Source organism: Corynebacterium sp. UD i78 (assembly GCF_056280545.1).
The window spans coordinates 3,086,889-3,141,498 of sequence record NZ_JBWCED010000001.1; the positions used below are offsets into that span (position 1 = coordinate 3,086,889).

The 54,610-nt window shown below is 68.0% G+C and carries 59 protein-coding genes and 1 riboswitch (2 of these 60 only partly in view); of the genes, 42 read left to right on the forward strand and 17 right to left on the reverse strand.

Annotated features, from left to right (window positions below):
* The 6 genes from clpB to ACZ9GM_RS14430 form a co-directional block, all read left to right on the forward strand.
* A protein-coding gene (clpB, locus tag ACZ9GM_RS14405) for an ATP-dependent chaperone ClpB (protein WP_476038254.1) crosses the window boundary here: on the forward strand, nt 1–844 show its end. It extends 1,739 nt beyond the left edge of the window; the window shows 844 of its 2,583 coding nt (coding positions 1,740–2,583); its start codon lies off the left edge, out of view; it ends in the stop codon at nt 842–844.
* A 167-nt stretch (nt 845–1,011) separates the two neighbouring features.
* Nucleotides 1,012–1,500: a DUF4265 domain-containing protein gene (locus tag ACZ9GM_RS14410; RefSeq protein ID WP_291476046.1), complete on the forward strand. Its 489-nt coding sequence runs from the start codon at nt 1,012–1,014 to the stop codon at nt 1,498–1,500.
* A 152-nt stretch (nt 1,501–1,652) separates the two neighbouring features.
* Nucleotides 1,653–2,600, forward strand: a complete 948-nt coding sequence (locus tag ACZ9GM_RS14415; protein ID WP_291476048.1) for an ABC transporter ATP-binding protein — start codon at nt 1,653–1,655, stop codon at nt 2,598–2,600.
* Between the two features lie 25 nt (nt 2,601–2,625).
* Complete coding sequence (locus tag ACZ9GM_RS14420) at nt 2,626–3,426, forward strand: ABC transporter permease (protein ID WP_291476050.1); 801 nt, start codon at nt 2,626–2,628, stop codon at nt 3,424–3,426.
* Between the two features lie 14 nt (nt 3,427–3,440).
* Nucleotides 3,441–4,613 carry a sensor histidine kinase gene (locus ACZ9GM_RS14425; protein WP_476038255.1) on the forward strand — a complete coding sequence of 391 codons (1,173 nt, stop codon included), beginning with the start codon at nt 3,441–3,443 and terminating at the stop codon, nt 4,611–4,613.
* Nucleotides 4,610–5,233, forward strand: coding sequence for a response regulator transcription factor (locus tag ACZ9GM_RS14430; protein WP_291476054.1), 624 nt, complete (start codon nt 4,610–4,612; stop codon nt 5,231–5,233). Before ACZ9GM_RS14425 ends, ACZ9GM_RS14430 begins: the two co-directional genes overlap by 4 nt.
* A gap of 13 nt (nt 5,234–5,246) precedes the next feature.
* Here ACZ9GM_RS14430 and ACZ9GM_RS14435 read toward each other — a convergent pair whose 3' ends face one another.
* Nucleotides 5,247–5,993 (reverse strand): trimeric intracellular cation channel family protein, encoded by a 747-nt coding sequence (locus tag ACZ9GM_RS14435; RefSeq protein ID WP_291476056.1) that lies wholly within the window; start codon nt 5,991–5,993, stop codon nt 5,247–5,249.
* A 150-nt stretch (nt 5,994–6,143) separates the two neighbouring features.
* Between ACZ9GM_RS14435 and ACZ9GM_RS14440 the strand changes: the two genes are divergently transcribed.
* From ACZ9GM_RS14440 to ACZ9GM_RS14450, 3 genes are read left to right on the forward strand one after another with little or no spacing between them, the layout of a single operon-like run.
* Nucleotides 6,144–6,938 (forward strand): sulfurtransferase, encoded by a 795-nt coding sequence (locus ACZ9GM_RS14440; RefSeq protein ID WP_476038256.1) that lies wholly within the window; start codon nt 6,144–6,146, stop codon nt 6,936–6,938.
* A gap of 60 nt (nt 6,939–6,998) precedes the next feature.
* Nucleotides 6,999–7,517, forward strand: coding sequence for a PTS sugar transporter subunit IIA (locus ACZ9GM_RS14445; RefSeq protein ID WP_476038257.1), 519 nt, complete (start codon nt 6,999–7,001; stop codon nt 7,515–7,517).
* Between the two features lie 18 nt (nt 7,518–7,535).
* Complete coding sequence (locus ACZ9GM_RS14450) at nt 7,536–8,042, forward strand: hypothetical protein (protein ID WP_291476062.1); 507 nt, start codon at nt 7,536–7,538, stop codon at nt 8,040–8,042.
* Here the strand turns inward: ACZ9GM_RS14450 and ACZ9GM_RS14455 are convergent.
* Nucleotides 7,956–8,837, reverse strand: a complete 882-nt coding sequence (locus tag ACZ9GM_RS14455; RefSeq protein WP_291476064.1) for an SDR family oxidoreductase — start codon at nt 8,835–8,837, stop codon at nt 7,956–7,958. The genes ACZ9GM_RS14450 and ACZ9GM_RS14455 overlap by 87 nt on opposite strands.
* Before the next feature lie 453 nt (nt 8,838–9,290).
* A riboswitch (glycine riboswitch) is annotated at nt 9,291–9,417 on the forward strand.
* Nucleotides 9,418–9,477: 60 nt separating this feature from the next.
* Between ACZ9GM_RS14455 and gcvP the strand changes: the two genes are divergently transcribed.
* The 12 genes from gcvP to ACZ9GM_RS14515 all read left to right on the forward strand — a co-directional run bounded on the left by gcvP (nt 9,478) and on the right by ACZ9GM_RS14515 (nt 22,620).
* Nucleotides 9,478–12,444, forward strand: a complete 2,967-nt coding sequence (gene gcvP / locus ACZ9GM_RS14460) for an aminomethyl-transferring glycine dehydrogenase (protein ID WP_476038258.1) — start codon at nt 9,478–9,480, stop codon at nt 12,442–12,444.
* Entirely contained in the window at nt 12,437–13,630 is a 1,194-nt protein-coding gene (gene gcvT / locus ACZ9GM_RS14465) for a glycine cleavage system aminomethyltransferase GcvT (RefSeq protein ID WP_476038259.1), read from the forward strand. The genes gcvP and gcvT overlap by 8 nt, the downstream gene beginning before the upstream one ends.
* Before the next feature lie 30 nt (nt 13,631–13,660).
* Nucleotides 13,661–14,053, forward strand: coding sequence for a glycine cleavage system protein GcvH (gcvH, locus tag ACZ9GM_RS14470; RefSeq protein WP_291476069.1), 393 nt, complete (start codon nt 13,661–13,663; stop codon nt 14,051–14,053).
* A gap of 20 nt (nt 14,054–14,073) precedes the next feature.
* Entirely contained in the window at nt 14,074–15,579 is a 1,506-nt protein-coding gene (locus ACZ9GM_RS14475; protein ID WP_476038260.1) for a hypothetical protein, read from the forward strand.
* A 57-nt stretch (nt 15,580–15,636) separates the two neighbouring features.
* The gene (gene pyrE / locus ACZ9GM_RS14480) at nt 15,637–16,188 is read left to right on the forward strand and encodes an orotate phosphoribosyltransferase (RefSeq protein WP_291476072.1); all 552 of its coding nucleotides are present in this window, start codon (nt 15,637–15,639) and stop codon (nt 16,186–16,188) included.
* Between the two features lie 20 nt (nt 16,189–16,208).
* Nucleotides 16,209–16,886, forward strand: a complete 678-nt coding sequence (locus tag ACZ9GM_RS14485; protein WP_291476073.1) for a lysoplasmalogenase family protein — start codon at nt 16,209–16,211, stop codon at nt 16,884–16,886.
* Entirely contained in the window at nt 16,879–17,541 is a 663-nt protein-coding gene (locus tag ACZ9GM_RS14490; RefSeq protein ID WP_291476074.1) for a TrmH family RNA methyltransferase, read from the forward strand. Before ACZ9GM_RS14485 ends, ACZ9GM_RS14490 begins: the two co-directional genes overlap by 8 nt.
* 10 nt (nt 17,542–17,551) lie before the next feature.
* Complete coding sequence (locus tag ACZ9GM_RS14495) at nt 17,552–18,748, forward strand: glycoside hydrolase family 76 protein (RefSeq protein WP_476038261.1); 1,197 nt, start codon at nt 17,552–17,554, stop codon at nt 18,746–18,748.
* Between the two features lie 64 nt (nt 18,749–18,812).
* Nucleotides 18,813–19,847, forward strand: coding sequence for a class II fructose-bisphosphate aldolase (gene fbaA, locus ACZ9GM_RS14500; RefSeq protein ID WP_291476078.1), 1,035 nt, complete (start codon nt 18,813–18,815; stop codon nt 19,845–19,847).
* A 5-nt stretch (nt 19,848–19,852) separates the two neighbouring features.
* Nucleotides 19,853–20,299 (forward strand): DUF3151 domain-containing protein, encoded by a 447-nt coding sequence (locus tag ACZ9GM_RS14505; RefSeq protein ID WP_291476080.1) that lies wholly within the window; start codon nt 19,853–19,855, stop codon nt 20,297–20,299.
* A gap of 4 nt (nt 20,300–20,303) precedes the next feature.
* Nucleotides 20,304–21,344 carry an endonuclease/exonuclease/phosphatase family protein gene (locus ACZ9GM_RS14510; protein ID WP_476038262.1) on the forward strand — a complete coding sequence of 347 codons (1,041 nt, stop codon included), beginning with the start codon at nt 20,304–20,306 and terminating at the stop codon, nt 21,342–21,344.
* A gap of 40 nt (nt 21,345–21,384) precedes the next feature.
* Nucleotides 21,385–22,620 (forward strand): FUSC family protein, encoded by a 1,236-nt coding sequence (locus tag ACZ9GM_RS14515; RefSeq protein WP_476038263.1) that lies wholly within the window; start codon nt 21,385–21,387, stop codon nt 22,618–22,620.
* Nucleotide 22,621: 1 nt separating this feature from the next.
* Here the strand turns inward: ACZ9GM_RS14515 and ACZ9GM_RS14520 are convergent, their stop codons facing one another.
* Genes ACZ9GM_RS14520 through ACZ9GM_RS14530 form a run of 3 tightly spaced genes read right to left on the reverse strand, consistent with a single transcriptional unit; the run spans nt 22,622 to nt 25,193 of the window.
* Entirely contained in the window at nt 22,622–23,635 is a 1,014-nt protein-coding gene (locus ACZ9GM_RS14520) for an ABC transporter substrate-binding protein (RefSeq protein WP_291476085.1), read from the reverse strand.
* Nucleotides 23,632–24,408, reverse strand: coding sequence for an ABC transporter permease (locus ACZ9GM_RS14525; protein ID WP_291476087.1), 777 nt, complete (start codon nt 24,406–24,408; stop codon nt 23,632–23,634). The genes ACZ9GM_RS14520 and ACZ9GM_RS14525 overlap by 4 nt, the downstream gene beginning before the upstream one ends.
* Nucleotides 24,405–25,193 carry an ABC transporter ATP-binding protein gene (locus ACZ9GM_RS14530; RefSeq protein WP_476038372.1) on the reverse strand — a complete coding sequence of 263 codons (789 nt, stop codon included), beginning with the start codon at nt 25,191–25,193 and terminating at the stop codon, nt 24,405–24,407. Before ACZ9GM_RS14530 ends, ACZ9GM_RS14525 begins: the two co-directional genes overlap by 4 nt.
* A gap of 150 nt (nt 25,194–25,343) precedes the next feature.
* Between ACZ9GM_RS14530 and ACZ9GM_RS14535 the strand changes: the two genes are divergently transcribed.
* Entirely contained in the window at nt 25,344–25,808 is a 465-nt protein-coding gene (locus tag ACZ9GM_RS14535) for a GNAT family N-acetyltransferase (RefSeq protein ID WP_476038264.1), read from the forward strand.
* An 11-nt stretch (nt 25,809–25,819) separates the two neighbouring features.
* Here the strand turns inward: ACZ9GM_RS14535 and ACZ9GM_RS14540 are convergent, their stop codons facing one another.
* A complete protein-coding gene (locus ACZ9GM_RS14540; RefSeq protein ID WP_476038265.1) occupies nt 25,820–26,719 on the reverse strand; it encodes a hypothetical protein in 900 nt (299 codons plus the stop codon).
* A 75-nt stretch (nt 26,720–26,794) separates the two neighbouring features.
* On the opposite strand from ACZ9GM_RS14540, the gene ACZ9GM_RS14545 reads away from it, so the two are divergent.
* Nucleotides 26,795–28,081 (forward strand): adenylosuccinate synthase, encoded by a 1,287-nt coding sequence (locus ACZ9GM_RS14545; protein WP_291476093.1) that lies wholly within the window; start codon nt 26,795–26,797, stop codon nt 28,079–28,081.
* On the forward strand, nt 28,065–28,445 hold the full coding sequence (locus ACZ9GM_RS14550; RefSeq protein ID WP_291476095.1) for an MGMT family protein: 381 nt from the start codon (nt 28,065–28,067) through the stop codon (nt 28,443–28,445). The genes ACZ9GM_RS14545 and ACZ9GM_RS14550 overlap by 17 nt, the downstream gene beginning before the upstream one ends.
* A gap of 155 nt (nt 28,446–28,600) precedes the next feature.
* Here ACZ9GM_RS14550 and ACZ9GM_RS14555 read toward each other — a convergent pair whose 3' ends face one another.
* Nucleotides 28,601–29,197: a hypothetical protein gene (locus tag ACZ9GM_RS14555; RefSeq protein WP_291476097.1), complete on the reverse strand. Its 597-nt coding sequence runs from the start codon at nt 29,195–29,197 to the stop codon at nt 28,601–28,603.
* A 309-nt stretch (nt 29,198–29,506) separates the two neighbouring features.
* Between ACZ9GM_RS14555 and ACZ9GM_RS14560 the strand changes: the two genes are divergently transcribed.
* From ACZ9GM_RS14560 to ACZ9GM_RS14605, 10 genes are all read left to right on the forward strand, one after another.
* Entirely contained in the window at nt 29,507–30,346 is an 840-nt protein-coding gene (locus ACZ9GM_RS14560; protein WP_291476099.1) for a hypothetical protein, read from the forward strand.
* A 5-nt stretch (nt 30,347–30,351) separates the two neighbouring features.
* On the forward strand, nt 30,352–30,801 hold the full coding sequence (locus tag ACZ9GM_RS14565; protein ID WP_288629709.1) for a PH domain-containing protein: 450 nt from the start codon (nt 30,352–30,354) through the stop codon (nt 30,799–30,801).
* Complete coding sequence (locus ACZ9GM_RS14570; RefSeq protein ID WP_291476106.1) at nt 30,798–32,204, forward strand: PH domain-containing protein; 1,407 nt, start codon at nt 30,798–30,800, stop codon at nt 32,202–32,204. The genes ACZ9GM_RS14565 and ACZ9GM_RS14570 overlap by 4 nt, the downstream gene beginning before the upstream one ends.
* Before the next feature lie 30 nt (nt 32,205–32,234).
* Entirely contained in the window at nt 32,235–34,079 is a 1,845-nt protein-coding gene (locus ACZ9GM_RS14575; RefSeq protein WP_291476107.1) for a hypothetical protein, read from the forward strand.
* Entirely contained in the window at nt 34,072–35,112 is a 1,041-nt protein-coding gene (locus ACZ9GM_RS14580) for a nucleoside hydrolase (protein ID WP_291476108.1), read from the forward strand. Before ACZ9GM_RS14575 ends, ACZ9GM_RS14580 begins: the two co-directional genes overlap by 8 nt.
* A 175-nt stretch (nt 35,113–35,287) precedes the next feature.
* Nucleotides 35,288–36,160, forward strand: a complete 873-nt coding sequence (locus ACZ9GM_RS14585) for a polyphosphate polymerase domain-containing protein (protein WP_291476109.1) — start codon at nt 35,288–35,290, stop codon at nt 36,158–36,160.
* Nucleotides 36,157–36,843, forward strand: coding sequence for a DUF4956 domain-containing protein (locus tag ACZ9GM_RS14590; protein ID WP_291476110.1), 687 nt, complete (start codon nt 36,157–36,159; stop codon nt 36,841–36,843). Before ACZ9GM_RS14585 ends, ACZ9GM_RS14590 begins: the two co-directional genes overlap by 4 nt.
* Nucleotide 36,844: 1 nt before the next feature.
* A complete protein-coding gene (locus tag ACZ9GM_RS14595) occupies nt 36,845–38,416 on the forward strand; it encodes a CotH kinase family protein (protein WP_291476111.1) in 1,572 nt (523 codons plus the stop codon).
* A gap of 157 nt (nt 38,417–38,573) precedes the next feature.
* Entirely contained in the window at nt 38,574–39,005 is a 432-nt protein-coding gene (locus ACZ9GM_RS14600; protein ID WP_291476113.1) for an AMP-binding protein, read from the forward strand.
* Nucleotides 39,002–39,394, forward strand: a complete 393-nt coding sequence (locus ACZ9GM_RS14605) for an AMP-binding protein (protein WP_291476114.1) — start codon at nt 39,002–39,004, stop codon at nt 39,392–39,394. Before ACZ9GM_RS14600 ends, ACZ9GM_RS14605 begins: the two co-directional genes overlap by 4 nt.
* An 8-nt stretch (nt 39,395–39,402) precedes the next feature.
* Here the strand turns inward: ACZ9GM_RS14605 and ACZ9GM_RS14610 are convergent, their stop codons facing one another.
* The 5 genes from ACZ9GM_RS14610 to ACZ9GM_RS14630 form a co-directional block, all read right to left on the reverse strand.
* Entirely contained in the window at nt 39,403–40,236 is an 834-nt protein-coding gene (locus ACZ9GM_RS14610; RefSeq protein WP_476038266.1) for a hypothetical protein, read from the reverse strand.
* 90 nt (nt 40,237–40,326) lie between these two features.
* Nucleotides 40,327–41,361 carry a phosphotransferase family protein gene (locus ACZ9GM_RS14615; RefSeq protein ID WP_291476117.1) on the reverse strand — a complete coding sequence of 345 codons (1,035 nt, stop codon included), beginning with the start codon at nt 41,359–41,361 and terminating at the stop codon, nt 40,327–40,329.
* A gap of 10 nt (nt 41,362–41,371) precedes the next feature.
* Complete coding sequence (locus tag ACZ9GM_RS14620; protein WP_291476119.1) at nt 41,372–42,580, reverse strand: acyl-CoA dehydrogenase family protein; 1,209 nt, start codon at nt 42,578–42,580, stop codon at nt 41,372–41,374.
* Nucleotides 42,581–42,588: 8 nt separating this feature from the next.
* A complete protein-coding gene (locus ACZ9GM_RS14625; protein WP_291476121.1) occupies nt 42,589–43,383 on the reverse strand; it encodes an SDR family oxidoreductase in 795 nt (264 codons plus the stop codon).
* A gap of 26 nt (nt 43,384–43,409) precedes the next feature.
* Nucleotides 43,410–44,057, reverse strand: coding sequence for a TetR/AcrR family transcriptional regulator (locus tag ACZ9GM_RS14630; RefSeq protein WP_291476123.1), 648 nt, complete (start codon nt 44,055–44,057; stop codon nt 43,410–43,412).
* A 40-nt stretch (nt 44,058–44,097) separates the two neighbouring features.
* Here ACZ9GM_RS14630 and ACZ9GM_RS14635 point away from each other — a divergent pair, with 40 nt between their 5' ends.
* A complete protein-coding gene (locus ACZ9GM_RS14635) occupies nt 44,098–44,826 on the forward strand; it encodes a histidine phosphatase family protein (RefSeq protein ID WP_476038267.1) in 729 nt (242 codons plus the stop codon).
* 98 nt (nt 44,827–44,924) lie between these two features.
* Nucleotides 44,925–46,541, forward strand: a complete 1,617-nt coding sequence (locus ACZ9GM_RS14640; protein WP_291476126.1) for an AMP-binding protein — start codon at nt 44,925–44,927, stop codon at nt 46,539–46,541.
* Nucleotides 46,542–46,563: 22 nt separating this feature from the next.
* Here ACZ9GM_RS14640 and ACZ9GM_RS14645 read toward each other — a convergent pair whose 3' ends face one another.
* On the reverse strand, nt 46,564–46,824 hold the full coding sequence (locus ACZ9GM_RS14645) for a hypothetical protein (protein ID WP_291476140.1): 261 nt from the start codon (nt 46,822–46,824) through the stop codon (nt 46,564–46,566).
* Between ACZ9GM_RS14645 and ACZ9GM_RS14650 the strand changes: the two genes are divergently transcribed.
* The gene (locus ACZ9GM_RS14650) at nt 46,733–47,140 is read left to right on the forward strand and encodes a DUF1648 domain-containing protein (protein WP_291476127.1); all 408 of its coding nucleotides are present in this window, start codon (nt 46,733–46,735) and stop codon (nt 47,138–47,140) included. The genes ACZ9GM_RS14645 and ACZ9GM_RS14650 overlap by 92 nt on opposite strands.
* 17 nt (nt 47,141–47,157) lie before the next feature.
* A complete protein-coding gene (locus ACZ9GM_RS14655) occupies nt 47,158–47,703 on the forward strand; it encodes a GNAT family N-acetyltransferase (protein ID WP_291476128.1) in 546 nt (181 codons plus the stop codon).
* Here ACZ9GM_RS14655 and ACZ9GM_RS14660 read toward each other — a convergent pair.
* The 3 genes from ACZ9GM_RS14660 to ACZ9GM_RS14670 form a co-directional block, all read right to left on the reverse strand.
* Nucleotides 47,681–48,139, reverse strand: coding sequence for a PAS domain-containing protein (locus ACZ9GM_RS14660; protein WP_291476129.1), 459 nt, complete (start codon nt 48,137–48,139; stop codon nt 47,681–47,683). The genes ACZ9GM_RS14655 and ACZ9GM_RS14660 overlap by 23 nt on opposite strands.
* A gap of 135 nt (nt 48,140–48,274) precedes the next feature.
* Nucleotides 48,275–50,623, reverse strand: a complete 2,349-nt coding sequence (metE, locus tag ACZ9GM_RS14665) for a 5-methyltetrahydropteroyltriglutamate--homocysteine S-methyltransferase (protein WP_291476130.1) — start codon at nt 50,621–50,623, stop codon at nt 48,275–48,277.
* A gap of 360 nt (nt 50,624–50,983) precedes the next feature.
* Nucleotides 50,984–51,145 (reverse strand): hypothetical protein, encoded by a 162-nt coding sequence (locus ACZ9GM_RS14670; protein ID WP_291476131.1) that lies wholly within the window; start codon nt 51,143–51,145, stop codon nt 50,984–50,986.
* A gap of 305 nt (nt 51,146–51,450) precedes the next feature.
* Between ACZ9GM_RS14670 and ACZ9GM_RS14675 the strand changes: the two genes are divergently transcribed.
* Genes ACZ9GM_RS14675 through ACZ9GM_RS14685 form a run of 3 tightly spaced genes read left to right on the forward strand, consistent with a single transcriptional unit; the run spans nt 51,451 to nt 53,328 of the window.
* On the forward strand, nt 51,451–52,209 hold the full coding sequence (locus ACZ9GM_RS14675) for an ECF transporter S component (RefSeq protein WP_291476132.1): 759 nt from the start codon (nt 51,451–51,453) through the stop codon (nt 52,207–52,209).
* Entirely contained in the window at nt 52,206–52,859 is a 654-nt protein-coding gene (locus tag ACZ9GM_RS14680; RefSeq protein WP_291476133.1) for an energy-coupling factor transporter transmembrane component T, read from the forward strand. The genes ACZ9GM_RS14675 and ACZ9GM_RS14680 overlap by 4 nt, the downstream gene beginning before the upstream one ends.
* A 46-nt stretch (nt 52,860–52,905) precedes the next feature.
* Nucleotides 52,906–53,328 carry an OsmC family peroxiredoxin gene (locus ACZ9GM_RS14685; protein ID WP_291476134.1) on the forward strand — a complete coding sequence of 141 codons (423 nt, stop codon included), beginning with the start codon at nt 52,906–52,908 and terminating at the stop codon, nt 53,326–53,328.
* 15 nt (nt 53,329–53,343) lie between these two features.
* Here the strand turns inward: ACZ9GM_RS14685 and ACZ9GM_RS14690 are convergent, their stop codons facing one another.
* The gene (locus ACZ9GM_RS14690; RefSeq protein WP_291476135.1) at nt 53,344–53,838 is read right to left on the reverse strand and encodes a hypothetical protein; all 495 of its coding nucleotides are present in this window, start codon (nt 53,836–53,838) and stop codon (nt 53,344–53,346) included.
* A gap of 164 nt (nt 53,839–54,002) precedes the next feature.
* On the opposite strand from ACZ9GM_RS14690, the gene ACZ9GM_RS14695 reads away from it, so the two are divergent.
* Nucleotides 54,003–54,610, forward strand: the 5' portion of a protein-coding gene (locus ACZ9GM_RS14695; RefSeq protein WP_291476136.1) for an ATP-binding cassette domain-containing protein. 541 nt of this gene lie beyond the right edge of the window; 608 of the gene's 1,149 nt are visible here — the first part of the coding sequence; its start codon is at nt 54,003–54,005; its stop codon lies beyond the right edge, outside the window.

The following is a 54,610-nucleotide window of genomic DNA, read 5'->3' on the forward strand; positions in this document are numbered from 1 at the left end:
CGTCACCGCTGTCTCTGACGCGGTGCGTCGTTCCCGGGCCGGTGTCGCCGACCCGGACCGTCCGACCGGTTCCTTCCTCTTCCTCGGTCCGACCGGTGTCGGTAAGACCGAGCTGGCGAAGTCGCTGGCGGAGTTCCTCTTCGACGACGACCATGCCATGGTCCGGATCGACATGTCCGAGTACGGCGAGAAGCACTCCGTGGCCCGACTTGTCGGTGCTCCCCCCGGATACGTCGGCTACGACGCCGGTGGACAGCTCACCGAGGCCGTACGGCGTCGCCCGTACACCGTGGTGCTGTTCGACGAGGTCGAGAAGGCGCACCCGGATGTCTTCGACGTGTTGCTGCAGGTTCTCGATGAAGGACGCCTGACCGACGGCCAGGGCCGGACCGTGGATTTCCGCAACACGATCCTGATCCTGACCTCGAACCTGGGTGCCGGTGGCACGGACGAGCAGGTGATGGACGCGGTGAAGCACGCCTTCAAGCCGGAGTTCATCAACCGTCTCGACGACGTGGTGATCTTCGAGTCCCTGTCTGCCGAACAGCTGAAGTCCATCGTGGAGATCCAGGTCCGGCAGCTCGCGGAGCGGCTGGCCGCCCGTCGTCTGGACCTGCAGGTCACGGAGGCTGCGAAGGGATGGCTCGCCGAGCGTGGTTACGAGCCGGCCTACGGTGCCCGTCCGCTGCGTCGTCTGATCCAGAAGGCGATCGGGGACGCACTGGCGAAGAAGCTGCTCGCCGGTGAGGTCCGCGACGGCGACACGGTGCAGGTCGACGTTGACCCGCACATCGCCGACGGGGTGGATTCCCTGGTCATCGAGGCCGTCGCCCACGAGGAGTGACACTCCTCGTCCTGAAGTCCTCACCTCCTGAGGTGCGCTCCGGGCTCTCCGGGCGTTCCCCTGGTGGTGAGGACTTCCGTCTGTGGAGGGGCCTCCGGCAGTGAGATAGGTCACGATCCGGTGGTGACCCTGTCGGCGCAGGTAAGGGGAGCCTATGCTGGTGCGTCATGACTCAGCCGAAGCACCACCTCCGGTCGACACCACTCCCACCACACAACACCAACTCTGTCCGTACCGTCACCGCCTGTCTGGACGCCGCCCCCGGGCGTCCCGCGGGCGTCACCAGTGAAAGCCTGGTGACCTGGGACATCGGCGGCGGGAACTATGTCATCCGCTCCGTCCCGGTCGTCGCCACGCACCTCACCCACGGGGACATCGTCTCCTGCTCGGAATCCCGCGGCGGCTTGATCGTCGACGAGCTGGTCCTGCACGGCGGCAGCACCACGATCCGCCTGCTGGTCGACGACGAGCATCCGGGGGAGGAACCGGGCCTGCGGGAGCGTCTGGCCGGGCAGCTCATCGTCTCCGGCTGCGTGGTCGAGCGGATCGGCAACCACGTCCTCGCGGTCGGCGTCGGCCCGGACGTGGACTCCGGGGACATCGGCACCCTCTGCGACGCCTGGGAGGACGCCGGGGTGGTCAAGGTCCTGCCGTGACGTATGGGCGGTCCGGTTTCGGAGGCTGTGCCTCACGCCCGTCCGGCGCCGGAACGACATGACACCTGTCACACGAACCCGGTGACAGATGCGCGACAACCCGTGACAAACGCCTCTACCAGCGACGACGCGTCCCCGGCACGATCGGAGGCATGAGCACAGCAACCACCACCGCCCCCGTCATCCGGGTGCGCGACCTGACCCGTACCTACCGCCCCGCCGGAAAGAAGAAGGACGCCTACACCGCCGTCGACGGCATCAGCTTCGATGTCCACCGTGGTGAGGTCTACGGTCTCCTCGGCACCAACGGCGCCGGCAAGACGTCCTCGCTCGAAGTCATCGAGGGGCTGGCGGCCGCGACCGACGGCACCGTCGCCATCTTCGGCCACGATCCGCAGGACGACCGTGACCTCGTCCGTCCCGACCTCGGCATCATGCTGCAGAACGGTGGACTCCCCAAGGAACTCACCGTCGCAGAGACCATGCGCATGTGGGCCGGCACCTGCTCGACCCCCCGTCCGACCGACGAAGTCCTCGCCGAGGTTGACCTGAACCACCGCCTCACCACCCGCGTCGGCTCCCTCTCCGGCGGCGAGCAGCGCCGCCTCGACCTGGCCTGCGCACTGCTCAACGACCCCCGCGTCATCTTCCTCGACGAGCCCACCACCGGCCTGGACCCCGAGTCCCGCGCCCGGACCTGGGATCTGCTCGCCGGACTCAAGGCCCGCGGTGTCACCATGGTCCTCACCACCCACTACCTCGAGGAAGCCGAACGGCTCGCCGACCGCATCGCGATCATGCACGCCGGACGCATCGCCGTCGAAGGCAGCCTGGACGAACTCGTCGCCGCCGAAGGTGCGGAGATCACCGCCACGCTGCCAGGCAACGGGGTGAAGAGTCTCCCCGACTTCCCCGGCGCGCTCGTCACCCGCGACGGCAACCGGCTGCAGATCCAGACCACCCGGTTGCAGGAGGACACCCACCGGCTCCTCGCCTGGGCCGCCGGCCAGGGCATCGCCTTCGACCACTTCACCGCCCGCCCCGCCAGCCTCGAACGCGTCTTCCGCCGTATCGCCGGTGCGGATGCACAGGCTGCGTAGACAGACACACGAAAAGGAATCAATCATGACCACCGCAACCCGGACCACGGCTCTCGCCCGCGCCGAGACCCTCCAGTTCGCGCGCAACCGCACCCTGCTCATCAACGCCGCTGTCTTCCCTCTCGGCTTCGGTCTCGTGATGTTCTTCGTCACCAGGGCGACCGATGACGCCGGTATCGCGGACGCCGCAGCCATCGCCCTGGAGTACTTCCTGGTCTTCGCCCTGATGTTCGTGCAGTTCTACACGGTGCTGTCGATGGCCACGACCCGTCGCGATGAGGGTGTGATGAAACGGCTGCGTACCGGAGAGGCCCGGGACGCCGAGATCCTCGGAGCCTTCTCCTTCCCCGGTGCTGTCCTCACGGTCGTGTTCACCGTCGTCATGGCCGTGGCCCTCGTCCTCCTCGGTGCACCGGGGCCGGTGAATGTGCTCCCGGTCATCGTCGCCGTCCTGCTCGGACTCGCCGTCTGCACCGGCCTGGCACTGGTCACCAGTGGTATGACGAAGAACGCGGAGGCCGCGCAGATCACCTCATTGCCCGTGATGATCCTCATGTTCGCCTCGATGGGCAGCATCCGCCAGATGTTCCCCGACAGCGTCAACAGCGTCATCGAACGCACCCCGTTCGCCCTGGTCTTCGACCTTTCCCAGTACGGCTGGGCCGGCAACACCATGACCCAGCGCATCGCCGATGACGGTGCTGCCCCGCTGGACTTCACCGGCGTCCTCGGTGAGACCTGGCCGATGATGATCCTGCTGGCCGCCTGGGCGGTCATCTGCCTGTGGGCAGGCGCGAAGTGGGTGAAGTGGGACGTCCGGAGCTGACAGGAACTGACACAATGGGTGCCGTGAATCCCTTCCGGATGTGGCGTGACCTCGACGGCGGCGCGAAACTCGCCGTCTACACACGGCTGTCGCTCGAGGCGATGGTCGTGTTCTTCGGCCTGTACATGGTGGTCGTCGTCGCCTTCGTGCCCGGCGAGGTCAACAGTGACGTCGGTGACGTCACCCCGCCTGCCTGGCTCACCACCGTCGACAGCGTCGCGTCCCTGCTGCTCATCACCGCGGGTGTCGCCGTCCTCGAACTCCGCACCGAGTTCACCACCGCCCCTCGCCGCGACGTGCCCTGGCTGCTGCCCTCCGCGACGGTGCTCGGGGCGTCCTGCTGGTCGGCGGGGCTTCTGCTGACGCTGCTGGGGTCCGACGGGACCTCCGACGGTGGTCTGCCGCTCATCGTCGTGTCGCTGCTGATCATGCCGCTCGCGGTGATGCCGTGGCTGCCGTACCACTGGCCCGTCACCGTGGCCGCCACTGTGGTGACTGCGGTCGTTCTCGGCGAGCTCTGGTGGATGGCCCTGTTCATCCCGTTCTTCCTCATGACGACACTGCTCTCCGTGTGGACAGTGAACATCGCCAAGCAGCTCGACCGTGCCCGGATCACCGAGAGTGCACTGCAGGTCAGCGAGGAACGCCTCCGCTTCGCCCAGGAACTCCACGACACCCTCGGCCAGCGCCTCGCCGCGATCTCCGTGAAGACCGAACTCGCCCGGGCACTCGCCGTCCGCGGGGATGACCGGTTGGACGCCGAGCTCGCCGAACTGCAGTCGCTGGCGAGTGCGTCGGTCACCGAGATGCATGATGTGGTCGAGGGCTACCGCACCGTGAACCTCTCCACCGAGATCACCGGTTCCCGGGAACTGCTGGAGTCCGCGGGCATCACCCTGACGGTCGAGGGGGATCCGACAGCGCTTCCTGGCCCGCTGCGTGAGATCGCCGCCTGGCTGGTGCGCGAGGCGACGACCAACGTGGTCAAGCACTCGGACGCCGAGTGGGTGCGGCTGACCCTCGCCCCGGACACGGTGACGGTCACCAACGACGGGGTAGCGGTGGACATCGACCGGCTCTCAGGACTGGCCGGGATCCGACGCCGGGCGGAGCCGTCGGGGGCGTCACTGGTCGCTGAACGTGACGGTAGCCTCTTCACTGTCACGCTGAGAGGAGCGGACCAATGAACACCATCACGGTTGTCGTCGTAGATGACGAGGCGCTCGTCGCCAGTTCCCTGTCCACCCTCCTCGGGCTGGAGGAGGATCTGGAGGTCCTCGCCACGCTCGGATCCGGCGAGGAGCTGCTGGACTGGTGGGATGCGGGCCACACCGCCGATGTGGTGGTCATGGACCTGCAGCTCGGCGGGATCGACGGGGTGGAGACCGCACGGCGGTTGGGGGAGAAGCCCGCCGGTACTGCAGGTGCCGCCGTGCTCATCGTCACCAGTCACGGCCGTCCCCGTCAGCTCAAGCAGGCGCTCGCCGCCGGAGTGCCCGGGTTCGTCCGCAAGACCTCCACCGCCGCAGAGTTCGCGGCCGGGGTGCGTACCGTCCACGCCGGACGCCGCTACCTCGACCCGGACCTCGCGGCCGCGGCGATCGGTGCCGGGGAATCCCCGCTGACCGAGCGGGAGGCCGAGGTCCTCGAAGCTGCGGGACGCGGCGGATCGGTCGAACGGATCGCCGCGGAGGTGCACCTGGCGTCCGGAACGACGCGGAACTACCTCTCCGCGGCGATGGGGAAGACCGGGGCGTCCACCCGCTTTGAGGCGTGGCGGATCGCCCGCGAGCGCGACTGGCTCTGAGGCTGACCCCGGACTACTTCTTCCGGCGCATCCGGCCGCGGCGTCGCGCCATGTCCCGGGCGAGCGTCATCGGACGCTGCAGTTTGCGCTGTGCGGCCCAGGACAGGTCCTGCGTGCCGGGGAGTTTCCAGCCCCGCCAGTAGGACAGGATCATCATCCCGGCGCCGAGTGCCGGGGCGACGATCATACCGATGAACAGCACAGGGACTTCCCCGGACACCCCGGACTCGTTGACCGACCAGATCCCCACCATCAGTGTGGCGGTCAGTGCCGCCGGGGTGGCGTAGAGCGTCGCCCCGCCGAAGATCTCCGGCACCGACCCGGTCATCACATCCCGGATCATGCCGCCGCCGACGACGGTGAGCACCCCGAGGAACAGTGCCGAGGACCACGGGAGTCCGTTGGCCAGCGCCTTCGAGGATCCGGTCGCCGCCCAGACGCCCAGGACCACGGCGTCCCCGTGGACGCGGAAGATCTCCCATCCCCGCGAGTTCATGTGGATCGCCGTCGCCAGCACCGCGCCGACGAGTGCGAGGCCGAAATACCTCATGTCCTGCATTGCAGCCGGTGGTCCGTTGTCGATGAGCAGGTCGCGGATCATACCGCCGCCCAGGGCGGTGATGATCGCCAGGAAGATGATGCCGACGAAGTCGAAGTTGCGGGAGCGTGCGATCGTCGCGCCGATCATCCCGTAAAGCACCACACCGGTCAGGTCCAGTACCGAGTAGACCGTCCTCACTGACGGATCGACGAAGTCCATGGCGTCAGAGTATCGGAGAGTTTCGGCATCCTCAGTAGTCCCCTGCGGTCCCCGGACGGCAGAACTTTCCCCGTCCTCCTAAGATGGCGGGCATGAGCCCCTTCTTTTCGGCGGACGACCTTCTCGCCGCCACCACCCCGCGGCGACCGGATGATCATCCTCGACTCACACTGGGCGCCGCAGGACAACGCTTCCTGGGACGCCTACGTCTCGCAGCATATCCCCGGTGCCTTCTGGTGTGACCCCCTGCGCATGCTCGCCGGCACTCCGTCCCCGGAGACCGGACGCAACCCTCTGCCCAACCCGACGATGCTCCAGCACTTCGTCACCGACTGGGGGATTTCAGCTGGTGTGCCGGTGCGGATCTACGATTCCGGCCGGATGTTCTGGGCCGCACGTGCCTGGTGGGTGCTGCGCTGGGCGGGGGTCGACGACGTGAAGATCATCGCCGGTGGAACACCCGCGTGGGAGGCGGCCGGCGGTGACGTCGCCGGCGGAATCGGATGCCTGCGCGGACGCGGCACCTTCGAGATCTCCACCGGCGGAATGCCGACCATCGAGCTCGAGGAACTCGACGACTGGGTCACGTCCGGCAACCTGCTTGTCGACGTCCGCGGCGAGGGACGTTTCATCGGACGCCGCGAACCCCACGACCGTCGCGCCGGGCACGTCCCGGGTGCGGTGAACTTCCCCGTCGAGCTGCTCCTGGAGACCGGTGGTGTCGCTGATCCGGAGGTCGTGGCGGAGCGACTGGCACGCCGGGGGATCGGTGGACCGGACGGTGTCGATCCGTCGAAGGTCGCCGTCTACTCGGGGTCCGGTGTGGATTCGGCGCTGTTCCTGGCTCTCATGGAGCACGCCGGGCTGCCCGGGGCGCGCCACTTCGTCGGCGGCTGGTCTCAGTGGGCCGGCAACCGGCATCTGCCGGTGGCACTCGGTGTGTGAAACCCGTTAATCCGACCGTTTGTCAGGTGAACTGATCGGGGAGACCATATGCTGTCCCCCATGGAACCCTTCGCCACCTCCGTTGCAGACGACGCTGCAGACACCCCCGCAGTCGTCCCCGACGGCCCCGTACTCCAGGTCGTCACCCCGATGTCCGGGACCGTGGCACCACTGGAGTCGGTCCCGGACCCCCGGTTCGCCTCCGGTGCGTTCGGGGCGGGCGTGGCCGTGATCCCGGACTACGACGTGGAACATGTCACCGTGGTCGCCCCGGTGAGTGGGGAGCTGCGGCGCCTCATGCCGCACTTCTTCCTCATCGTCACCGAGGACGGCACCGCGGTGTACACCCAGCTCGGCATCGACACCGACATGCTCGACGGCACCGGCTTCTCCCCGCACGCCACCGAGGGGCAGCAGGTGACCGTGGGGGAGCGGATCACGACCTACGCGCCCCGTCAGCTCGGGCGCCTCGGCTTCGACCCGCTGGTGCCGGTCGTCGCCATGCAGCAGAACGTCGTGGCTACCGGTCTTCTGCCGGGTGAGCCCTGCGAACCGGGGGACGTTCTTTTCGAGTTGTAGACGTGGCACACTGGGGACATGCTGCGCCGATTCACCTCCACTGCAGCGGCCTTCCTCATGCTCATCGCCATGACCAGGGTCGCCGAGCGACTCGACGCCGACTATGTCTCGGCCGTGTTCTACGGCTTCTTCGTCATCGAGCTGCTCCTGTTCATGGTCGGTGTGGTGGGCACCGAGCGTGGCTACTTCGGTCCGCGGCGCCATCCCGTCAACCGGATGTTCATCGCCTTCAGCTGGGTCGGTGTCATCGGCGCACTGGTCACCATGGTGGTACAGGGGCCGGGTGGGGGAAATCCGTTGTGGATCGCAGTCATCAGCGGGGCATCCATGTTCACCGGTGGTATGGCGGCGGCGGTGCTGGCCGTGTCCGGCTCTCCGTGGCGCGACCTGCTGTACTCCCGGCGCTTCAACGGGGACCGTCCGGATGCCGACACGGAATCAGATGCCGTGCCGCTTCGCGATGATCCCGTGCATGGCGTCCCGCGGGAGCAGGCGGGACGCCGGAAAAGCGATACCGGCGCTTGAACCGGCGGCGTACAGCGGCTTCGGCCGGGGGTCGGTGACCGCCTCCATGATCTCGTCGGCGACCTCGTCGGCGGAGATGCCCTTGGCCTCGTTGGCGTTGAGGTTCTTCAGCATGGTGCCGAATTCGTCGGAGTAGGGGCCCTGTTTGTCGATGTAGACGGTGCGGCGCTGGGAAATGCCGGTGTCGATCGCACCGGGTTCCATGACGGAGACTCCGATGCCGAAGGGGCGGAGTTCCCGTCGGGCGGAGAATCCGAAGGCCTTCACCGCGGCCTTCGAGGCCCCGTAGGAACCGCGGTGGGCCAGGGGGAAGCTGCCGAGCATCGAGCCGACGAAGACGATCCGGCCGCTGCCCTGGTCACGCATGGCGGGCAGGAGCTTCTGGGTGACCTCGACCTGGCCGATGACGTTGATCTGGAACAGACGCGTCATCGCGTCATGCGGGAGTTCCTCCAGTGGGCCGTTCTGGGACTCGCCGGCATTGTTGACCAGTACAGAGACTGTGCCTGCCCTGATCTTCTCAAGCTCACCCGGGAGCCGGTCGATGCTCGCCGGGTCGGAGAGGTCGAGGGGGACGAGGGTGACCTCCTCCGGGGTGTTCGCCACCGAGTGGAGGGACCCCGGATTGCGCGAGGTGCCGATGACGCGGAAACCGGCTTTCACCAGAGCTGTCGCCGTGGCCCGGCCGATGCCGGAGGTGGCTCCGGTGACAAGGGCGGTGTCTCCGGGGCCGACGGTGGGCAGCTCCGGAGTGCTGAAGCGGGAGAAGGGGTTGCGGAGGCGTCGTTTCGTCATACTTACATTGTTACCTGCACCCGGGCTCCGGTGGGGTGAAGCCGTGGTTGCGACGGTGGTGGCGGTCGGAGGCTGACAGACGGTCACTGCGGTGGAGCGTCAGAAAGTGTTACCGGTTTTCATCGGTAGTACTTTTGGCGACCTGCTTTTTGCGACCTGGGGAAATGCCGAAATGAGGTGCTGTCTCCTGGTAACACTTTTCCGGGACAGGGGCGGACGTGAGTCAGAAAGGGAGCCGGTCGGGGGGAGGCCCCGCCGTTCGACGTGTTCCACGTCACCGCACCGGTTATACTGACCTCCGCACGAACTCAAGCGCGATCCACAACTGAATGCGCCGCTCGTAACCGTGGTGGGAGAGATCGGCTCTGGCGTCAGGGAAACCTGGCACCAACCGGCCGCCGTAGGAGCAAACACCTCCCCGTCAGACACTCTCAGGCACCCGTACCGCCATGGTGAGGCAACTCTGGAAAGAGCAGGTCACCGTCGTCCGTGACCCGCCGCCGAAGGAGAAAGGCACCCTCGAAAGCACACCAGCGTGGTCATGCTGAAGCTCTCAGGCACCATCGACAGAGTGGGGAGGACTACCATCCACAGCACCCTCCGTGCGTCGGGGTTCAGCCCTGCGCAGGAAGAAGAAGACATGGCAGCCCCCCATTTCCGTCGGCACATCGGCCCGAACGCCACCGACACCCAGGCCATCCTCGACACCCTCGGCTACGAGAGCACTGAAGCGCTCGCCGCCGCCGCGGTCCCGGCGTCCATCGCCCAGACCGCCCCGATCGGCCTCGCCCCCGCCCTCGACGAGCAGGACGCCCTGGCGACCCTCAAGGGCTTCGCCGGCAAGAACACGCTGAAGAAGCAGCTCATCGGCGCCGGCTACTACGACACGGTCACCCCGGCGGTCATCCGCCGCAACATCGTCGAGAACCCCGCCTGGTACACCGCCTACACTCCGTACCAGCCGGAGATCTCCCAGGGCCGTCTCGAGGCCCTGCTGAACTTCCAGACCATGGTCGAGGACCTCACCGGCCTGCCGATCGCCGGTGCATCCCTGCTCGACGAGGCCACCGCCGTCGCCGAGGCCACCCAGATGATGGCCCGCCAGAACGCGAAGGCCGCGAAGAAGGGCGGCGTCGTCCTGCTGGACGAGGCCCTGCACGATTCCAGCCTCAACATCACCCTCGCCCGCGCCGCCGCCGCCGACATCCCCGTGGTCATCACCACCGTGGACGCCGCCTCCGTGGCGGCTCTGGACGCAGAAGGCACCGTGATCGTCGGCGCCGTGATCTCCAACCCGGCCACCACCGGTGAACTCCGCGCCGACCTCCCCGAGGTTATCGCCGCAGTCCACGACCGTGGCGGACTCGTCACCGTCGCCGCCGACCTGCTGGCCCAGGTCCTCGTCCAGTCTCCGGGCGAGGCCGGTGCCGACATCGCCGTGGGCTCCGCCCAGCGCTTCGGCGTCCCGCTGTTCTTCGGTGGCCCGCACGCCGCCTTCCTGGCCTGCCGCGCCGAGTACCAGCGCAAGATGCCCGGCCGCATCGTCGGTGTCTCCGTCGACGCCGACGGCACCCCGGCATACCGTCTCGCCCTGCAGACCCGTGAGCAGCACATCCGCCGTGACAAGGCGACCTCGAACATCTGCACCGCCCAGGCACTGCTCGCCGTCGTCGCCAGCTTCTACGCCGTCTGGCACGGTCCGGCCGGCCTGCGCGCCATCGCTTCCGAGCTCCACGGCCGCGCCGTCGCCCTGGCCGTCGGTCTCACCGGTGAGGGCCTGACCCTGGCCTCCGACCTCTTCTTCGACACCGTCACCGTCGAGGTCACCGATGCCGCCTCGGTCGTCGCCGCCGCCTGCGACGAGGGCTTCAACCTGCGCCTCGTCGACGAGACCCACGTCGGTGTCTCCGTGGGTGAGTCCACCACCGACGAGGACGTCGCCGCCCTGGTCCGCGTCATCGCCGGTGCCCATACCACGGTCGACACCTCCGCTTTCGAGCCGGAGAACGGACCGCTCGGTGGTGAGGACAGCATCCTGCGCACCGATGAGATCCTCACCCACCCGGTCTTCCACTCGGTCTCCTCCGAGACCCAGATGATGCGCTACATGCGTCGCCTGGCCGACCGTGACCTGGCTCTGGACCGCACGATGATCCCGCTGGGCTCCTGCACCATGAAGCTCAACGCCGCGATCTCCATGGAGCCGATCACCTGGCCGGAGTTCGCCGACATCCACCCGCTGGTCCCCGCCGAGCAGGCCACCGGCTGGCTCGAGCTCATCGAGGACCTGGAGGAGCGGCTCGCGAAGATCACCGGCTACGCCGCGGTCTCCGTCCAGCCGAACGCCGGTTCGCAGGGTGAGTTCGCCGGTCTGCTGGCGATCCGCCGCTACCACCTCGCCAACGGCGACGACCAGCGCACCCTGGTGCTCATCCCGGCGTCCGCCCACGGCACCAACGCCGCCTCCGCCGCACTCGCCGGTCTGGGTGTGGTCGCCGTGAAGAACGCCGGGGACGGGTCCATCGACCTGGACGACCTCGACGCGAAGATCGCGAAGTACAGCGACCGGATCGCCGGCATCATGATCACCTACCCGTCCACCCACGGTGTCTTCGAGGAGCACGTCGGCCAGGTCTGCGAGAAGGTCCACGCCACCGGCGGCCAGGTCTACATCGACGGTGCGAACCTCAACGCCCTGGTCGGTCTCGCACAGCCGGGTGTCTTCGGCGGCGACGTCAGCCACCTCAACCTGCACAAGACCTTCACCATCCCCCACGGTGGCGGTGGCCCGGGTGTCGGCCCGGTGTGTGTCGCCGAGCACCTTATCCCGTTCCTGCCGACCGACCCGTGGAACGACCCGACGGTCGCCCCCGGCGTCCAGGAGGGACGCCCGGTCTCCGCGGCGACCTACGGTTCCGCCGGCGTCCTGCCGATCTCCTGGACCTACATCGCGATGATGGGTGACGAGGGGCTGACTGAGGCGTCCCGCATGGCGCTGGTCAATGCGAACTACATCTCCGCGCAGCTCGCGGACACCGTCCCCACGCTCTACACCGGTGAGAGCGGTCTTGTCGGCCACGAGTGCATCCTCGACCTGCGGGAGCTGACCAAGCAGTCGGGCGTGACCGCCGCGGACGTCTCCAAGCGCCTCATGGACTTCGGCTTCCACGCCCCGACCCTGGCCTTCCCGGTCACCGGGACGCTCATGGTCGAGCCGACCGAGTCCGAGGACAAGGGCGAACTGGACCGCTTCATCACCGCGATGAAGACCATCCGCGCCGAAATCGACGAGATCATCGCCGGTGACGTCGCCGTGGAGGACTCGGTCCTGCGCCACGCGCCGTTCACCGTGGAGTCCGTCGTCCGCGACGATTTCGAGGACGCCGTCTCCGGTGGTCACTTCTCCCGTACCAAGGCCGCCTTCCCGGTCGCTACGCTGCGCCGGGACAAGTACTTCCCGGCGACCCGCCGCATCGACGACGCCTACGGCGACCGCAACCTGGTCTGCTCCTGCCCGCCGCTGGACGCCTTCGACATCGAGTCCGACACCGAGTCCGACACCGAGTTCGACACCGAGTCCGATTCAGAGAGCGAGAACAATGAGTAACGAGACCGCACTCCACCCCGTCCACGCCGAACTCGGTGCGAAGTTCACCGACTTCGGTGGCTGGGACATGCCCCTGAAGTACGGCAAGGAGCTCGAGGAGCACCGCGCCGTGCGCGAGGCCGTCGGCCTCTTCGACCTCTCCCACATGGGCGAGGTCCGGGTCACCGGTCCGGACGCCGCCGCATTCCTGGACCACGCCCTGGTCTCCCGCATCTCCGCGGTGAAGGTCGGCAAGGCGAAGTACTCGATGATCTGCACCGACGATGGCGGTATCATCGACGACCTCATCACCTATGTCCTCGCTCCCGAGGAGTACCTGGTCATCCCCAACGCCGGCAACGCCCCGGCGGTCTTCGCCGCACTCACCGAGCGGGTCGGGCACTTCAATGTCACCCTCGTCGACCAGACCACCGACATCTCGCTCATCGCCGTGCAGGGCCCGAAGGCCGCCGATGTCATGCTGCAGATCGTCGAGGAGGTCACCGACGCTCCCGAGGCATCCGGTGCATCGTCCGAGGACAACTCCGTGGCCGCCGCGGTCGCCGGTCTCGGCTACTACGCCGCTTTCCAGGGCACCGTCGCCGGCGTCCCCGCGATCATCGCCCGCACCGGCTACACCGGCGAGGACGGCTTCGAGATCTTCGTCGACAACGACGCCACCGGCGTCCCCGGTGAAGCACCCGCGAAGATCTGGGGTGCCGCCCTCGCCGCCGGTGAGCGGTACGGTGTCCTGCCGTGCGGTCTCGCCGCCCGCGACACGCTGCGCCTGGAGGCCGGCATGCCGCTCTACGGCAACGAGCTGTCCCTGGACCTGACCCCGGTGGATGCCGGTCTCGGTATCCTCGCCGCGACGAAGTCCAAGGACGAGTTCGTCGGGCGTGAGGCCATCATCGCCGCCAAGGAGCAGGGCACGAAGCAGATCCGCATCGGCCTGGCCGGTGAGGGTAAGCGTGCCGCGCGTGGCGGTTACGAGATCCGGGATGCCGAGGGCAACCGGATCGGTGAGGTGACCTCCGGTGCGCTCTCGCCGACGCTCGGCCACCCGGTCGCGATGGGCTACGTCACCACCGAAGCCGCAGCCGAGGGCGGATCAGCGGCCGAAGGGTCGACCGTCATCGTCGACATCCGCGGCAAGGACTTCCCGTACACCGTCGTCGCGCTGCCGTTCTACAGCCGCGAAAAGTAAACTGCACCCAACCACACTGAGGAGAGAACCATGACTGCACTTCCCACCGACCGCCTGTACTCCGAGGAGCACGAGTGGGTGAACTCGACCGACATCAACGCCGGTGACACCGTGCGCGTCGGCATCACCCACATCGCGGCCGACGCCCTGGGTGAGATCGTCTTCGCCGAGCTGCCCGAGGTCGGCACCGAGATCGAGGCCGGCGAGCCCTTCGGCGAGGTCGAGTCCACCAAGTCGGTCTCCGACATCTACGCCCCGGTCTCCGGCGAGATCACCGCCGTCAACGAGGAGATCGCCGACAACGCCGGCATCATCAACGAGGACCCCTACGGTGCCGGCTGGCTCTACGAGGTCACCGTCACTGTGGTTCCCGCAGCCGACGACCTCCTCGACCATGAGGCCTACGCCGCAGACAACGTCTAGGTCTCATACACTGTGCCCTGATGTCTTTCGCTGTTGTCGCCCTCGTTCTCGGGCTCGTGCTGCTTCTCGTGGCCGCGGGCCTGTTCCTGCGTGCCTCGCGACCGGCGGCACCGGGGGAACATCGGGAACAGGGCCGTCACGAGGCCGGGACGCCGTCAGCTGACCGGGCACGCCCGTCCGCCTGGCCGTCGGCCGCTGCCCCTGTCAATGCCCCTGTCAATGCCACTGCCTCCGGGTCGAAGCAGGGGAGTGACCGGGAACCGGCGTCCGACCAGGAAGAACAGTCCGGGGAGGACGCAGCCACGGGCGGGACACCTGAGCCGGAAGCGGTTCCTGCCCCGGGGTCGTCCGGCTTCACCGGTCGTCGGGGGCGGCGGCACTGGGCCACCGCCCACGGCTTCGAGTACACCCGGGAGGATGCCTTCCTCACCGCGGAATGGCCGGTCAGCCTGATCCGCGAGATCTCCGCGACCGACCAGGGGCCTGCGGCCCGGGACCTGGTTTCCGGGTTCCTCGACGGTCACCAGGTGCACATCGCCGATGTCGCCGGGTCAACCCTCCTGGCGTTGCGCCGGGGTGCGTACTCCCCGGTCGATGTCCACGTCACCACCGCTGCCGCGATGCCGGCCGGGATGCGGCATGACGCCGACCTCGACCGGATGCCCTTCACCGTCTACGCCTCGGACACGCGGGCAGTCGGACGGATGCTCGACAGCCGTGTCGACGAGGCACTCGCCGCGCTGTCCGGAGTGGTTTCCGACGTCGCCTTCTCCGGGGCGTGGGTGGTGGCCCGGTGTGCCCGTCGTACCGACGCGGACCGCTGGGACGCACTTCTGCCGCACCTGGCGGCGCTGGGCTCCGCTGCCCGGGTACTCCCGCCCCTGGTGACCACCGCCACCCTCGATATCTCCGTCGCCGATCCGACGCGTCCCCGTCCGGCGTCCGGGGTACTCATCCCGGTCGATCCGTCCGCCGCAGATGCCGCGGACGACGCTGACGGAGACACCGCCACCGCGCGCCCCGGGCACCTGCGTGCCGTGCCCGACGCCCCCGCTGCTCCGGAGCCTGAACCCGAGGCGGGGACCGGGGACGCCGTTGAGCCGGAGGAGACCGGAGAGCCCGCGCACCCGAAGGTAGAGCGTCCCTCCGATCCGGTGGAGTTCCCGACCCGGTCCCGCGGGCAGGTCTACGGCGAGGCAGACCTCGACGGATCATGGCCTGAGGACGTCACCGAAGACGGTCTGACCAGTATCCCGGCACTGGGCGAGGAGCCCACGGCCGATGTCTCCGACGACGACGGGCCCCGGATCGTGCGGGCCGGGACGTCCGCGACGATCTTCTCCGACTCCACCAGCTCCACCTCCACCAGCTCCACCGGTCCCACCGGCACTGTCTCCCGGGGACGCCACCGCGGCCCGGACGCGCGGCATGCCGGTGCCGACCGTGATTCCGCCGACTCCACCGACGATTACGACGTCGTCGACCCTGAAGTCGTTGATCCGGACGTCACGGACCCCGACAACTGAGCGCCCGTCGGGGCCCGTACTATCGGTGGTCGAACACGTCACCGTAAGGAGCCTGCCATGAGCGCACCCACCGTCAACCCCGAGAAGCTGAAGCGGCTCGCTGAGCTGGTCACCGAACTCTCCGTCGTCCGCGGGAAGGTCACTCTCTCCTCCGGCAAGGAGGCCGACTACTACGTGGACCTGCGTCGCGCGACGCTGCACCGCGAGTCCGCGAAGCTCATCGGCGAACTGCTCCGCGAGCTCACCGCCGACTGGGACTACGTCGCCGTCGGTGGCCTGACCCTGGGTGCGGACCCTGTGGCCACCTCGGTCATGCACTCCGGTGACGGGGTGGACGCCTTCGTGGTGCGCAAGGAGGCCAAGAAGCACGGCATGCAACGCCGTATCGAGGGGCCGGACATCGAGGGCCGCCGCGTCCTCGTCGTCGAGGACACGACCACCACCGGCAACTCGCCGCTCACCGCCGTCGCCGCGGTGCGGGCGGCCGGCGCGACCGTCGTCGGTGTGGCCACTGTCGTCGACCGGGCCACCGGCGCCAGGGACGTCATCGAGGCCGAGGGTGTGGAGTACCGCAGCCTGCTCGGCCTGTCCGATCTCGGCCTGGCCTGAGTCTGCCGAGGAGACCACCTATGTCCACCGCCCGTGCTCTGCGCACCGCGTATCTCGCCGCCGGGGCAGTGTCCGTCGTCGCCGCTGCGGCAGGACGCCGTGGTGACCGGCTCACCCGCATCGTCAAGCCCACCCTGATGCCGTTGCTCGCCGGCACCGTGCTGGCGCGAGGTCAGCGGAAGGCGACCACGACCGTGGTCGCAGGCCTGACCGGGGGCTGGGTCGGCGACATCATCCTCATGGGTGCGGACGGTCGCAGCGACGATTCCCGGGTCCGCGCCCGCAACCTCAACCGCGGCTCGGCGGCCTTCGCACTCAACCAGGTGTCCTACATCGCCGAGCTGTGGCACGCCGGACACCGGCCGAGGAAGAACACGGTCGCCCTGCGTGCACCGGTGCTGGCGTCCGGCGTCGTCACTGCGGCGACCGGCGCCCCGGCCGCCCTGCCCGCCGCCGTCGGCTACGGTTCCCTGCTCGCGGGAACTTCGGTGCTCGCCGCGGATGAGGGAGAGACCACCCCACTGGGGCTCGGCGGCAACCTTTTCGTCCTCTCCGACGGACTGATCCTCGCCCGACAGGCTTTCCTCACCGGGGAGAAGCCTCTGGTCCGCGTGCTCGACGGGCTGGTCGACAGTCTGGTCATGGCGACCTATGTCGCCGCACAGCTGCTGATCGTCGAGGGTCTCACCCGTGACTGAGGGCAACGGCCCCACCGAGTGGTTCCCGCACCCGGTCGGGGTGGGCCCCTGGGAGGCCGAGAATCCGGGCGTCCCGCGCCCCACCGGTGAGGAGTACGACCCGGACCTGCTCGATGACGGTGACCGCCGCAATGTCGTGGACGCCTACCGCTGGTGGCGCACCGAGGCGATCATCGCCGACATCGACGCGCGTCGGCATGCCCTGCACATCGCCATCGAGAACTTCGAGAACGACTCGAACATCGGCACTGTCGTGCGCACCGCCAACGCCTTCGCCGTGGACACCGTCCACATCGTCGGCCGGAAGCGGTGGAACCGGCGAGGAGCGATGGTCACCGACCGCTACCAGCACCTCGAGCACCATCCGGACACGGACTCGGTCATGGACTACGCGGCCGCGCACGACCTCGTTGTCGTGGCCGTGGACAACACCCCCGGATCGGTGCCCCTGGAGACCGCGGAGCTCCCGGAGCGTTGCCTGCTGCTGTTCGGGCAGGAAGGTCCGGGTGTCACCGCCGAAGCGCAGGCAGGGGCCTCGATGACGGTGAGCATCGCCCAGTTCGGCTCGACCCGGTCGATCAACGCGGGCGTGGCCGCGGGCATCGCGATGCACGCCTGGATCAGGCAGCACGCGAGCCTGGAAAATGCCTGGTAGAAACGGACTCATGGACGAACTCTGGGACCACCGCGCAGATCTGGCCGAGCAGGCCGTCTTCGAGCGGCACGCGTCCCGGCTCTGGGGGATCCCGAAGACCACCCTCGGCGTCATCGCGTGGCCGCCGTCGACCCGCGACAAGTTCTTCTACCACTGGCACTACTGGTGGCAGGCCCACTTCATCGACTGCCAGGTGGACGCCGCGACCCGCCGCGACACCGGGCTCCGCCTGCGAGCCATCCGCCGCACCATCCGGGGAATGCGGATCCGCAACCGTCGGCCGCTGCCCTACAACGAGTTCTACGATGACCGCACCTGGCTCGCCCTGGCCATGCACCGGGCCCAGGACCTGCCGAAGTACGGGACCGTGCGGTACCTGCCGGGGCTCGAGGCGTCGATCATCGAGGGCGTCGACCCGCTGACGGGCGCCCTGCCGTGGAAGGTTGACGAGAACTTCTTCAATGTCCCGACCAACGGACCCGTCGCGATCCTCGCCGCCCGTACCGGGCGGACCGACCTTGCCGCACAGCTGGTGGAGTGGATCTACCCTCGCCTGATCAACACCGACGGTCTGGTCATGGACGGGGTGCGGCTGCGTGTGCACGGTGAGGACCCTGTCACCCAGGTCCACACCTACAACCAGGGCGTCGTTCTCGGGGCACTTGTCGAACTCGCCCGGACGCAGCGCCGCGAGGCGGGGATTCCACAGCACGCGGTGAGTGAGGTCGGCACCGAGCACATCACCCGCGTCCACCAGCTGGTGCAGGCCGTAGCCTCACACCTGGCGTCGCCGGACGGCGTCATCGGCCTGGGGACGGGCCGGGGCGGCAACGGCAACGGTGGTGGAGACGGAGGCCTGTTCAAGGGCATCCTCGCCCGATACCTCGCCCTGGTCGTCACCGACCTGCCCAGTGACGACCGGCTTAGCCGGGCGACCCGTCAGCTGGCGAAGCGGCTGGTGATGCAGTCCGCCGACTCAGTGTGGCACCACCGTCTGGAGGTCGACGGCCTGCCGCTGTTCGGATCCTCCTGGATGGACGACGCCGCCCTGCCGCAGTCGGGCAACCGGATCGGCTCCACCATCGCCACCGGTGCCGGGGCCGATCTGGGGGTGCCGGAGCGGGACCTGTCAGTGCAGCTGTCAGGCTGGATGCTCATGGAGGCGGCCGCGAAGGTCAGCGGAGACACACCCGACACCACCCGCTGACGCCGAAACGGGCATACTGGGGTGCAGCCATGCGTCAAATAGAGGACACCTAGGGAGGACCTCCATGCCTATCGCCACCCCCGCCGTCTACCGGGACATGCTCGACAAGGCCAAGGAAAGCGGTTTCGCCTTCCCGGCCATCAACTGCACCTCGTCAGAGACCGTCAACGCCGCCCTCAAGGGTTTCGCGGACGCCGAGTCCGACGGCATCATCCAGTTCTCCACCGGTGGTGCCGAGTTCGGCTCCGGTCTTGCGGTGAAGAACATGGTCGCCGGAGCCGAAGCCCTGGCCCACTTCGCCCACCACGCCGCGAAGCATTACGGCGTCAACGTCGCCCTGCACACCGACCACTGCCAGAAGGAGAAGCTGGACACCTACGTCCGGCCCCTCGTCGAGATCTCCCGCAAGCGGGTCGAGGCCGGCGAGAACCCGCTGTTCCAGTCCCACATGTGGGACGGTTCGGCCATCCCGATCGACGAGAACCTCGAGATCGCCAAGGACCTGCTTCCGACCTGCGCCGCCGCGAACATCATCCTCGAGGTCGAGATCGGTGTCGTCGGTGGCGAGGAAGACGGCGTCGAGGCCAAGGCCGGCGACAACCTCTACACCACCGCCGAGGACTTCGAGAAGACCGTGGACGCCCTGGGTACCGGCGAGAACGGCCGCTACATCCTCGCCGCGACCTTCGGCAATGTCCACGGCGTGTACAAGCCGGGCAACGTGAAGCTGCGCCCGGAGGTCCTGGACATGGGTCAGAAGGCCGCCTCGGCCAAGCTGGGTCTTGCCGAGGGCTCCCAGCCCTTCGACTTCGTCTTCCACGGCGGCTCCGGCTCCGAGAAGGAGAAGATCGAGGAGGCGCTGCGCTACGGCGTCATCAAGATGAACGTCGACACGGACACCCAGTACGCCTTCACCCGCCCGATCGCCGGCCACATGCTCGCCAACTACGACGGCGTCCTCAAGATCGACGGCGAGGTCGGCAACAAGAAGGTCTACGACCCCCGCTCCTACCTCAAGAAGGCCGAGGAGGCCATGAGCGTGCGCGTCGTCGAAGCCTGCACCGACCTCCACTCCGTCGGCACCACTCTGGCAAAGTAAGCGGCATGGCTGAACAGATCCGTAAAGGACGCGACCTCTTCGGTGCCGAGCACCCGGAGGTGAAACTCCCGGCGTCCCTGGCGTCCGCCGTCACCGGTGGCGAATCACTGGGCGAGCTGGAGGCGCTGGCCGTGGCGAACCCGAAGGACTCGGGTGTGTGGGCCGCGCTGGCCGCGTACCACCTGCAGCAGGGCGATCTTCCCTCCGAGAAGATCACCGCCTACGCCTGCGCCCGTACCGGCTACCACCGCGGTCTGGACGCCCTGCGTTCCAACGGCTGGCGGGGTACCGGCCCGGTGCCGTGGTCCCATGAGCCGAACCGTGGCGTGCTGCGCGCGATCATGATGCTCTCGGTCGTCGCCCGGGCGATCGGCGAGGAGGACGAGTACATCCGCTGCCTCAACCTCGTCAACGACTGCGATCCGGATGCCGCCGACGAGATGCTGAAGTAGCTTCTTGTCTGTACCGGACGCCACCCCGGCAGCACCGCCCCGCACCTTCCCCTGGAAGCGTGCGGGGCTCTGCTGTGTCGTGTTCCTGCTGGCCCTCGGCGTGGGGTGGATGACTGCCCCGGTGTGGGGTGTGTTCACCGACCGGGTGCCGGAGACCGGGTCGTGGATCGTGCCCTTCCTCCAGTCGGCGTGGCCGGCGGGGTTCGCACTGCTGGTCGTCGCTCTGACGGCACTGGTGTGGTTGACGCTGTCCCGCCGGGCAGCCGTCGGCGCGACGGTGGCGGCGGTGGTGGTGTGTACCGCGACGGTGCTGGTGCCCGGGGCACTCAGCCGGGTCGCGGAGAAGATGCCGGAGGAGAAGGACGCCGACACGGTCCGGATCCTCTCGGTGAACACCTGGTACCACCAGGCCTCGGACGAGTTCCTCGCGCAGATGGCACAGGACATGGACGCCGACATCGTCGTCCTCTCGGAGAGTTCCGACGTCCAGGCGTCTGCGGTGGCGGACGCGACGGATCTCGAACTGCTGCAGCCGGTCTCCGCGAGGACGCGCGGTGGCGGGACCGCGCTGCTGGTCCGGGAGACCTGGATGACGGAGGCCGCCGCGGAGTCCGTGGCGGACCTGCACCTGACCCGCCACCAGAACCCGGTCGTCGAGCTGGAGGACCTGACGATGATGGGCGTGCACACCAACGCCCCGGCACACAGTCACCTGGTCGACGGGTGGGTCAACGAGATGGCCGACCTGCGGGACTGGGCCTCCGGCGTGGACGGACCGCTGGTCATGGCGGGGGACTTCAACTCCACCACCGCGCACCCGGAACTGCGCCGGTTGGTCAGGGGTGCCGACGGCTCGTCGGAGATGGCCGACTGCGGCGGTGGGCTGTTCGCCGCCCCCACCTGGCCGCGGGCCGGGACACCGTCCCCGGTGCCGGTGCTGCGGCTGGACCACATCCTCGTCCGCGGGATGACGTGTCAGGATTCCGGCGTGGTCGGTGTACAGGGCAGCGACCACGCGGGCATCTGGGCGGATCTGCGGGTGTGACCGGCGGGGTGTCGGGAGCAGACCTGACAGAATAGGTGACATGGCTGATCAGAAGGGCTGGTTCCGGCACCGCAGGCGGGCAAGCGCCGGTGTGCGCGCCGCCACTGAATCGCTGCGGCGTATCGCTCCGCGCCGAGGCATCCAACGTATGCGGGCGATGGGAATCTTCGCCCTCCAGGCCGCGCTGACCGCCGGGTTGGCGTTCTGGTTCGCTACCGACGTCATCGGTCACGAGCAGGCGTTCTTCGCCCCGATCGCCGGTGTGATCAGTATCGGCATCAACAGCGGAAAGCACATGCGTCGCGGTATGGAGATCGTCATCGGGGCGGCGATCGGCATCGCGATCGGTGATCTCGTCATCACCCAGATCGGTGGTGGCCCGTGGCAGATCACCATCGTCGTCTTCGTCGCGATCATGCTCGCCACCTTCGTCGACCGGGGAATTCTCGTCCCGTCCCAGGCCGCGAGCTCTGCGGTGCTTGTGGCGACACTGCTTCCGCCGGGCGATCAGGGGGCTCTGGACCGGGTGGCGGACGCCCTGGTCGGCGGGATCATCGGCCTGATCATCCTCGCGGTGATCCCCCGTAACCCGTTGCGGGCGGTACGCCGGGAAATGGCCGGGTTGATCTCGAAGGCGGCCCTGGTACTCGACGATGTCGCCGAGGGTATCGAAGACCGGGACGCCACGGTGATCGGTGAGGCACTGGAGACCGCCCGGGGGACGCAGGCCGCGGTCAACGCGATGCAGGCGGCGATGACCAGTGGCGACGAGACCATCGCCCTGTCCCCGATCTACTGGTCGGCGAAGCGCTATTCGACATCGCTGAACCGCGCGCTGGTGCCGGTGGACAATGTCATGCGCAATACCCGGGTGCTGGCCCGACGTGCCGAGATCATGGTCGACGACCACATCGTCCCGGACCCGGAGATGGCGAAGACGATCAGGGAGATCGCGGACACCCTCGGACACCTCGGCGCGGTGTACGAGGAGGGTGGGTCGAAGGAGACCCGGCAGGAGTTGCTGAAGATCCCGGAGCTGACCCGACGCTTCCAGATCATCGCGGGACGCACCGACCTGTCGATCGCCGACGGCTCGGGTCTGTCCGGGATGATGGTGCTGGGGCAGTGCCGGTCGATCATCGTGGACGCGCTGCAGATCTGCGGCATGTCGCGCGAGTCGGCGATGGCGGCGCTGAAGCCGACGGTCGACCATCCCTGGCAGACCCCGGAGGTGTGGGGTGCAGATGATGAGCCGCAGGACCCGGAGAACGACTGACCTACGCCGGCAGGTAGTCGTTCGTCGTGGCCGTCGCGCCGTCGATTCCCCCGTCGAGCAGCCCGTTGTCCCGCATCCAGTCGGCATACTCCGCCCAGTCGGCGGGGTCCTGGACGCCGAAGACCGGCGCAGTTCCGTCCTTCCGCAGTACCGCGACCGTGGCGTCCACCATCTTCGTCAGGGTGTCCGGGTCATAGGCGCCCTTCGTTTCCGGAGTCATCGCGTCTACCGCAGTATCCGGGTCGGCCAGAGCGGCGTCCTGCCCCTCGGCGGTACCGGCGAGGAAGCCACGGACGCGGTCGGCGTAGGCGGCATCCTCCTTCAGGCGGGTGGGGTTGGCGATGATGACCAGCTCGGCGTTGTCCGGCATACCCAGCTCCTCGGGGGAGAGGACCGTGATGTCGGTCTTCTCCGCCAGCTCCACACCCTCGATGTTCGGGTAGGCACCGGCGATGGCGTCCACCTGGTCACTGAGCAGTGCCTGGTTGAGGTTCTGCTGCACATTCGGCATCTTGATGCTGTCCGGATCGATGCCCGCGGTCCGTGCGATGTAGTCCATCGACGCCTGCTGGGACGGGGTGCCGGACCCGGCGACAGTCTTCCCTGCCAGGTCCTTCGCGGTGCGGATGCCGGAGTCGGACTTCGTGATGATCGAGTTCAACGGGGTGGGGATCAGCGCGCCGACGCTGACCACGTCCAGCCCCTGGGAGGCGGCGAGGATCGTGTCCGTCTCGTAGCTGACGGCCACGTCCGCCTGGCCGAGGGAGACGAGCTTGGCGGCGTCCGCGGTGTTGCCCGGCAGGATGAACTCCGGGTCCACGCCGTGATCCTCGTAGGCGCCGGTGTGGTCGGCGGTGTAGAGCGCGAGGTGGTCGGGGTTCGGGTTCCAGTCCAGCAGGACGCTGAGCTGGTCGGCGTCCGTGCTGCTGTCCGCGTCCGAGGAGCAGGAGGCGAGGGAGACGGTGGTGGCCGCGACGAGGGTGGCGGCGGCGCAGGCGAGGATACGGTTCTTCATGATTCCTTCCGGTGCTGCCGTGGTGCGTTCCAGGGGCAGCAGAGGCGTTCGAGGGCGGTGACGGTGAGCAGCAGGGCTGCGGACATGACCGTGAGGACGATGACGAGGGCGAAGACGAAGTCCGTCTGAAGCCGGGGGACGGCCTGCAGCAGCAGGTATCCGATGCCGTCGGTGGAGCCGGTGTACTCGGAGAAGACGGCGGCGACCGGGGCGTAGGTGGCGGTGATCCGCAGCCCGGCGAAGGCCGACGGCAGGGCGGAGGGGAAACGGACCCGCCAGAACAGGGCGGAGCGGGAGGCGTGGAGACTGCGCATGGTGTCGATGAGGACCGGGTCGGCCGAGCGGATCCCGGACAGCAGGTTCATCGCCACCGGGAAGAAGCAGGCCAGGGCGACGACCAGTACCTTCGGTGCCATGCCGTAGCCCAGGGCGATGGTGAACACCGGGCCGATGACGATCGTCGGGATTGACTGGGACGCCACGAGCAGCGGGGAGAAGGCGTTGCCCACCACCGGCAGTAGTCCGGCGGCGACACCGATGAGCAGTGCCGCACCGATACCCAGCGCCATACCGGCCAGGGTCTCGGCCAGGGTCACCCAGGTCGCAGGGCCAAGGCGGTCGGACCAGTTGTCACCGAGTGCGGCGAACACGGATCCGGGGGAGGGCAGGATGTAGTCATCGGTGCGTCCGCCGGTGGTGGCGAACACCCATGCGGCAGCGATGAGGACCACCGTGACCAGGGGCGGGAGGACCTGCTGACGGAGACGCGTCATGCCACGGCCTCCCCGTAGCCACCCAGGCGGCGGAGGATCTCCGCACGTGCGGCGGCGAAGTCCGGGTCGGCGAGGATCTCCGACCGGGGACGCCCGGCGCGCCGGGAGAACCAGCCTGGCCAGTCTCCGGCGACGGCCCCGTCGGCCAGGAGTATCACCCGGTCGGCGAGCAGCAGCGCCTCATCGACATCGTGGGTGACCATGACGAGGGTGGCGCCGGTGCCGGTGAGCAACTCAGACAGCCAGTCCTGGATCTCGCCGCGGGTGATGGCGTCCAGGGCACCGAGCGGTTCATCGGCGAGCAGCACCGGTTTGTCGGCCAGCAGTGCCCGGGCCAGGGCGGCGCGCTGACGCATACCGCCGGACAGTTCGGACGGTCGGGACGTGGCCCAGTCGCCGAGACCGCAGCGCTCCAGCATCGCAGTGGCGCGACCCCGTGCCACACGCCGGGACACACCCCGGTTGCGCAGCGGCACGGCGACATTGTCACGGACCGAGAACCACGGCAACATGCTGTCGCCCTGGGGCATCAGTGCGCAGTGGGAGAGGCGGGCGGTGGGGTCGGTGTCCCCCAGGACACTGATCTCGCCCGCGGTCGGGGCGAGGAGACCACCGATGAGGTGGAGCAGGGTGGATTTCCCGCAGCCGGAGCGGCCGATGACGGCGAGATGTTCTCCGGTTGGGACGGTGAGGTGCACGTCGGTGAGGACGGCAGGGCTCTTCGGGTAGGCGAGGTCGACATGGTCGACCGTCACCGCCACGGCAGGTGGCGTGGGCACAGACATTCCTCCGCTCATGTGAATGAGGTCAGGTTCGGCGGGTGTGATCTCAGCCCCGGGTCTTGTTGCCCGGGACACCCCGTGTCGGTTGGTTGTCGGATATTCAGTTGCGTCGGTCATCATAGACTGATGGACCGCCCGACCGACACCGTAACCATGAAACCCTGGACCGATCTCACCCCGGAGGAGGTCTACGCGATCGCCCGGCTGCGCACCGAGGTCTTCCTCCGCGAGCAGCAGTGTGATGACGAGGAACTCGACGGACGCGACCTCGAACCGACCACCGAGCACTGGTGGACCGGGGTGGAGGGTGACGTGGCCCCTACCGCCCCCACCACCTACCTGCGCGTCCTGCGCAACGAGGACGCCGAGATCGTCGACGGTCTTCCGACCGCGCACCTGGTCATCGGCCGCGTGGTGACGGACCCGGAGCACCGGGGCCGGGGGCTGGCGTCCCTCCTGCTGGCAGCGGTGATCGAGCGGCACGGGAATGAACCGATGATGCTGCACGCCCAGTTCCATGCGCGGCAGCTGTACGTCAACGTCGGCTTCGCCCCGGTCGGCGAGATCTTCGACGAGGCCGGCATCGACCACATCACCATGGTCCGTCCGGCGGACTGAGCCGGGCTGAGCTACCGCCGGACGAACTGGCCGTCGCGCAGGTGCCGGTAGAAGGTCACTGAACTCACCGGCCGCGGATGGGCCACCCCGTCGCGCACCACGGTGAGCTTCTCTCCACCGGCCTGCAGGGCACGACCGGTGAGCACCGTGTCCGGGTCCACACCGCCGGGCTGCGCCGTCCCGCCGAGCAGCCCGAACAGCCGCTTCTTCGGCGGATGCTGTGCCGCCACCGAGTCCTGCGTCGAGGGTGTGGTCAGCGGGGTCGCGGCCAGACCGGGCGCACCGGTCGTCGGGACGAACCGGGCACCGTAGGGTCCCGGCCGACCGTTCCACGTCGTAGCCGAGTCGTTGAGGAACAGCGTTTCCGAGTCGACGATCACCTCGCCGACCATTGTCGAGCCGGCGTGGAAGATCTCCGCGCAGCCGAGGGTGACGGTGCCGGTGTCGTCCCGGATCAGGGCGGTGGGCTGGGCCGCACCGGTCAGTGCCGCATCCAGTGCCGCGTCGCCCGGCAGTTGCCCGGCGTCCAGCCCCCACACCTTCGCGACGGAGGACGCCGCATCCGTCGGCACGAACCCCACCGAGATCCACAGGGCGTCGATCCGCATCAGCCGGGTGACCACGGCGGCGAGTGCGGCGTCCGATCCGATGACCACGACCCGTACCGGTTCATCGGGTTCCTGGGGTGCGGTGACCGGGGAGGCCTGGTGCGGCACATCGGGCTGTGCGGCGATCTCGTCGAGCGACGGGGTGGCGTCCACCGGCAGATAGGTCGCGGCCAGTTCGTCGAGGAGTTTCAGTTCCTTCCGGCCGGGGACCTCGGAGAGCGTCACCGCGTCCGGGGCGGCGTCACGTACCGCGTCCTGAAGGGAAGGAGGGAGGATGCCGCACATCAGAACCACTGTCGCCATGGCATATACCTTAGCGGCAGGCTAGACTGTTTCTTTGGCCAGATACGCTGAACCGTCGAGGAGCGACGAACAACAATGACAGCAATCATCGTGGTGGGTGCCCAGTGGGGGGACGAGGGCAAGGGTAAGGCGACCGACATCCTCGGCGGCAGGGTCGACTACGTCGTCAAGCCCAACGGCGGCAACAACGCCGGTCACACCGTCGTCGTCGGTGGCGAGAAGTACGAGCTGAAACTGCTTCCCGCCGGCGTCCTCAGCGAGAACGCCACCCCGGTCATCGGCAACGGCTGCGTCGTCAACCTCGAGGCCCTCTTCGAGGAGATCGACGGACTTGAGGCCCGCGGAGCGAACGCCTCCCGCCTGAAGGTCAGCGCGAACGCCCAGCTCGTCGCCCCGTACCACCAGGTGCTGGACAAGGTCACCGAGCGATTCCTCGGCAAGCGGGCCATCGGCACCACCGGTCGCGGCATCGGCCCGACCTACGCCGACAAGGTCTCCCGCATCGGCATCCGTGCCCAGGACCTCCTCGACGAGTCGATCCTGCGGCAGAAGGTCACCGGCGCGCTGAACCAGAAGAACCAGATGCTGGTGAAGCTGTACAACCGTAAGGCGATCGACCCCGAGGAGATCGTCCAGTACTTCATGGGCTTCGCCGAGCGGCTCACCCCGATGCTCATCGACGCCGAGCGGGAGCTCAACCAGGCTCTCGACGAGGGCAGGTCGGTGCTCATGGAGGGTGGCCAGGCCACCATGCTCGACGTGGACCACGGCACCTACCCCTTCGTGACCTCCTCGAACCCGACCGCCGGCGGTGCCTGCGTGGGCTCGGGTATCGGCCCGACGAAGATCACCAGCTCCCTGGGCATCATCAAGGCGTACACGACCCGTGTCGGTGCCGGCCCGTTCCCGACCGAACTCTTCGACAAGTGGGGTGAGTACCTGCAGACCACCGGTGGCGAGGTCGGCGTGAACACCGGCCGCAGGCGCCGCTGCGGCTGGTATGACTCGGTCATCGCCCGCTACGCCTCCCGGGTCAACGGTTTCACCGACCTCTTCCTCACGAAGCTCGATGTGCTCACCGGCATCGGTGAGATCCCGATCTGTGTGGCCTACGAGGTCGACGGTAGGCGCTTCGACGAGATGCCGATGAGCCAGTCCGACTTCCACCACGCCGTTCCGGTCTACGAGACCATGCCTGCCTGGGAAGAGGACATCTCCGGTTGCCGTACCTTCGAGGAGCTGCCGGAGAAGGCGCGCGACTACATCCTGCGCCTCGAAGAGCTGTCCGGCTGCCGGATCTCCTACATCGGTGTGGGCCCGGGCCGCGACGAGACCATCGTCCGGCATGACGTGCTCGCCTGATTCTTCGTTGGACGAGCGGGTCGGAGCCGTCCTCGCTGTCATCGGGGACGGGGAGGTCACCGGTTACGGGGAGATCGCCCGCGCGATCGGTATGCCCCACGGTGCCCGCGCTGTCGCCCGGGTCGTGGCTTGGGGCGGGTGGGGATGGGACGCCGCCTGCCCGGTCATTCCGGTCGGCAGGACGCGGGGACGTGCCGGTCGCCGGTGCTTCATCGTCCCGGAAATGGGGGAGGGGGCCGACTCCCGCTCGGCGGCTCTGGCGCGTCGGGCGGTGTCGTTCACCCGGGACGGGGAGAACATCCTCATCCCGACCTCCCAGTGCCTCGACGCCGGGGAGCTGATGGAGCGGCTGGCGGAGCCCTGAGCTTTCGACGTGTCGGATACCGCCCCTCGGCGCGCAGGACCATCGACAAAAGGCAGGTCATCGTATCCGTACATTGATCAGGGGTGTGATATCCGACATCGTCGGTGGCGGAGACCTCGGATAGGCGCACCGTGCGGACGGGTTCGGGCATTACCTCAGTCGAGGATCAGCGGTTCGTGGTGGGCGACCCGGCTACGGAGCGGGTGGATCTTCCTCACCTGTTCATGGACCCATGACCTGGTGAGTTTTCCGGCGGTGCCGTGCTCAGCAGTGGCTACCAGCTGACCGCCCGGGAAAGCGGCGAAGAGGAGTTCGCGGTTCCGGATCTCGTCGTGCCTGGCGAGATCCCGAGGTTCGGGGAGTCCTGTCCCGCCGCCGGAATCGAGGATCGAAACCCACAGCCCGAACATGCAGGTGGAGATCAGTCGACCTCTGATGGTTCCACTGTGTTCCGTAGGCTGACGGAATCCGGCCGGGAATCTCGCCCAGGTGTCGCAGAGTTGCCGGGTGGTGCGGGCGTCCCGGTTCATGCGGCTGCTGGCGAACCACATTGCACCGGATCTGTCTGACAGGGCACGGTCGATCGCATTTCGGAGGGCGATCTCCAGGATGGAGATATCCTGGAAGAATGCTGCGGCGAGTCGGCGGTCCCGATCGTAGAGTGCGATGGCCTGCAGCTCGTCGTAGAAGGCTTCGGTGAAGAAGTGCTTCATGCGCTGCTCTGACACGAGTTTCAGCGATGCGGACGTCATGTTGTCTCCGGTATGTCCCGTGCCGCTGTCACGTTGACATCGACTGATGTGTGACCTGGGTACCATTCTCCCCGCATACAGACTTCCCGTTCAGCGGTGCATGTCGTGGGGGGTTCGGCTTTTGTGGGGGACCGGCGGCGGCCGTGGGTGGTAGGAGGGAGGGAACCCTGAGTCCACATCACCCCTACTGTGACACCCCCGGTGGTTTGAACCACCCGTGAGTGCTGTCACACCCTAGGATGGTCGGGTACCCCAACATATTTCGTCTTACGTCTGCCCGCCCCTACAACTTCCTCAGGAGCGCCACCAGTGAGCTTCGGCTTCCTCTTCTTCGTCCCCACGACCGACACCGGAACACCGGACGGTTACCTGCCGGACAATGCCCTGCTCACACTGGCGAACGACCACATGAACAGCCTGGTGGCCGAAGACAACGCGACCACCATGGATTCCGCCGTCTCCGGTAGCGGATGCTACGACAGCTGGGACGCGGCCGCAGCCAACGCCCCGGCCCCGATCGTCGACCTCGCCGACTGGATCAACCACCACGCCGACCTGGGTGCACATGACCCGAACCTTCCCCCGGCGTTCCGCTTCCTCTCGATCTCCGAGTTCCCGGTGACACCCACCTGCGGCGTCCTCCATGTCGGCGTGCCGTTCTCCACCGGGGACGAGACCGGACGTCAGATCCAGATCAAGGCTGCGGACCTGGGAATCTGCATGGTCGACGACATGGAGCAGGTGTGGGTCAATCCCACCGGCGGCGATTCCGGACTGCGGATGCGCGATTCGCTGGACACGGTCACCACCCACGTCGACCGGGCGAGCATCCTGGCGGTGCTGGGGGAGGACGTCGACCGACGGCGCCGCGCCGACAACGGCATCCCTTTCGTCGTCGTCGAGGTCCACGGGGATGACTCGACGTCCCCGGTGCCCGGCGTCCGCTATGTCCAGGCCGCGTTGACCGGTGCCGGCTGGATCGTGGAGTACCGCACCTCGAACCGGCACTTCCGGCTCGACCAGGAGGTCCTGGACGACGAGAACGCGCTGGGCTACATCTCCCGGGTCCTCGGCCAGTACTCCGCCGGCGAAGACGAAGGATTCTTCGACCACCGCTGGGAGGACGTCTCCGCCGAGCTCATCGTATGACCGACATGACCCCGGTGAGCCGGGGCTACCTGCCTGCCCAGATGCTCAGCATCCTGCCGTGGACGCTGATTCCGCTGACCGCCTGCGTCATCCTCGCTGTTGTCGTCGATCCGGGATTCTGGGCCGGTGCGGCTGTTCTCGGCGTCCTGCTGGTGTGGCAGCTGTGGCTGCTGCCGGCCCAGGCGCGCAACCGCCGTTGGGCGGAGACCACCGATGAACTGCTCATCACGCGTGGACGCCTGTGGCGCACGTTCACCGTCGTGCCCTACGGACGGATCCAGTATGTCGACGTCACCGCCGGTCCGGTGGAGCGGCTGTTCGGGGTGAAGCGGGTGAAGCTGCACACCGCATCCTCCACCAGTGATTCCGAGGTGGTGGGGTTGGACGCCGCGACCGCGGACGCCCTGCGTGACCGGCTGGCCGTCGCTGCCCGGGAGAGGATGAGCGGCCTGTGAGCGACGGGGGATGGCAGCGTGTCCACCCGCTGAGCCCGCTGCTGCGGATGTGGGCGGCGCTCGTCGGTGTCGCCGCGGTGATCGTGTTCCAGCAGGCCGAGTCACTGCGCTGGGCGTGGGACCGGATCGAGGACTCCCCGCTGCCGGGTGTCGTCGTCATCCCCGCGGCGCTTGTCGTGCTGGTCGTGGTCTTCCTGCTGGGCTGGCTGCTGTCCTGGCCGTGGTGGCGGGCGACCCGGTGGAGGGTCGGGGAGGAGGAGATCTCGGTGCGCCGGGGTGTGCTGTCGACGCAACTGCGCACCGCCCGGTTCGACCGGGTACAGGCCGTGGACCTGGTGGAACCGCTCGCGCCGCGGCTGTTCCGGCTGGCCGGGGTGAAAGTCGAGACCGCCGGTGGCGCGGACAGTGCGGTGAGTGTGGAGTATCTGCCGCGGGTGCAGGCCGAGGAGTTGCGGGACGCCCTGCTGGGCCGGGTGCGCAGGCGGAACGAGGTAGCGTCCACCGGGATGACGCAACCTGAAGTACTCCAGGGGTCCGTCGTCGTCCCGGAGATACCGGTCACCCGGTCGATCGTCGCCGCCGCGCTGACCGGACCGACTGCGGTGACCGTGATGATCGTCCTGGTCTCGGTCTTCACCCCGGCCGGGCTGGCGCTGCTCCTTCCCGCGGTCGCCGGTCTGGGGCCGTGGATCTGGGGACTGCTCAACCGCAGCTGGCGGTTCACCGCCACCTCCGACGGTCACCTGCTGGGCATCACCTTCGGCTTCAGTGAGCGCCGTCGGCAGACGGTGCCGTTGGACCGGATCCATGCCGTCCAGATCTCCCAGCCGCTGCTGTGGCGGATGCTGGGCTGGTGGAAGGTCGACGTCGACATCGCCGGGTACGGCGAGCCGGGGAAGGACGGGGCGACCACCGCTGTCCTGCCGGTGGGGTCCCTGGAGCAGGCACTCGCCCTGGTCACCCTTCTGGGGCCGCTGGACCACGGACAGGTCGGTACTCTGATGCGTCCGGACGGGGTTCCCACGACGGCCGACTCCACCGGGGGTGTGCGGGTATTCCGCAGCCCGGCGTCCGCCCGGTGGGTCTCCCCGCTCGACCGGACCCGCCAGGGCGTGGTTCTCGTCAGCAGGGATATCGATGCAGACGGCGGCACCACAGACACCGCCCTGGTCTGTCACCGTGGCCGGCTACGTCGGTCGGTGTCCGTCATCGATCCGGCACACGTCCAGGAACTCAGCCACCGGCGGGGACCGCTGCGGCGGATGCTGGGACTGTCGACGGTGCGGTTCGACCTGGTGCCGGGGCCGGTCAAGATGGTCGGCCGGGACCTGCCGGCCGAGGACGCGGTGGAGCTGCTCACCCGGCTGCGGCAGCGTGCGCTGCCGACCGGGCGGTCCCGCTGACCACCCCGGAGTTTTGTTAGCGTTGGCGACATGGCCAACGGATTCCTGCTCATCGCCCCGTCCGCCGTCGGCGTCGGCTACTGCCCGACGGAGCTCGTGCGGGCCGCGGTCGGTGTACCGGACGCGCAGGAGCAGGAGGATCTCGTCGACCTGGCCGACGAGATCCGGCAGATCCCCGGCGTCCTCGGCTTCTTCAACCACTCTTCCCCGACAGATGCCGGCGTCCTCATCGAAGACGGTGACGGTACCGCGGACACCGTGGCGGCGCTGGTCTCCCTGGCGGTGGCGAACCGGCTCTGCCTCGTCGGCTACGACATCGCCGGGGGAACGGTCGGCGACGTCCTGGTCAACGCCACCGGCGGGCCGACCGACTGTCGGATGCGCACCTCGCAGGACGCCGTGACCCTGCACGTCAGCCGTCAGAGCGTCAGTGATGTCCTCGGTGCGGACATCGCTGCGAACGAGGGGCCGGACGGCCGCCCGTTCATCGTCATCGAACCGGTCGACCGGGCACTGTCCCCGGTACCGGGGGTGGTGTTCGTCCAGGCGGCCCGCACCCGGGGAGGACGCTGGATCATCGAGCACCGGTCCGGCGACCGGATCATGGCACTGGAGTACCCGGTCCTGTCTGTGGAGTACCTCATCGATGTCCTGGCCCTGTTCATCAACGGTGACGGTGAGGAGTTCCTCGACCTGGAGTGGGAGGAGACCGACGTCACCGTGGATGCGCTCGACGGCACAGACCCTTCCACTGCACCACCGGAGGCCCAGCCGGTGACCTTCCTCTTCTTCCGCGCCGAGGACTTCGACGACGCCCCCGGTGAGTTCCGCACCGCCCGGGACTTCGCCGCCGCTGCGGGGGAGTTCGCCGATGTCGCCTCCGGCGCGACCTGGGACGCCACCACCCCGGAGGTTCTCGACGACCTCGCGGCGTGGATGAACCGGCGTGCCCTGCAGGCCGCCGAGGACCCGGCGAATCCGCCGTCCCATCTCTACATGGACCTCGACCCGTACCCGGTGCGTCCGAGAGGGGCGATCCTCAAGGTCACCGTGCCGCTGGTCGCGGAGATCCACGACGACACCTTCGCCGACCTCATCCTGCGCGCCGCAACCACCGGGGTGTGCATGCTCGAGGAGACCGGGCGGGTGTGGGTGAACGCCAGTGGACTGGCCCCCGGCGCGCCCCCGACGCTGTGCCGGTTCAGCGTCCGCGGCGGCGGACTGGTCGCCTCAGCGACACCGGAGTCACTCCGGGCCACCCTCGAGTCCGCGGTCATCGCCGGTACCGAAGGCTTCGTGCTGTCGGTGGAACCCACCGGACGCGGCGTCCCCGAACCGGTCGACGGGGTGCGGGAGGTCCAGATCGGCATCGGTGACCACCGCTGGATCGTCCACCGTCTCGCCGAGGGCGAGCGCCTCTCCCTGGTCGATCCGGGTACCACGGTGGAGGACATCGTGGACCTGCTCACCGGCTTCATGGGCGGGGACGCCACGGTCCTGCTCGACCGGGAGTGGGAGGACATCTCCGAGGGCACCGTGCCGGATGAGACGACCCGCTGGCAGCTCTCCGATTCGGTGGGCAATGTCTTCAACGTCGGTGAGGCCGAGGTCCATGTCGCCGTACCGATGAACTACGCCTCGGATCTGGACTGGTTCCAGGTCGCCGACCAGGTCGTGCTCGGCGACTACATCACCGCCGACCGTCACCTGGGCACCCGCTGGTCGGTGATGTGGGGCCACGGGTACGGCGAGGAACAGTACTACCGGCGGATCGTCGATTCCCGGGAGGACGCCGAGTCCCTTATCCACGCGTGGATCGACGAGTCCGAACAGGACTTCCTCGCCCGCGGCTGGGACCTCGTCGACAATGACTAGAGGTGTGCCCCGGCTCGTCGCTGATGTCGACACCGGCATCGACGACGCCCTCGCCCTGCTGTGGCTGGCGGCACTGCACCGGCGCGGCGTCCTCGATCTTCATGTCACGACCGTTGCGGGGAACACCACCGCTGCGGCGGCGGCCCGGAATTCCGTCGAGGTGCTCCGGGTGGCCGGTACCCCGGACGTGCCGGTGACGGTCGGGGCGTCACGGCCGCGGGTGCTGCCGCTGACGACGACGCCGGAGACCCACGGGCCGGAGGGCCTGGGGTACTGCATTCCGACCGATCCGGTGGTGGAGGTAGAGGGGACTGCGGCACAGGCCGTGGCGGCGTGGGAGGCGGCGTCCCCGGAGAAGATCCTCGTCATCGGGCCGGCCACCAACCTCGCGTGGGCCGTGGAACACGCCCCGCATCTGCTGCGGGACACGCAGGTGACGCTGATGTGCGGGGCGTTCCTCTACCCGGGCAACACCACCCCGACCGCGGAGTGGAATGCGTGGTCGGACCCGCACGCTCTGGCGTACTGCCTGGACAACTGGCCTGCGGCCGCCCCGACACCCGTGATCTGTCCGCTCAACGTCACCGAGCGGGTGCTGCTGACCCCGTCGGAACTGCGGGAATGGGTCTCCATCGCGTCTCCGGAGGTCGGGGTCCTGCTCGACGAGGTGCTCCGGTTCTACATGGAGTTCCACGAGTCGGTGGGGGTCGGCTACGTCGCGCAGATCCACGACCTGGCGGCGGCGACCGTGCTGTGCGGTCCGGTCGACGCGGAGCTGCAGGACGCCACGGTGCGGGTGGAGGCGGAGTCTGACCTGCTGCGCGGCACCACGGTGGCGGACTGGACCGGCGGGACGGCGCAGGGGGAGGGGCGCACCGGCGCGGCCGGACCGGCCGGATCGGACGGTCCGGCCGCGGTCGGCCCGTACTGGTCCCGCCCGGCGAATGCGAAGGTCCTCACCGGACTCGACCCGGCGGCGGTGTTCGCCTGCTTCAGGGATGCGGTGGGGGCACAGCGGTCACAGGCTAACTGACAGATACTGCCGGACAGATCCAAGGTCGGGTCAACGCTGCCCGAATGAACGCCGGGTGAACTGAGGGTGTCGGAAAACCCCAACCTGAATCCGGAGTGACTCCATGCTTTTCTTCCCCTCCCGGGGGCGTAGACCAGACACACCCCCAGACTCGCCGGACGAACCGGATCCGGTGGTGCCGGTGGAACCTGCCGGTGACCGGCTGCGTGCCCCGGGTGCCCTGCACGCCTTCAACCGCTACGAGCTCAAGTATCTCGTGCCGACCACCCGGGTCCCCGAACTGCGTGAGGAGATCGCAGCGCGTATGGTGCGTGACCCGCACGCCGGTGAGCGGGGCTACCCACTGTGGAGTGTCTACTACGACACCTCCGACCTGCGGTTCTACTGGGAGAAGATCGAGGGGCTGAAGTTCCGCCGCAAGCTGCGGATCCGCCGCTACGGCGAGATCGACGGCAACACCGCCGACGATGCCCCGGTCTCCGTGGAGATCAAGCAACGCGTCAACCGCGTCACCCAGAAGCGTCGGGTGATGCTGCCGTACAGCTGCGCACTGGACCTGTGTGACCGGCGGCAGCATGTCACGGTGCCGGGTTCGGAGGAAGGGGACGCCGACCAGTTGTTCGTCAACGAGGTCCTCGACCTCATCACCCGCCTGGATCTCCACGCCACGGCGATCACCGGGTACCAGCGTGAACCTTTCGTCGGCACGGACTCCGACCTCGGTCTGCGGGTCACCTTCGACCACCGCGTCCGCGGTCGTGACCGGGACTTCGACCTGCGTCTGCCGGCGGACAACCGGTACATCATCCCGCCGACCTACTCGGTGCTGGAGATCAAGGTCAACGAGCGTGCCCCGTACTGGATCACCGACCTCACCGCCCGGCACGGCCTGCAGATCCAGCGGATCTCGAAGTACTGCCAGAGTGTCGAGGCCCACGGCCTGGCGCCCCGGTCCCGCTTCCACGTCGCCGAGGAACAGACCCCCGACACGACCCCGCAAGCCCCTACCGTCCCTGACACCTCTACCAAGGAAAACACCCTCCCATGAACCTCGATTTCAGCGTGAACGACCTCTCCGGCACTTTCAGCGTCGCCGATGTCCTGCTCACCCTCGTCCTTGCCGTCGTCTGTTCCGGTGTGGTCGCGTACACCTACCGCGGCACACACCGGAACGTCAGCTACTCGCAGAGCTTCGTGCAGACCCTCATCATGCTGGGCATGCTCGTCTCCGTCATCATGCTCATCGTCGGCTCCAACATCGCCCGCGCCTTCGCTCTCGTCGGCGCCCTGTCGGTGGTCCGCTTCCGCAACGCGGTCAAGGAGACCCGTGACGTCGGCTTCATCTTCCTGGTGATGGCCATCGGCATGGCCTGCGGTACCCGCTTCTACACCCTGGCGGTCCTGGCCACCGTCGTCATCTGCGCGGTCATCCTCATCATGAGCAAGTTCAACATGTTCGCGCTCAATGTCCAGCGTCAGGTCGTCAAGGTCCAGGTTCCCGCCGATGACGGCGATTACGCTCCGGCCATCGAGGACATCCTGATCCGTCGTACCGAGGAGTTCGAGCTGATCAGCACTGAGACGGTGCGCAACGGTGCCCTGTTCGAGTACGCCTACACCGCCCGACTGAAGAACGGCGTCGCGCCGGGGCAGCTCATCTCCGAACTGCGTGCCGTGAATGTCGGCCAGAAGGCGACGGTGCTGACCGGCTACGACCAGACGGATATGTGACATGGCTGACTCACCCCGCCCACTGACCGCACTCAAACGCCGGCTCCCGGTGAAACTGCGCCAGCACTGGAAGCTGGTGGCGGCGAGCATCGCGTCCGTGGCTGTCCTCGCGCTCGGCTTCGGCGGGGCGATGGTCCGCCCGACCATCACCTCCGCACTGTCGACGCAGGAGGAGCTGGTCGAGGACATCGACGGAGACACCGAGTTCTTCGACTCCGGCGAGCATTCCGTCGAGATCAGCTACGACGAGACCGAATACCGGGACATGATCGCCGAGTTCCAGTCGAGCGGCGAGAAGAATTTCATCCGTGCGGACGTCACCATCGACGGCACCCTCATCGAGAACGTGGGCCTGCGGCTCAAGGGCAACTCCACCCTGATGTCACTGAAGTCCACCGACGGTGGGGAAGGAGGCCCCGGTGGTGGAGGTATGCCCGGCGGCGGTATGGGCCAGACCGAGCTCTCCTTCGATGACCCGCAGTCTCTGCCGTGGCTGATCAGTTTCGACGAGTACGAGGAGGGACGCGCCTACGGGGGCGACACCCGGATGTCGCTGCGTCCTGCGACGAGTGGCTCGTCCACCGCGGTGAACGAGGCGCTGGCGCTGGCCATGACGGCGGAGTCGGGTCAGACCACGCAGGACTACACGGTGGCGTCCGTCTCCGTGAACGGCGGCGAATCGACCTCCCGGATCGTCGTGGACCTGCCTGACGGTCAGTGGGCCAATGACCTCGGGAACGGTGTGCTGTACAAGGCCAGCGCCGACGGCGGCATGGACTACCTCGGCGAGGATCCCACCGACTACGAGGAGGCCTTCACCCAGATCAACGCGGTCGGAACCTATGACATGGAGCCGGTGATGCGGCTGCTGGACTTCGTCAACAACTCGAGTGACGAGGACTTCGCCGAGAACCTCGACGACTACGTCGACGTGGACTCCTTCGCGGAGTACCTGGCGATGCAGTCACTGCTGTCCAACGGTGATGCCATGGACGGCCCCGGCAACAACTACTACCTCTGGTACGACACGGACACGGAGAAGTTCTCGGTGCTGTCCTGGGACCTCAACATGTCCCTGTCCGGCATGGGTGGCGGCATGGGTGGCGGCATGGGTGGCGGAGTGCGTGGTGGCATGGACAGCGGTAAGGACACTGCGGCGCAAGCTGACGCCACCGGTGAAGATGCCGGCCAGATGCCCGCGATGCCTGAGGGCATGGAGATGCCTGAGGGTGCACCCGATGGCGCCGAGGGCGGGCCCGGTGGTGGCGGCCCTGAGGGCAGTGGCGGCGCAGGCCGCGGCAGCGGAATCCTCAAGGAACGCTTCCTCGCGAACGAGGACTTCGCCGCCCTCTACGAGCAGGCCTACTCTGACCTCTACGAGCAGCTCATCTCCAGTGGTTACGCGCAGGAGACCCTCGACGAGATCGTCGCCCGGGCGACGGAGGCCGGGGACACCGGTGCAGAGGCACTCGGTGAGACCATCTCCGGGAAGCTGGCGTCGACGGCTGCGACGTCAACCGCTGAGGACGCGGAACAGTCGTCGATGGGCGGTGGTGGTGGACGCCCGGAGTAGGCGGTGGAAACCATTGCAACAGGAAACAAACGGGCCTGTATTGGCATGGAATGAAAAGTGATTCAGCTCATGTCAGAACGGGAGCCTCCGTGTCCGACGCGCCCGGCCGGCGATCACCGACAGTGCCACCGGTCAGGAGGCCTCCCACCTGCTCACCATGAAGACCCTGGGGGACGCCGGGATCACCGGTGCCGCGTCCGCAGGTCTTCCTGGGGAGTCCGTCATCGCCGAAGGTCGCCCGGCTCCCGAGGTCGACCTCGATCAGGCGACGGACATTGCCGTGCTCCCGTTCTTGCACATCTACGGGATGAACTCACTGCTCAACGCTTCGCTGCTCCACCGGATGCACCTCGTCACCATGCCGGCCCTCGATCTCGTGAAGCTCCCGGAGGTCATCGGGCGGTACCGGGTGGACCTGACCTGCATCGTCCCGCCGATCGCCGTCGCCCTGGCGAAGCACCCGGTGGTAGCCGAGTACGGCCTCACCGGCATGAAGCACATGGTCTCCGGTGCCGCGGCATTCGACGGGGAGCTCGCCGACGCCGTGTCCCACCGCATCGACTCCACCGTCGTGAGGGCTACGGCATGACCGAGACCTCGCCGGTGACCCACTGTGCGGTTCTCGGTGAGGCCCCGGCAGCGTCAATCGGGCACCCGGTGTCCAACACCGAGGCGAAGGTCGTCGACGTCTCCGACGAGTCGCTGCCCGAGATCACCGCCTCGGACAGTGACGATCCGGACGCCCGGTCCGCATCCGGTGAACTGTGGATCCGTGGGCCGCAGGTCATGGTCGGCTACCTCGACAACGAGGAGGCCACCGCGCGGACCGTCACCCCCGAGGAATGGCTGCGCACCGGCGATATCGTGGATCTCGACCGCGACGGCAACGTGTACGTCGTGGAGACGATCCCGAAGTCCAACACCGGCAAGATCCTGCGCAAGGACCTCAAGGAGGTCCCGCTGCAGGTCACCGCCTAGCGGCGACTCTAGAGAAGACCCAGTTCCCGGGCAGCGTCCCGGGCCTCGTCCTCGGTGTCGAACTCGATGATCTCGACGGAGACCGAGGTATCGGAGTCCAGGTAGAAGAGGGTGGGGCCGCTGGACTCGACGTCGGAGATACCGACGGTCACCGAGCCGTTCTGGGTGAAGACGGAGCCGGAGGCACCGGGGACGTCACCGTTGAGGGCGTCCTCGAGGTAGATGATGCGGGCGTCCTCGGCGAGAATGTCCACCTGCTGGCCTGAGAGAGGGGAGGGCCCGTCGAGGTAGCAGCTGGTGCCGTCGACCTCACTCTGCTCTGAGGACTCGACATCGTTCATGTTGAAGCTGGTGTCGTAGCACTCGGAGAGATACTCCTCGACCGATGCCGGCACGATACCGCTCCAGCGGAACGGCAGGCTTCCGTCACCGCCGGTGCTGTAGGAATCGTCCGACCCGTCCGTGCTGTCTGACCCGCCGGAGTCCCCGAAGGAATCATCGAGCGGGGCGGAGCTGGTGGTGTCGGAGGCGGTGCTGTCGTCATCGTCGTCATCGTCGCCCCGCAGTGCGAAGATGGCGACCACGACGATGGCGATCACCACGACCAGGGCACCGACGATGATCGCGATGATCTTCCCGCTGCCGCTGCCGCCGCCGCTTCCGTTGCCGCCACCCGGCTGGCCCGGCTGTCCCGGTGCGCCGTACATCGGCGCCTGCCCCGGCTGACCCGGCTGGCCGTACAGCGGTGGCTGCGAACCGTAGGGATTCTGGTTCCAGTCACCCGAGTTCGGGTTCCAGTTCCCGGGGTTCTGCCGGGGATCGTTCTGGTTCGGGTCGGTCATCGTGGACTCCTGAGACGTCTGAGGTTTCCCGCCAGTGTAACCCGGCTCACAGACTCTGGGTGAACCTTCGATGAACCGACACCGTGCCGTTCAGATGCCGGTAGCGTCGGCGATACGGGTCGCCCGCTCGATGAGGAAGTCCGCCACCGCCGCGGTCGGAGCGCCCGAGGTCGCCTCGTTCTCCGGGATGTCCTGGACGCGACGGAGGACGCCCTCGATGATGATCGCGACCTTCCAGAGCCCCAGGACATGCCAGTAGTTCAGGGCGTCCCGGGAGCGTCCGGTCTTCTCCAGGTACCGGTCGGCCAGCTCGTCCGCGGTGGGGAAGCCCTCGGCGAGTGCGGCGTCGAACCCGGGGAGGTTCGGGCCGTCCGCCGTCGGCCAGTAGGCCAGCAGGGAACCGATGTCCGACATCGGATCGCCCAGGGTCGTGAGCTCCCAGTCGACGACAGCATTGACCGTGCCGGTGGACTCGTCGACGATGATGTTGCCCAGGTGCAGGTCACCGTGGACCAGCACGGTCTCGGACTGCTCCGGCACCGTGGCACGCAGCCGTTCGGTGAGTGCCTCCAGGGCCGGGGCCTCCCGGGTCTTCGTCTGGTCCCACTGGCCGGCCCACCGGCGTATCTGGCGTGGTGCATAGGGTTTGTGGGACGCCAGTGATGTCAGTCCGGTCGTCTCCAGGTCGACCCGGTGTACCGCGGACATGGCGTCCACCAGGCCGACAGCAGCGGCGCGGCGGGCGTCCGGGGTCAGCAGCGACGCCGACTCCGGGGAGTTCAGCGAGGTGCCGTCCACCACGGACATGGCGATGACCGGAACCTCCTCGGCGGTCGTGGTCGCCCCGTAGATGGTCGGCGCCGGGACATCCGTGTCCGCGAGCGAGGCCATGATCCTGCCCTCCCGCAGGACGTCGTGGGCCGAGACGGCGAGGTGTCCCAGCGGGGGACGCCGCACGACGACGGAGTTCCCGATGTCATCGGTGGCGAGGTAGGTGAGATTCGACTGGCCGGCACCGATCCTGGTGAGTTCCACCGGGCCGGTGATCCCGCTGTCGGGCAGGGAGGTCAGCCAGTCGGTGAGGGCGGCGGTGTCGAAGGGGGAGGCGGTGCTCTTCGCGGTCATGGCGTCCTTCCTACCGGTACTTGCGCAGTTCCGCCCGCGCGATGGTCATGAGGTGCACCTCATCGGGGCCGTCGGCGAAGCGCAGGGTGCGCAGCCCGGCGTACATGCCGGCCAGCGGGGTGTCGTTGGTGACGCCCTCGCCACCGTGGACCTGGATCGCCTTGTCGACGATCTCGAGGGCGATCCGTGGGGCGAGCACCTTGATCGCGGCGATCTCCTGGCGGGCGGCCTTGTTGCCGACGGTGTCCATCATCCACGCGGCCTTCATCGTCAGCAGTCGGGCGGACTCGATGCTGATCCGGGCCTCGGCGATCCAGTCGCGGATGTTGTCGCGCTCGGAGAGCTTCTTGCCGAAGGTGGTGCGGGACTCGGCACGGCGGCACAGCAGTTCCAGGGCACGCTCGGCGATGCCGATCGAGCGCATGCAGTGGTGGATACGGCCCGGTCCGAGGCGGTCCTGGGAGATACGGAATCCCATGCCCTCGCCGCCGAGGATGTCCTTGTCGGGGACGAAGACGTCCTCGAAGAGGATCTCGGCGTGGCCCTCGCGGTCGTGGTAGCCGAAGACAGGGAGGTTGCGCACGATGGTCACCCCCTCGGCGTCCGCGGGGACGGCGAGCATGGACTGCTGCAGGTGCCGCTCCGCGTCCGGGCTGGTCTTGCCCATGACGATGAGGACGCCGAGGTTGGGGTGCATGGCATTGGAGCTGAACCACTTGCGGCCGTTGAGCAGGTAGCCGCCGTCGACACGGGTGAAGCCCATGGAGATGTTCGTGGCATCGGAGGACGCGACCTCCGGCTCGGTCATGCAGAAGGCGGAGCGGATCTCGCCGCGCAGCAGCGGCTCAAGGTACTTCTTCCGGTGTTCGTCGGTGCCGTAGAGCTCGAGGACCTCCATGTTTCCGGTGTCCGGGGCATTGCAGTTGCATGCCTCGGGGGCGAGCTCGATGCTGCGTCCCATGATCTCCGCCAGCGGTGCGTACTCGGCGTTGGTGAGTGCGGGGACGCCGTCGCCCTCGTGCGGGTGGAAGAGGTTCCACAGGCCGCGCTTCTTCGCCGCCTCCTTGAGTTCGCCGAGGACGGCGGGGAAGTGGTGCGGGTTGCCGGAGGCCTCGATCTGCTCGTGGTAGGTCGCCTCGGCGGGGTAGACGCACTCGTCCATGAAGGCCGTGAGCCGGTTCTGGTAGTCGATACTGCGCTCGGTGTTGCTGAAGTCCATGGTGGTGTCTACTTTCCGGAGATGCTGGAGGTGCCGACGAGCTGCCCGCCGTCGACGACGAGGTTGGCGCCGGTGATCCAGGAGGAGCTGGGGGCGGCGAGGAAGGCCACGGCGTCGGCGATGTCGGCGGGCTCACCGATCCGACCGAGCGGGGAGATGGCGGCGGCCTCGGCCTCATGGTCCTTCCACAGGGCCTCGGACAGGCGGGTCCGGACCACGCCCGGGGCCACCGAGTTCACCCGGGCACGGGGGCCGAGTTCGCGGGCGAGCTGCCTGGTGAGGTGGAGCAGGGCGGCCTTCGAGGAGTTGTAGACGCCGATGCCGTCCTCCATCGTCAGTGCACCGATGGAGGCGATGTTGACGATCGAGCCGGTGGATTCGGCGCCGAGGCCCGCGTCGAGCGCGGCACGGGTCCAGACCAGGGGAGCGGTGGAGTTGATCTCGAAGACCTTGGCGACCAGCGCGGGGTCCTGGTCGGCGACGGGGCCGTAGGCGGGGTTGGTGCCGGCGTTGTTGACGAGGACGTCCAGGCGGCCGGTGGCCTCGACGGCGGCGGCGCAGACCGCGGCGGCAGCCTCCGGGTGGGCGACGTGGCCGGCGAGGCCGGTGACGGTGCCGGCTCCGGTGGTGTCGGCGAGATCTGCGGTGATCTGTGCGGCGGCCTCCTCGGCGGCGTCCGCCTTACGCGAGGTCAGGAAGACATTCGCGCCGGACGCGGCGAGGAGGTGTGCGGTGGCGTAGCCGATACCGCGGGACCCGCCGGTGACGACGGCGGTGCGGTCGGTGAAGTCGTAGGTGGTCATGCGACCAACCTAACATGAACTGTGATTCATTTCACCGGAAGTCCGAGCGTTCCCAGCCAGATGCGGTCCGCCGTGGCGCACAGCCGCTCGAAGATCTCGTCGGTGTCGGGGTACCTGCCGTCGACCCAGACCACATACGCCATCCGGGACACGGCGGCGGACAGGGCCATCGCGGTCATCTCCGGATCCTCGACCGTGATCGCGCCTGCGGAGGTCAGTCGCTCCAGGGCACGGGCATTGCGGTCGATGAACCCGTCGGCGCGCAGCAGGCGCTGCCGGCTGAAGTTCTCGTCGGCCTGGGCCACCTGCTCCATGAGTGCCATGATCGACCGGTTCCTCCGGTAGGACGCCAGGTAGGCGCGGTTGGTCGCGCTGATCTGCTCGGCGGGGGTGGGCCTGGCGTCCCCGGGGCCGGTGCTCTGGTCCTGGTGCCCCGCCGAGCGCATCTCGTCCTCCACGTCGGCGAGGACCGCGGCGAGCAGGGCGTCCCGGTCGGCGAAGTAGGTGTAGAGCGTCCCCACCGAGCAGCCGGCCTCGGTGGCCACCCCGGTGAGTTTCGCGTCGTGGTAGCCGTCACGGAGGAACACCGTCCGCGCGGCGGCGAGGATCCCCTGGCGGCGGCGTTCGGCCCGGGCTTCGCGGTCGGAGGCTGTGGTGTTACCTGAGTCACTCATGGGGAAGATCGTATACGCTGGCCGCATCGAAAGGAGATTCATGTCCGCTATTTACCTGGTCAGGCATGGTCAAGCAGGGCAGGATGCTCTGGACAACGCCTCCGACGGCGGCTTTGAGGCCGCCTACGACCGGCTGAGTGATCTCGGAAGGCGCCAGGCAGGCACCGTCGGACGTGCTCTGGCGCAACGGGTCCCGGCACGCACCCCGGTCATCCACGGCCCTCTGGTCAGGCAGCGTGACACCGCCGCTGCTGTGGCCGCCGCCCTGAACTCCGCCACGCCCACTGTCGACGACGCCTGGAAGGAGATCCGCTTCGGCGACATCCTCACCCCCTGGTTCCGGGAGAATCCGGGTCACACCGAGGCGCTGAAGCGGGCGAAGGCCGGCAAACTGCCCCGCGCCCAGGTCGACGAGGTCAACCGTGCACTCATGGGCGCGATCGACGAGTGGACGACCGGGTCCGGGTACGGGGACTTCCGGCAGACTGTCCGGGCAGGACTCTTCGCCGCCGCCGATGTGGCGTCGGAGACGGGCTCGGCGGTGGTCGTGAGCTCAGGCGGTCCTATCGCGGCGTGCGTCGCCGAGACGCTGCCCGGGGTGTCCTGGAGCGACCTGATCTCCACCGTGCTCAATGCGTCGGTGACGGTGCTCGGGGTGGGCGCCGGGGTCGACGGGGCGCCCCGCCTCTCGCTGCGGTCGCTCAACGAGCACGCACATCTGGATGACCTGGACGAGGAAGGGCGGCATCCGCTGCGGACCTTCGGCTGATGAAATGAACGGAAGTTCCGCAGTTGACGCGGGGGCAGTCTAGTCTCGTTTCAGATGTGAAATTCACCCGCCGTCCGGATCGTCCCGAGGAGTCCCCTGTGCCTGTCCCCAGTCCCCACCACACCATCGAGATCCCCGAGGTCAGCGTATTTGACCTGCTGTTCGCCGGGCTGACTCCCGAGGAAGAGGGCAGAGTCGCCGTCACGGACTCGTCCACCGGTTCGGTGACCACCTACGGCGAACTCCGTGACCGGGTGGACGCCTTCGCCGGGGCTCTGGCCCACCGCGGACTCGGCGTCGGCGATGTCGTGGCCCTCCATGCCCCGAACTCCCTGGCCTTCGTCGTGGCCTTCCATGGGATCATGCGTGCCGGGGCGACAGTCACCACCGTCGGTGCCCTCGGCACCGCCCAGGACATCGCCAAGCAGGTCACCGCGTCCGGGGCGTCCCTCATGCTCACCGTCGGTGCGCTCGGGACCGCCGGCGCTGAGGGAGCGGAGGAGGCGGGCCTCGACGAGGACGCCGTCATCGACCTCGTCGATGAGGCGAACGGACTGGCGTCCCTGCTGGCGGAGGGGCATGCCGCGCCGGAGGTGGAGTTCGACCCGGCCACCCACATCGCGGTACTGCCGTTCTCCTCCGGCACGACGGGCGTCCCCAAGGGCGTGGAGCTCAGCCACCGGAACCTGGTCGCGAATATAGTCCAGTGCGGTCCGCTGCTCATGGCCAACGGCCAGACGCCGGACTCCACGATCATGTGCGTGCTGCCGTTCTTCCACATCTACGGGATGAATGTGCTGCTCAACACCTCGATGTACAACCGGCTGCACATCGTCACCATGCCGTCCTTCGACCTGCCGCGGTTCCTGGAACTGCACCAGGTCCACGACATCGACTTCACCTTCGTCGCTCCGCCGATCGCCGTGGTGCTGGCCAAGCACCCGCTGGTCGACCGGTACGACATCTCCTCGCTGACCACCGTGCTCTCCGGTGCGGCGGCGCTCGACGAGAAGCTCGCCGATGCGGTCCAGAAGCGGCTCGGGGTCGCTGTGCTCCAGGGTTTCGGGATGACCGAGGCGTCCCCGGTGACGCACGTCTCCACCCGTGGTGAGACTCCGCTGGCGTCCATCGGCCTGCCGGTCGCGAACACCGAGTGCAAGGTCGTTGACCTCACCGACGCGGACTTCGCCGAGATCCTGCCGCCGGGCAACGAGGGTGAGCGGTCCGAGGCCGGCGAGATGTGGATCCGTGGTCCGCAGGTCATGCTGGGCTACCTCAACAACGAGGAGGCCACCGAGGTCACGCTCATGCGCGACGGATGGCTGCGCACCGGCGACATCGTCCGGTACGACCACGAGGGCAACGTGTACGTCGTCGACCGGTCGAAGGAACTCATCAAGTACAAGGGCTACCAGGTCGCGCCGGCGGAACTCGAGGCGCTGCTGATGTCCCACGAAGCCATCGCGGACGCCGCAGTGGTCGGCTACCGCAGGGAGTCTGACGGTGAGGAGGTGCCGCGGGCGTTCGTGGTGCCGCAGGTCGGGCTGGACGGCACTGTGCTGGAGATCGGCAAAGAGGAGCTGATGGTGTGGGTGGCCGAGCGGGTCGCCCCGTACAAGAAGATCCGGATGGTCGAGTTCACCGACGTCATCCCGAAGTCCGGTACCGGCAAGATCCTCCGCAAGGACCTGCGGGACGTGCCGGTGAGCGACTGATCATCCCGTTGGCCACCCCCTGCTAGCCTGAGGAAATTTCCAGCGGAGTGGAAGGATAGTCGAAGAACTGGTCGCAACCGGAGCGTCCGGCGCGGACGTACACGACCAGACCCGTCACCGTATGGCTCCGCCGCTCGACCTCGGTCGCCACTGCGGCCGTCACCGTGTGGGTGCTGGTCCGGTATCCGTCGATGCCGGACACGGTGCCCGTCCACTTCGGCACCGGCGGGGAGGCGGACGACCGGGGATCGAAGTCGACGATCCTGTGGCTGTCGCTGATCATGCTGGCGTGTATCGGTGGATGTCACCGACTTTCGTCGCGGTCAACACTCTCGTCTACGTCGTACCCGGTCTGGTCGTGCTCATCGGCGGCACCGTTGTGCCACACCAGGCCGTCATCCTGGATGAACCAGCCGGCACCGATACTGGTCCCGGGGGCCGACAAGGTGCCCGTGTCGACGCAGAGCAGTGGGGTGAAGGCGTCCTCCCGGCCCGGCAAGGGACTGTTGGGCAGTCGGCACAGGTCAGGTCGAGTTCACGCTTCCAGGACTTCGCGAGTACCTCCGGGACCATGCCGCGACTCTGGTGCGTTCATCTGATACGTAGCATCGTCGGCATGACTGAGCAGGTTTCCCCGACGCCCCGCGTCCTCCCCGACGGTGCCGTGGTGCGCCCCGCACGCCCCGGCGACATCCCCGGCATCCTCGACTGCGTCCACGCCCTCGCGGTCTACGAGAAGGAGCCGGACGCCGTCGAGAACACCGGGGCGATGCTCACCGACACCCTCTTCGGTGACGATCCGAAGGCGTTCGCGCACGTCGTGGCGTCCGGAAACGGAGCCGACGGCACAGACGGCACAGACGAGGTCCGCGGCATCGCCCTGTGGTTCCTCTCCTACTCCACCTGGACCGGACGCCACGGCATCTGGTTGGAGGACCTCTATGTCCACCAGGAATACCGTGGACACGGCTACGGCACCGCGCTGCTCTCCGCACTCGCCGGAATCTGCGTCGACCGTGGCTACACCCGTCTGGAGTGGACGGTTCTCGACTGGAATGAACCGTCCATCGCCTTCTACCGGTCGATCGGTGCCACTCCGCAGGACGAATGGACGACGCAGCGCCTCGTCGGCGAGAACCTCACTGCCCTGGCATCTCGCTGACCTGCACCTCAAGCTCCCGGACCCGGCGTTTGAGCTCCCGCTCCTTCTCCCACCGTGCCGTGACGTCACGGAGTACGGCGGCCACACCCTCGACGCGCCCCTCGGCGTCCTTCAGCATGACGATGGAGAACTCCAGGGAGACGCGGGTCCCGTCCTTCCGGACGCCAGGGGCGGTCAACGGTTCCCGGCCGTACCTGGTCACACCGGTCTCCATGACCCGGCCCCAGCCGGTCCAGTGCGCACCCCGCAACTTCTCCGGGATGATGAGTTCCAGCGACTGCCCGACCGCGTCCTCTGCAGGCCAGCCGAACATGTCGACCGCGGCGTCGTTCCACAGGCGGATGGTCCCGGTGTGGTCGGCGTAGATCACCGCGTCCAGCGTGGAGCCGGTGATGATGCGCTCGGCGAGAGAGTCGGTGGGTGTCGTGTCGGACATGGCGTCCTCCTGGGGTCTTCCGGCGCCGGTCAGGGCAGTCAGCAGTGGGTTCCGTCACACTCCACGCTACGCGCTGACCTGCCCCGGAACGACGAAGAACCCCACCTGAAGCGGTGGGGTTCTGTCGAACGGCCGTTACGCGTTGACGGACGCGCGGGCCTTCTGCGCGGCGGCGACGAGCACCTTCAGCGCGGCGGTGGTCTCTTCCCAGCCGCGGGTCTTCAGACCGCAGTCCGGGTTGACCCACAGCTGACGGGCCGGGACGGCCTCGAGGGCGTCGGCGAGCTGCTTGTCGACCTCGGCCTGCTCCGGGACGCGCGGGGAGTGGATGTCCCAGACGCCCGGGCCGACGGCCAGCTCGAAGCCGGAGTCCTTGAGGGCGTGCAGCACCTGCATGCCGTTACGGGAGGCCTCGATGGAGGTGACGTCGCCGTCCAGGTCCGCGATGGTGCCGATGAGCTCGTTGAATTCGGAGTAGCACATGTGGGTGTGGATCTGGGTGACGTCCTCGACGCCGGAGGTGGCCAGGCGGAAGGATCCGACGGACCACTCCAGGTAGTACGGCTGCTGTGCGCGGCGCAGCGGCAGCAGCTCACGCAGTGCGGCCTCGTCGACCTGGACGATCTTCGCGCCGGCGTCCACCAGGTCGTCGATCTCGTCGCGCAGGGCCAGGGCGACCTGGTCGGCGGTCTCGCCGAGCGGCTGGTCGTCGCGGACGAAGGCCCACGCCAACATGGTGACCGGACCGGTCAGCATGCCCTTGACGATCTTGTCGGTGAAGGACTGTGCGATCTTGAACCACTCGACGGTCATGGCCTTCGGGCGGGTGACGTCACCGAACAGGATCGGCGGGCGGACGCAACGGGAGCCGTAGGACTGTACCCACGCCAGGTCGGTGGAGTGGTAGCCCTCTAGCTGTTCGGAGAAGTACTGCACCATGTCGTTGCGCTCGGGCTCACCGTGGACGAGCACGTCGAGGCCCAGGGCCTCCTGACGATCGATGACGTCCCTGATCTCGGCGACCATCGCGTCGTGGTACTGCTCGGCGGAGTACTCACCGGAGCGCAGCTTGGCGCGGGCACCGCGGATCTCCGCGGTCTGCGGGAAGGAACCGATGGTGGTGGTCGGCAGCGGCGGGAGGTTCAGCTCGCGCTCCTGGACCTCTCGACGCTGGTCGAAGGGGTTGCGGTGGCGGTCGGCCTCGGTGATGGCGGCGGTGCGCTGACGCAGCGCGGCGTTGCGGGTGCGCTCCGAGTTCTTGCGGGACTCGACGGCCTTGTGGGCCTCGGCGACAGCGGCGTCGTCACCCTCGGATTCCTCGCCACGCAGGGCGCGGGACAGCAGGGCGACCTCGGCGATCTTCTCGGCACCGAAGGCGAGCCAGCTGCGCAGCTCGGAATCGTCGTCGAGGCTGGTCTCCTGGGCGAGGGAGTAGGGGACGTGCAGCAGGGATGCGCTGGTGGAGACACCGACCGGGCCGCGGGCGGCGAGGGCCTTGAGGGTCTCCAGGGCGCGGGCCAGGTCGGTACGCCAGATGTTGCGGCCGTCGACGACACCGGCGAGCAACTGCTCGGCACCGGTCCAGGACGGGAGCAGGTCGGCGTCGGCGATGTTGGTCTCGTCGGCCTGACGCTCATCGGTGCGGCCGGTGACCAGGTCCACACCGAAGGCGGCGATGCCGGTGCCGGTGAGGGTCTTGATGGCGAGGTCGCCGTCACCGAAGTAGGTCTGCAGCAGGATGTCCAGGTCGGACGCGGCGGCGAGCCTCTCGTAGCCGACGCGGGTGCGGGCCAGCAGGTCAGCCTTGCGGTTCTCGTCGGTGTCGACATCGGTGACCAGGTAGGGCTCGTCGAACTGGACCCAGGCGGCACCGCGCTCGGCGATGCGGGGGAGCAGGCGGGCGTAGGCGTCGAAGACCTCTTCGAGGTGGGTCAGCGCGTCAGAGCCGTCGGTGGTGCGGGCCAGGGCCAGGTAGGTCAGCGGGCCGATGAGGACCGGGCGGGCGGCGGTGCCGCGGGTGACCTGGTCGGCGAGGTCGGCGAGCAGGGCGGCGTCATCGAGACGGAACTCGGTGTCCGCGGCCAGCTCGGGGACGATGTAGTGGTAGTTGGTGTCGAACCACTTGGTCATGGCGGACGCCGGGAGCTCGGCGGTACCGCGGGCGGCGGCGAAGAGCCGGTCGACGAAGGCGGGCAGGCCGTCGTTGTCGTGGTCGTCGATGTCGGCGACGCGGGTCGGCAGTGCGCCCAGCAGGGCGGAGGTGTCGAGCATGGCGTCGTAGAAGCTGCGGCCGATGGTCGGGACGGAGTCCAGGCCGGCGGTGGTGAGCTGGTCAGCCTGCTGGTTGACCAGCTGGGTGGCGACGGTGGCGAGGTTGCGCCCGGTGGAGGCGTCCTTCCAGTAGGTCTCCAGGGCCTTCTTGAGCTCGCGCTTCGGGCCGATGCGCGGAACCCCGGCGACGGTGGCGTTGATCTGTGCGGTCACGTGTGATCCTTCACGATGTGGATGTACGGGTCTCGCCGTCGATACGTGAGTCACGTGCGTGCCGTGTCCGTGGATGCCCACCCCCGGGCATGGAAAAGCCCCGGGAATGGTCTGGTGAAACAGGCCGCACGCTGCGGTAACAGGATCCATGGCGGGCCTGTCCGCAGGTTCCACCTCGTCCGGGGCTCCAGGAGGGGAACTCGACTCTCGTCGACTGCTTGGTGCCCAAGAGAACCAGTAGACCGCTTGGTCTGTCAAGTTCGCCTGCCGCCCGTTCCTGAAAACTTCCGGGAAGGTACAGGTCAGCGGCGATTACGGTGAATTGACTTGACCGGTCCAGTGGGGTCGCGATCGTGAGGATCAGCGTGTCGCCGGGACGCAGGACGCGACAGTGGGAAAGCACAGTTCACCGTCACTGACGCAGGACGCCGCCCGCGCGAAGAACTCCTGCTCCGCCCGGTGCCGGATCTGCGGTGACTGCGCCAGGTACGTGCGTCCCGGTGTGGGGACGCCGCCGGTCACTCCCGCTCACAGGTCCTCCGGGGAAATCCTCCACGTCCAGGTGGTCCTGCCCGTCGGCGTCCGACACCAGCCGGTTGACGGATCCGGCGCACACCGTCCCGAAAGACCGTCGGTAGGCGTCGGAGACACCGTCCCATGAGGTCTTCTGCATCGGCATGGGACCGGAGCTACCAGGGGCGCCGCCTTGCCCTGGTGGCCTGCACTCGGCAGAATGAGCACGTCAACACCGAGCGCGGCGTCCCCGAGGTGACATAGGGGAGCGTCGCACCGGCGCCCTGCGCCGTGAAAACCCAGGAAGCCCACCCGTGCGCCCTCTGTCACGCCCCGTCCGCATCACGCTGATCAGCGTCAGCGTCGCCCTGTTCGTCATCACCTGGCTCTGGCTCGTCCTCAGTCAGCCGGACGACTCCGACTTCGCCTCCGTCGCGGACTCCCGTTCCACCGCCATCGCCCTCGTCGGCTTCCTGGTCCCCACGCTTCTCTCCCTGGTCGCGGTGATCCCCACCCTGCCGGTGCGCACCCTGAGCATCATCCCCGTCGCCCTGGTGCTCAATATCGTCGTCGGCCAGGTCGTCGGCACCATGGGCCTGCCGCTGCCGCTCTACCTCGACTCCTTCGGCACGGTACTGGTCGCTGTCCTCGCCGGGCCCGCAGCGGGCCTGGCCACCGGCGGTCTGTCCTCGATCGTGTGGGGCGCGTTCAACCCGACGATCATCTGCTTCGCCGCCGGCTACGCGATGATGGGCTTCGCCGTCGGCCTGGTCCGTCAGCTGTGGAAGTCCTCCTGGTGGAAGGTCGTCCTCGCCGGCCTGGTCCTCGGTTTCCTCTCCGGCCTGGTCTCCGCCCCGGTCGCGAACTTCATCTTCGGCGGCACCGCCGGCACCGGCACCGGCCTGCTGGTCTCCGGTTACGAGTCCCTCGGGTTCTCCAACACCACCGCCGTGTTCCTGCAGTCCTGGACCTCTGACCCGATCGACAAGGTCATCATCTTCCTGCTGGTCTTCGCGGTCTACCGGGCCCTGCCGTTGCGCACCCGCCGCACCTTCGATCCGGCGGAAGCATGAACCCGCTCACTCCACTGACCGCCGCGATCTGCGCGGTCGCGGTGGTCATGGTGGCCCACGAAACCGTGGTCAGCGGTGCCTTTCTGGCCGCGTCCGCGATGATCGCCCTCCTCGCAGGACGCCGCCACCGCCGCGCCCTGCTCGCCGCCCTGGTGATCTCGGTGCCTGCGACGGTCTCCTACGCCCTGATCTACGTCCCCTTCGCCGATGACGGTTGGGCCACCACCGGCGACCTCTCGCTGCGCTTTGCCGCGATGACGGTCTCCGGCCTGGTGCTGCTCTCCTTCGTCAATGCCGACGACCTCATGCGTGACCTGCAGCTGCGCATCCCTGCCCCGCTGGTCTACATGGTCGGTTCCGTGGTTCGCCTGCTGCCCATGGCGCAGCAGCGTTGGCGGACGATCCGTCAGGTCCAGCTCAGCCGTGGTGTCCCGGACACCTGGCGTGCCCGCACGTCCTGCGTCCTCCCGCTGGTCGTCGGACTGGTGGTGGACGCCGGCAACCGCGCCCGACCACTGCAGCGCACCGGGATCGGCGCGACGGGGACACGGACCGTGCTCGTGCCGGTCGCCGACCCGCCGGTCCAGCGTGTCGGCCGGTGGCTGCTCATCGTGGCGTCCGTGCTGGCCGCCGTCCTCGCTGTGATGTGACGGGTACCCTGGTCAGAGTACCTACCACCACAGAGGGAGACAGATCATGGCAACTGTCAGCAAGGCCAGCGCACACTGGGAAGGCGACCTTTTCAACGGCTCCGGCCGCGCCAGCCTGGACACGTCGAAGACCGCAACCTTCGAGACCAGCTGGAAGGCCCGCACCGAGGCCGCCGGCGGCACCACCAACCCCGAGGAACTGCTCGGCGCCGCTCTGGCGTCCTGCTACCTCATGCAGCTGTCCAACGGCCTCGCCGAGGACGGTCACCCTGCGGACACCCTCGACGCCCATGCCGCCGTGACCTTCGACCCGGACAAGGGCGGCATCACCGGCATCGTGCTCACCGTCAGCGGTGAAGTCCCCGGTCTCGACAACGACGCGCTCCGTGAGAAGGCCCGCTGGGCCAAGGAGACCTGCCCGGTCTCCAATGCACTGAAGGCCGTGCCCAAGGAGATCCGCTTCGGGTAGGCCACTCCGGGTCGGCTACAGCAGTCGGGGGAGTTTCCCCGGCAACCGAGTCGATGACCGCCGTGGTCTGCTCCTGCACCTCGGCGGGCGACCAGGGGAAGGGGAATGACCGGTCGGCGACCGCATGCATCGGCAGGTCATTCCAGGAATCCCCGAAGGTGAACAGCTCCACCGCAGTCCGGCCCCCTTCGACGCTCCGGCGGGGACGATGTCCACGAAGTTCTGGTTCACCACGCGACCGACGTCGAGGGTCTCGGAGATCCAGTCCCGGATGCCGAGCTTCAGCCGCTCATTGTCCGGCACCCGCACCGGGACGCCGATGAACTCGTGCCCGGGGATGGAGAAGGGATCCATGTCCCGGAAATCCTTGAGCACCGGGGAGGCTGTCTCGTGGGGGATCGTCGAACTGAACCGGATATCCCGGTCCCCGGGCATCGTGCCGTACACGGCGATCCCGTCGCCCCGGGATAGCCGGTCGACAATCTGCCGGACATTGTCGGTGCCCAGCAAGTCCCGGTGCAGGACATCCTACTCACGGCCCGTGACCACCGCTCCGGTGTAGAGCACCGGGTAGTCGGCGGCGAGGGTGTCTTAGGCGATGCCGTCGTCGAACAGGAGCGTCCCGTCGATGTCGAATGCGGCGATCTTCACACCTTCAGCGTACGGTCACGGCCATGACCGTGCGATACATCTGGGGGGCCTCGGGCTCCGGCCTGTCCGAGCACGCCTGGGCTGCGGCCGAGGCGTCCGGGGCCGCGTGGGTCGGGAATGACGCCGCAGCGCACATAACCCTGCTGCGTCCGACTGTCCGTGAGGAACTCGCTTTCGGCATGGAGCAGCAGGGGATCCCCCGGGAGGTCATGGCGTCCCGTATCGACGACGCCGTGGACCTCTGGGGGCTGAGGGAGATCATCGACCGTGACCCGTCCCGGCTGTCCACCGGGCAGACGCGCCGGGTCGCCGTCGCGGCGGCACTGCTGCGCGACCCCGGTGCGCTGGTTCTCGACTGCCCGACCGACGGGCTGGACGCCGCAGCGGTGGACACCCTCGTGGAGACGCTGTCCCGCTTCAGCGCCGAGGTCGGCGACGTGACCGTCTACGACCGCGTCGCCACACCACTGGCGTCACTCGCCGGGCAGCATTTCCATCTGGTCGACGGTGCGCTGACACCTGCTCCGGCACCGGGTCCGGAGCTGCCGGAGATGACGCCGGCGACTGCGGGGGAGCCGGTGTTGGACGCCGGGTTCACCGCGACGAACGGGTCCTTCACCCTGGACGTGTC

Excerpts from the sequence above, each read along its gene's own strand:
- ACZ9GM_RS14410 (WP_291476046.1), top strand. The coding sequence starts at position 1,012 with ATGACTCAGCCGAAGCACCACCTCCGGTCGACACCACTCCCACCACAC.
- ACZ9GM_RS14415 (WP_291476048.1), top strand. The coding sequence starts at position 1,653 with ATGAGCACAGCAACCACCACCGCCCCCGTCATCCGGGTGCGCGACCTG.
- ACZ9GM_RS14420 (WP_291476050.1), top strand. The coding sequence starts at position 2,626 with ATGACCACCGCAACCCGGACCACGGCTCTCGCCCGCGCCGAGACCCTC.
- ACZ9GM_RS14425 (WP_476038255.1), top strand. The coding sequence starts at position 3,441 with ATGGGTGCCGTGAATCCCTTCCGGATGTGGCGTGACCTCGACGGCGGC.
- ACZ9GM_RS14430 (WP_291476054.1), top strand. The coding sequence starts at position 4,610 with ATGAACACCATCACGGTTGTCGTCGTAGATGACGAGGCGCTCGTCGCC.
- ACZ9GM_RS14435 (WP_291476056.1), bottom strand. The coding sequence starts at position 5,993 with ATGGACTTCGTCGATCCGTCAGTGAGGACGGTCTACTCGGTACTGGAC.
- ACZ9GM_RS14440 (WP_476038256.1), top strand. The coding sequence starts at position 6,144 with ATGATCATCCTCGACTCACACTGGGCGCCGCAGGACAACGCTTCCTGG.
- ACZ9GM_RS14445 (WP_476038257.1), top strand. The coding sequence starts at position 6,999 with ATGGAACCCTTCGCCACCTCCGTTGCAGACGACGCTGCAGACACCCCC.
- ACZ9GM_RS14450 (WP_291476062.1), top strand. The coding sequence starts at position 7,536 with ATGCTGCGCCGATTCACCTCCACTGCAGCGGCCTTCCTCATGCTCATC.
- ACZ9GM_RS14455 (WP_291476064.1), bottom strand. The coding sequence starts at position 8,837 with ATGACGAAACGACGCCTCCGCAACCCCTTCTCCCGCTTCAGCACTCCG.
- gcvP (WP_476038258.1), top strand. The coding sequence starts at position 9,478 with ATGGCAGCCCCCCATTTCCGTCGGCACATCGGCCCGAACGCCACCGAC.
- gcvT (WP_476038259.1), top strand. The coding sequence starts at position 12,437 with ATGAGTAACGAGACCGCACTCCACCCCGTCCACGCCGAACTCGGTGCG.
- gcvH (WP_291476069.1), top strand. The coding sequence starts at position 13,661 with ATGACTGCACTTCCCACCGACCGCCTGTACTCCGAGGAGCACGAGTGG.
- ACZ9GM_RS14475 (WP_476038260.1), top strand. The coding sequence starts at position 14,074 with ATGTCTTTCGCTGTTGTCGCCCTCGTTCTCGGGCTCGTGCTGCTTCTC.
- pyrE (WP_291476072.1), top strand. The coding sequence starts at position 15,637 with ATGAGCGCACCCACCGTCAACCCCGAGAAGCTGAAGCGGCTCGCTGAG.
- ACZ9GM_RS14485 (WP_291476073.1), top strand. The coding sequence starts at position 16,209 with ATGTCCACCGCCCGTGCTCTGCGCACCGCGTATCTCGCCGCCGGGGCA.
- ACZ9GM_RS14495 (WP_476038261.1), top strand. The coding sequence starts at position 17,552 with ATGGACGAACTCTGGGACCACCGCGCAGATCTGGCCGAGCAGGCCGTC.
- fbaA (WP_291476078.1), top strand. The coding sequence starts at position 18,813 with ATGCCTATCGCCACCCCCGCCGTCTACCGGGACATGCTCGACAAGGCC.
- ACZ9GM_RS14505 (WP_291476080.1), top strand. The coding sequence starts at position 19,853 with ATGGCTGAACAGATCCGTAAAGGACGCGACCTCTTCGGTGCCGAGCAC.
- ACZ9GM_RS14515 (WP_476038263.1), top strand. The coding sequence starts at position 21,385 with ATGGCTGATCAGAAGGGCTGGTTCCGGCACCGCAGGCGGGCAAGCGCC.
- ACZ9GM_RS14520 (WP_291476085.1), bottom strand. The coding sequence starts at position 23,635 with ATGAAGAACCGTATCCTCGCCTGCGCCGCCGCCACCCTCGTCGCGGCC.
- ACZ9GM_RS14525 (WP_291476087.1), bottom strand. The coding sequence starts at position 24,408 with ATGACGCGTCTCCGTCAGCAGGTCCTCCCGCCCCTGGTCACGGTGGTC.
- ACZ9GM_RS14530 (WP_476038372.1), bottom strand. The coding sequence starts at position 25,193 with ATGTCTGTGCCCACGCCACCTGCCGTGGCGGTGACGGTCGACCATGTC.
- ACZ9GM_RS14535 (WP_476038264.1), top strand. The coding sequence starts at position 25,344 with ATGAAACCCTGGACCGATCTCACCCCGGAGGAGGTCTACGCGATCGCC.
- ACZ9GM_RS14540 (WP_476038265.1), bottom strand. The coding sequence starts at position 26,719 with ATGGCGACAGTGGTTCTGATGTGCGGCATCCTCCCTCCTTCCCTTCAG.
- ACZ9GM_RS14545 (WP_291476093.1), top strand. The coding sequence starts at position 26,795 with ATGACAGCAATCATCGTGGTGGGTGCCCAGTGGGGGGACGAGGGCAAG.
- ACZ9GM_RS14550 (WP_291476095.1), top strand. The coding sequence starts at position 28,065 with ATGACGTGCTCGCCTGATTCTTCGTTGGACGAGCGGGTCGGAGCCGTC.
- ACZ9GM_RS14555 (WP_291476097.1), bottom strand. The coding sequence starts at position 29,197 with ATGACGTCCGCATCGCTGAAACTCGTGTCAGAGCAGCGCATGAAGCAC.
- ACZ9GM_RS14565 (WP_288629709.1), top strand. The coding sequence starts at position 30,352 with ATGACCCCGGTGAGCCGGGGCTACCTGCCTGCCCAGATGCTCAGCATC.
- ACZ9GM_RS14575 (WP_291476107.1), top strand. The coding sequence starts at position 32,235 with ATGGCCAACGGATTCCTGCTCATCGCCCCGTCCGCCGTCGGCGTCGGC.
- ACZ9GM_RS14580 (WP_291476108.1), top strand. The coding sequence starts at position 34,072 with ATGACTAGAGGTGTGCCCCGGCTCGTCGCTGATGTCGACACCGGCATC.
- ACZ9GM_RS14590 (WP_291476110.1), top strand. The coding sequence starts at position 36,157 with ATGAACCTCGATTTCAGCGTGAACGACCTCTCCGGCACTTTCAGCGTC.
- ACZ9GM_RS14595 (WP_291476111.1), top strand. The coding sequence starts at position 36,845 with ATGGCTGACTCACCCCGCCCACTGACCGCACTCAAACGCCGGCTCCCG.
- ACZ9GM_RS14600 (WP_291476113.1), top strand. The coding sequence starts at position 38,574 with ATGAAGACCCTGGGGGACGCCGGGATCACCGGTGCCGCGTCCGCAGGT.
- ACZ9GM_RS14605 (WP_291476114.1), top strand. The coding sequence starts at position 39,002 with ATGACCGAGACCTCGCCGGTGACCCACTGTGCGGTTCTCGGTGAGGCC.
- ACZ9GM_RS14610 (WP_476038266.1), bottom strand. The coding sequence starts at position 40,236 with ATGACCGACCCGAACCAGAACGATCCCCGGCAGAACCCCGGGAACTGG.
- ACZ9GM_RS14615 (WP_291476117.1), bottom strand. The coding sequence starts at position 41,361 with ATGACCGCGAAGAGCACCGCCTCCCCCTTCGACACCGCCGCCCTCACC.
- ACZ9GM_RS14620 (WP_291476119.1), bottom strand. The coding sequence starts at position 42,580 with ATGGACTTCAGCAACACCGAGCGCAGTATCGACTACCAGAACCGGCTC.
- ACZ9GM_RS14625 (WP_291476121.1), bottom strand. The coding sequence starts at position 43,383 with ATGACCACCTACGACTTCACCGACCGCACCGCCGTCGTCACCGGCGGG.
- ACZ9GM_RS14630 (WP_291476123.1), bottom strand. The coding sequence starts at position 44,057 with ATGAGTGACTCAGGTAACACCACAGCCTCCGACCGCGAAGCCCGGGCC.
- ACZ9GM_RS14635 (WP_476038267.1), top strand. The coding sequence starts at position 44,098 with ATGTCCGCTATTTACCTGGTCAGGCATGGTCAAGCAGGGCAGGATGCT.
- ACZ9GM_RS14650 (WP_291476127.1), top strand. The coding sequence starts at position 46,733 with ATGCCGGACACGGTGCCCGTCCACTTCGGCACCGGCGGGGAGGCGGAC.
- ACZ9GM_RS14645 (WP_291476140.1), bottom strand. The coding sequence starts at position 46,824 with ATGATCAGCGACAGCCACAGGATCGTCGACTTCGATCCCCGGTCGTCC.
- ACZ9GM_RS14655 (WP_291476128.1), top strand. The coding sequence starts at position 47,158 with ATGACTGAGCAGGTTTCCCCGACGCCCCGCGTCCTCCCCGACGGTGCC.
- ACZ9GM_RS14660 (WP_291476129.1), bottom strand. The coding sequence starts at position 48,139 with ATGTCCGACACGACACCCACCGACTCTCTCGCCGAGCGCATCATCACC.
- ACZ9GM_RS14680 (WP_291476133.1), top strand. The coding sequence starts at position 52,206 with ATGAACCCGCTCACTCCACTGACCGCCGCGATCTGCGCGGTCGCGGTG.
- ACZ9GM_RS14685 (WP_291476134.1), top strand. The coding sequence starts at position 52,906 with ATGGCAACTGTCAGCAAGGCCAGCGCACACTGGGAAGGCGACCTTTTC.